This window comes from Intestinimonas sp. MSJ-38 (assembly GCF_018917925.1).
Classification (GTDB): Bacteria; Bacillota; Clostridia; order Oscillospirales; family Butyricicoccaceae; genus Pseudobutyricicoccus.
Genome location: NZ_JAHLPO010000015.1, coordinates 1 through 57,671, shown reverse-complemented (window position 1 = coordinate 57,671; position 57,671 = coordinate 1). Strand labels below are relative to the sequence as shown.

Here is a 57,671-nt window from a genome sequence, read left to right as displayed (position 1 = left end):
GCAATCAGGGCACCCATATCCAGGGAAAAGATTGTCCGGTCCTTCAAACCCTCAGGCACATCTCCCCGGACGATCCGCTGGGCCAGCCCTTCGGCAATGGCCGTCTTGCCCACGCCAGGCTCGCCGATGAGCACCGGGTTGTTCTTGGTTTTCCGGGACAGAATCCGCACCACATTGCGGATTTCAGTATCCCGGCCGATCACCGGGTCCAGCTTCTGGCTGCGGGCCCGCTCCACCAGATCGGTGCCGTATTTCTGCAAAGCGTCATAGGTGTCCTCCGGGTTGTCGGAATTCACCGGGCCGCTTTTTACTTTGGCCAGTTCCTGGGTGAACCGATCTTTCGTCACGCCCCGGGAAGAGAGCATCTTCCGCAAGGAAGCCGGGCCTTTGTCCAACAGGGCCAGCATCAGATGTTCCACCGATACATAGCCGTCGCCCATTTTCTCTGCGATCTTCTCGGAGAAATCCAAGGCCTGGCTGGTTTCCGGCGCGGCATACACCTGGGTGTTGCTGCCGGTGACCTTGGGCAGATTCCCGATCATGGTGTCCAGCTGGGCCACAAGGCCATCCTGATCCACACCCATCTTCCGCAAAAGCGAGCCGATGAGCCCGCCGTCCTGATCCACCAGGGCATACAACAGATGCTCCGGCATCACATATTGATTCTGATTTTCCTGGGCCATCTGCTGGGCTGTGCGGATGGCATCCAGTGTTTTCTGTGTATAGCGATTGGCATTCATTGTTCTTCACCTCATTTTTAAAGGTACAGTGTTCTGGTTTTCAGATCCTCGCAATAGGCCTTTTCCACATCCTGGGGAGAAAGATCCCCGGAAAGGTATCCTTTCAGCAGCCGGTCAAACAGCTGCACATACTGGGAAAGGGCCTGGGCGATGTCCTGGGCCGAGCAATTCCGGCTGCGTGGCAGGGGAATGGGCCGCAGGAATTTTCCTTCGTAAAGGGCACATTCCAGCCGGGCCCCCAGCAAGGGAGCCAGGTGCGCGTTCTCGATGCCCACCCACAGGCGGAAGAAGTCGGTCATATCGGCGATGAGCTGGGCCGACTGGGTACGGAACACCACACTCAGATCCCCCAGCTTTCCTTCCCCACCCCGGCTCAGCTCCACCTCATATTTCACCGTAGGCCGGTACTTATAGGCCAAGCTGGATTTCAGGGACATGGTGGGAGAATTGGGTGCGAAAAAAGGCACCAGTTCTTTCACCGGGGCCATCAAGGCCTCCATCTGCTGAAAAATATCGTTGATCCGGCTCTCGGGGGTGGCCACGGAAAGGTTTTGGGCCAAAATCTGGTTGACCAGTCCCGAACGGCTCAGACCCAACTGATGGGCCCGTTCATCCACCGCCCGTACCACATCCTCCGACAGCATCAGGCTATATAATGTCTTTTTCATTTTGCACCTCCTGTGCTTTCCTCATGCTTATGATGCACCCAATTTCAATTTTTGTCAAGATATTTATATAACTATTTTCGCAAATTATATTTTTGTTTACAAATTTCATATTGTACACGCAGCAAAAAACCGTCTGCCAAAGGGCAGACGGTTTTGAATATAATTTCCTCATCCGATTTTCTTTCCAGCGGCCTGTCCATTTTTCAGGTTACGCCACAGGTCCACAAAATTCTCATGACGGATCTCAGTGGGCTTAAAGCGGGTCAGCTGGAAGATCAACTGAAGGCACAAGCCCTGACCAAAGGCGCCCACCAGAGTGCCCAGGCCCACAGGCCCGCCCATAAAGAAGCCCAGAAGGGTGACAGTGGCTTCGATGGCGATACGGCAATAACCAGGCTTGAAATGGGTTTTCCGTGCCGTGGCCACCATCAGACTGTCCCGGGGACCGGCGCCGAACTGGGAACGGATATAAAGATAAGTGCCGAAACCCACCACCATCATACCGGCCACCAACATCAAAAGACCGGTATACCAGGTGTCCATGGTGGGCAGCACATCGGTCCAGATGACAAAATCGGTAAAGGGGCCGATGAGCAGCATATTGCAGATACTGCCCAATCCGATCCGCTCCCGCAGCAAAAGATCGATGCACAAAATAAACATTCCCACCAAAGTATTGGCGGTGCCGATGGTGATGCCCGTCACATTGTGAATGCCCTGATGGAATACATTCCATGGCGTAAAGCCCAGATTGGCCCGCATGGTGATCACGCTGCCCAAGGCACACAGAAACAGCCCCAGGAGCATCAGCACGATCCGCAGACCATAGCCTTCCCGTCGGTGTTGATCCTTCATTTTTTCAAGCCTCTTCCCCATTTTTCATTTTCTCTTTGCCGTCTCTGTTTTGCTATGCCCTTTTCCTGCCTATAACTTTTCTTTTAATTTGGGCTTGACTTTTTAGCAGGTTTACAGCAGTTCGCTTTCCAGCACATCGGTCAAAATCGCATTGGACACCATCATTCCCTTGGGTGTCAGCCGCCACACCCCTCCTTCGTTTTGGCAGTAGCCGGCCTGGATGTATTTGCTCAGCCGCTGGGCATAGGGCGTAAATTCCAGCCGGAAACGACGGTAAAACTCCTCTTCATCCACCCCATCGGTGGTACGCAGTTTCAGCATGATGTATTCCCCATGACGATGGAAACTGGCCACTTCCTCGGCTTCCTCCAGCAGCGGGCCGTTGCCCTCCACACCGTCAATATATCCCTGGGTATCGGCGATGAAGGAAAAGCGGCGGCCGCCGAAAAAGCTGTGGGCCGAAGGGCCAAAGCCCAGATACTGGGACAAATCCCAATAACGGCTGTTGTGCCGGGAACGATAACCCTTTTGGGCGAAATTGGAGATTTCATATTGCTCAAATCCCGCCTGCTCCAGCCGTTCCACTGCGTAAAAGTACATATCGGCCTGCACATCCTCCGGAGGCAGCTCCGGATTTTCTTCATACAGCGGCGTACCTTTTTCCAGTTTGAGAGCATAGGCAGAGATATGCTGGGGCTCCAGAGCGATGATCTGCTCCACTGAATCTTTCCACTGTTCCATGGTCTGACCGGGCAAGCCGTAGATCAGATCCAAAGAGATATTGGAAAATCCTGCTTCCTTGGCCTCGGCCACCGCCTGACGGGCCTGCTGAAAGGTGTGCAGACGGCCCAGAGCCAACAACTCGTCGTCGTGAGCACTTTGAACACCCATGGAAAGTCGGTTGACCCCTGCTTTGAAAAGAGCGCGGAACATCTTTTTGTCTACGCTCTCCGGATTGCATTCCACAGTGATCTCAGCGCCTTTGGCAATGCCTCCGGTTTTCTCCAAAGCGGTGAGCAACTGCCGCAGCCGTTTGCTCCCCAGCAAGGAAGGGGTTCCGCCGCCAAAATAAACGGTATCGATATCGAAACTTTCGCTGCCCCGGAAGTAGTCTCCGAAATGCCGCTCCACCGCCCGGACATACCGATCCATCAGACTTTCATCCTTACAGGGACGGGAGTAAAAATCGCAATAAGAGCATTTTTTCCGGCAGAATGGTACATGGATATAGACACCCAAGCTCTGCCGGATCGCCGGCTTGGGCAGCTGTTTTTTGCGAAATCCCATAATTCCTCGTTTTCTCCCCTGTTCAGGCCGCAGGGCCGGTGTCCGGCCTGCCATACTGGCCTTCACCAAGGCTATTTCGTTTCAGCAGCATTGCTCTGCTTAGGCCACGGGCCAAGTGCCTATTCTTCGTCCAGGGCCGGTGTCCGGCCTGCCATACTGGCCTTCACCAGGGCTATTTTGTTTCAGCAGCATCGCTCTGCTCAGGCCACGGGCCAAGTGCTTATTCTTCGTCCAGGGCCGGTGTCCGGCCTGCCATACTGGCCTTCACCAGGGCTATTTTGTTTCAGCAGCATCGCTCTGCTCAGGCCACGGGCCAAGTGCTTATTCTTCGTCCAGCTTCAGTACTGCCATAAAGGCCTCGGTGGGAAGCTGCACACTCCCCAGGCTCCGCATCTTCTTTTTGCCTTCTTTCTGCTTTTCCAGCAGCTTCTTCTTTCGGGTGATGTCGCCGCCATAGCACTTGGCCAGCACATCCTTCCGCATGGCTTTCACCGTTTCTCGGGCGATGATCTTGCCGCCGATGGCCGCCTGGATGGGTACCTCAAACAGCTGACGGGGAATGTTTTCCTTCAGCTTTTCACAGATCCGCCGGGCCCGGCTGTATGCCTTTTCCCGATGGGCAATAAAGGACAGAGCATCTACCTGCTCTCCGTTGAGCAGCAGATCCACTTTCACCAGATCACTTTCCCGATAATCGGACATTTCATAATCCAGGGAAGCATAGCCCTTGGTGCGGGCTTTCAGTGCATCAAAAAAGTCATAGATGATCTCACCCAGAGGCATCTGATAGTGCAGCTCCACCAGGTTTTGATCCAGATACTGCATATCTTTGAATTCGCCCCGCCGCTCCTGGCACATAGGCATAATATTACCCACATAATCCGGCGGCGCAATGATGGACACCTTGGCATAAGGTTCCTTGGAAAGGGCAATGGAACCAGGATCGGGATAGTTGTGGGGGTTATCCACCCGCACCACTGTACCATCGGTTTTGGTGATCTCATAAATAACCGAAGGTAAAGTGGTCACCAGATCCAGGTCAAATTCCCGCTCCAGCCGCTCCTGGACGATCTCCATGTGGAGCATCCCCAAAAAGCCGCAGCGGAAACCAAAGCCCAGGGCCGCAGAAGATTCCGGTTCAAAGGACAGAGCAGCATCGTTAAGCTGGAGCTTTTCCAGCGCATCCCGCAAATCAGGATATTTGGAGCCGTCCTCAGTATAAACGCCGCAATACACCATAGCCTGGGCCGGGCGATAACCGGGCAAAGGCTCCGCTGCAGGGCGGTCGGCCTCTGTGATGGTATCGCCCACTCGGGTGTCCTTCACATTTTTGATGGAAGCGGTGAAATAGCCCACTTCTCCGGCGGTCAGGGTCTCACAGGGCCCCATGCCCATGGGCAGCAGATAACCGCATTCCAGCACTTCATATTCTCCGCCGGTGGCCATCATCTTCACCTTCATACCGGTGGAGAGTGTGCCCTCCATGATCCGGAAATAGACAATGACGCCCCGGTAGGGGTCATATTGGCTGTCAAAGATCAAGGCCCGCAAAAGCGCCTGGGAATCCCCCTGGGGAGCAGGCACATTCTGCACAATATCCTCCAGCACTGCCGGAATGTTCAGCCCCATCTTGGCCGAGATCTCCGGCGCATCCAACGCAGGAATGCCGATGATATCCTCGATCTCCCCTTTGACCCGCTGAGGATCAGCGGCCGGCAGATCGATTTTATTCAGCACCGGCAGGATCTCCAGATCATGCTCCAACGCCAGATAGGTGTTGGCCAGGGTCTGGGCTTCGATCCCCTGGGCGGCATCCACCACCAAAATGGCTCCTTCACAGGCGGCCAAAGAGCGGGACACCTCATAGTTGAAGTCCACATGGCCCGGGGTGTCGATCAGGTTAAGGGCATAGGTTTCCCCATCCTGGGCCTTGTAATTGAGCCGCACGGCCCGGGCTTTGATGGTAATGCCCCGTTCCCGCTCCAGATCCATGTTGTCCAGCAGCTGGTCTTCCATCTCCCGGTCGGAAACAGCGTCACAGGCCTCCATCAGCCGGTCGGCCAGCGTGGATTTGCCATGATCGATATGGGCCACAATGGAAAAATTACGAATTTTACTTTGTTCTGTCATTTCCTTTCCTCTTTCCCGGGCAAAAATGATCCATCGCACCTCCAACCCGGAAGGAGATGCGTCATGCAAAAAGGGCTTCGCCCTATATTTCCTCGATTATAAAGTATAGCATAGCACAGCACAAAAAATCAATAAACAGTAAAAGCCCGCCAGAGCCAGGCGGGCTTTCCAAATGAAAATATTAATTTCCCCTTTTGCTCCCCCAGAAAAAGAGAGCCACAGTGCCGGGGCCGGTATGGCTGCCGATGGTCGTGCCGATGCTGTTGATCTCCACTTTGCCATTGAGATGGGGGAAATTCTGCTCCACCAGATCGGCTACCGCCCGAGCATCCTCATAGCAAGCCGATTGGGAGATATAGCATTTGCCATCATAATTCTTCCCATTCTGAGCAAATTCTTCCATCTTCTTTTCAATTTCACGGATAACGGCATTTTTTCCCCGGATCTTGAAGCGGGGGACCAAGCGTCCCTGATTGTCCATATTCAGCAGCGGACAAATGTTGAGCAGTGTACCGAACCAGCCGGAAGCCTTGGAGATCCGACCGCCCTTGACATAAAAACTGAGGTCTGTGGAGAAAAACCAATGGTGCACATTCAGACGGTTTTCCTCGGCCCACTGGGCCAGTGCTTCCACTCCCATGCCCTCATCCCGCAAATCGGCCAATTTATCCATCAAAAGGCCGTAGCCAGAAGAGGCTCCCAGGGAATCCACAATAAAGATCTTCCGCTCCGGAAACTTTTCTGCCAGCTCCTGCTGCGCCACATGGGCGGAATTGATGGTGCCCGAAATTCCCGAAGACAGCGTCACATGAAGGATATCCTTCCCCGCTTCCAGGAAAGGGGTGAAATAGGCCACATATTCCTCGGCATTGACCTGGGATGTTTTGGTCTCCGCCCCATCGGCCATGGCCTGATAGAACCGATCAAAGGGGATGGTCTGTCCCAGATCATCGGGATAACTCTGCCCGTTCAGGGAATAGTGAAAGCAAATATAATGAATATCCCGGCTTTTCAGATGCTCCATGGAAAGATCCACTGTAGAGCAGCAGCTCAACACAAAATCGCTCATATGCAAGATTCCTTTCTGAAAAAACCGCTGCGGTTTTTTTGTAACTTCACCATAGTTTATTAGTATAACATCTCCCAGCTTCTTTTTCAATCTCTATCAGAAGCTTTATTGAAAGAAGATGTAAATTTTTTATTCTCAGTTGAATCAACACCATCTATCCTATATAATGGCTATATTCGACCCCTTGAACGGGGCGGCATCATGATTTTAAAGGAGAGACACTGTGGATCAGATCATTCAGCGGATTTTTGATGTTTTCCTGTTTGGTGGTAAAGACTTTGCGCTTTTCATCATTTCCATGATTCCCTTCATCGAACTGCGTGGTTCCATCATCTTTGGTGCCGCTATGGGCATCCCCTGGCAGCATGCCTTTTTGGTCTCCTTCCTGGGGAACATTCTGCCGGTCCCTTTCTTGATCCTGCTGGCCCGGCCCATCTTCGCCTGGCTGAAAACCACCCGGCTGCTGGCCGGATTTACACAAAAAGTGGAAGATCGGCTGATGAAAAAGGCCGATAAGGTAACAGTGCAGAAATATTCCGCCGTAGGCCTGTTTCTGTTTGTAGCCATCCCCCTGCCCGGCACCGGAGCCTGGTCCGGTTCTTTGATCGCCGCCCTGTTGGATGTGAAAATGCGGTATGCATTGCCCGCCGTTATCGCCGGTGTCTTTGCCGCCGGTGTCATCATGACGGTGGCCTCCTATGGTCTGCTGGGCGCCATCCAACTGTTTTAAGGAGCGGACATGGACTTTCTTCTTTCTCTGGACAATGGCATTTTGAATGCCATACAGCATCTGCGCTGCGACTTTCTGGATTGGTTTTTCCCTCGGTTCACCATTTTGGGAAATGGCGGCTGGTTCTATATTCTGGTGGCCGCTCTGCTTCTCTGCTTTCCCAGAACCCGCCGCGCAGGACACAACGCCGCCCTGGCCCTGATCTTCTGCCTTCTGGCGGGAAATCTGACCTTAAAGCCGTTAATCGGTCGGATCCGCCCTCATGACGCCAACGGTTTTACACAGCTTCTGGTGCCCCGGCTGAGGGACTTTTCCTTCCCTTCCGGCCACACCTTCGGCGCCACAGCGGTAGCGGTAAGTTTGCTGTTTTATCACAAAAAGGCAGGGATCGTTGCCTGCATCTTTACCGCTCTCATGGCATTCTCCCGGCTTTATCTTTATGTCCACTACCCTTCGGATGTTCTGGGTGGCATCCTGCTTGGCACAGCGGCTGCCTTCCTGGCCCGGTATTTGCTCCGGCGCCTCTATGCCAGAAAACAGCAAAAAACAGAAAAACCCACAACTTAAAACAGAGGCGCCTGCACCAATCGCAGACGCCTCTATTTTTAAAGTCACACTGTTCAAAAAGGAGGGACTATCCCATGAAACAGGTCACCCAAACAGCATTGACCGGCTTCCGCTCGCCCACTGAGGAGGAAATAGAGCGGATCAGCCAGTATGTGAAGAAAGAACTGTCCCGCCAGCGGCGAATCCAGGGATTTTGGATGTTTTTCTGCGGAGTCATTGCCTTCAGTATGCTGCTGCCGCCCTTTCTTCTATGGAATCCAATGGAAACTCCGGCAATCATCGTAAATTTACTCATCGGCATTCCCACAGCTTTGGGAGCGATCGCCATCGGAAAAAGCTATAAGCGAAAAAAGCAGTGGACCCGGCAAATATGCGCCGGTGCCTTTCAGGTGCTGGACTGCTGGATTTACGAAACCCAGTTTGGAAGCGGCCTGCCCGGTCTGGCCTGGGTGAAGATCTACAACAGCCAGAATCCATATTGCACTGAACGGATGCTCATCGATTATTGGGCCGCAGAATATTATCAACGAGGCCAGCGCAACAAACTGCTCCTCGCTCGCTGCGGTGATGATTATTTTGAACTGTTCAGCGATACAAAACTGGGGATGCAGCGTGCATGAGCACGATTTGCCCTCAAGAAATCCAAGGAAACCAGTATATGGTGAATCGCCACCCCTTTTTTACAAAGGCCGGAAAAACACCAACTCATGGGAAAGACGAATCCCTTCCAATCCGATTTCAGGCACACCGGGCTTGATCTTTCGTGTCTCTTCCAAAGCGTTGAATCCCACTTCACCCAGAGAAAATCCCCGTCGCTGATAAAAGCGAATGGCCGGAATGTTGTCATTAGTGGTCACCACCGAAAGTTCCTTCCCTCCGGCTGCCTTCATTTGTTCGGACAATGCGTCAATCAAAGCGGTGCCGATACCTCGATTTTTCTCCAAGGCGTGGAGCACCAGGATCTCCCATTCTTCGTTTTTAGGCAGATAGAGCAGATAGCCTGTCAGCTTTCCCTCTTCCACCGCGATCAGCCCGGGGCAATGCCGGGTATCATAAACCTGTCCTCTGGTCACCACCAAGGGGCCGACCCATTCCTCTTCCACATCCCGCACCACCAGGGAGCGGTATGCTTCGTCCATTTCTATAATCATAAAAATCCTCTTTCGTTGTTTGCAGTATTTTCATGTTCTCCCCCCTTTCTTTTTTTCTTCATCCTATCACAAGAAAAATAATCTTGTCAACGAAACGCAAAAACTCCCGCCTGTTTCCAGGCGGGAGTTTTGATTTCCCTTGAGGGAAATGATTTCTTTTTACAGCTGGTGGACGAACAGGCCGCTCATCAGCTTGGGCTCAAACCAAGTGGACTTGGGAGGCATGATCTTGCCAGCGTCGGCGATGTTGATCAGTTCCTCGATGGAGGTGGGATACATAGCAAAAGCCACCTTCATGCCCTCGTGGACTCTCTTCTCCAGCTCGCCCAGACCGCGGATGCCGCCGATGAAGTCGATACGGCTGTCGGTGCGGGGGTCCTTGATGCCCAGCAGGGGATCGAGAACATTCTTCTGGAGGATGGAAACATCCAGCTGATCCACAGGATCGTTGGGATCATAGATGTCGCCATGAGCGGTGAGGATATACCACTTGTCGTTCAGGTACATGCCAAAGGTGTGCTTGCTCTCGGGCCGGTACTGGCCTTCGCCGCAATACTCCTTGATGTGGAACATGCCCTTCATCTTCTCCATGAACTCTTCGTCGCTCAGACCGTTCAGGTCCTTGACAACCCGGTTGTAGTCCATGATATACAGCTGCTCATCGGGGAAGAGCACAGCCAGGAAGTAGTTGAACTCTTCCTCGCCGGTGTAGCCCGGGTTCTGCTCCCGGCGCATCTTGCCCACGCGGGCCGCAGAAGCGCAGCGGTGATGGCCGTCAGCGATATACAGGTCGCCAGCTGCCGCAAACTCCTTGCCGATGGTCTCGATGTCGGCTTCATCGGTGATGACCCAAACGGTGTTCTGCACGCCGTCGGAGACGAAATCATACACAGGAGCCTGAGCCATGGTCTTTTCCACAATGGCATTGATGGCGCCTCTGGCCTTGTAGGTCAGGAAGATGGGGCCGGTGTTGGCATTGCAGTAATCCACATGGTTGACCCGATCCTCTTCCTTGTCGGCCCGGGTGAGCTCATGCTTCTTGATCACATTGTTCATGTAATCGTCGATGGAAGCGCAGCCCACGATGCCCACCTGAGGACGGCCGTTCATCACCTGCTTGTACAGGTAGAAGCAGGGCTTCTCGTCCTGGATATAGACGCCGTCGGTGATCATCTTGTTCAGATTGTCACGGGCCTTTTCATAGACCTTTTTGTCATAGTGGTCGATGGAGGGATCCAGGTCGATCTCCGCCTTGTCCACATGGAGGAAGGAATAGGGGTTCCCCACCACCATCTGGCGGGCTTCCTCGCTGTTCATTACATCATAGGGCAGGGCCGCCACTTTGTCAGCCAGTTCGCTGGTGGGACGGATCGCCCGGAAGGGTCTTACGACTGCCATTTTGTACTCTCCTTATTTGTTAAAGAAATTCTCGATGATCTCAACGATCTCCTTGCCAATGCGGCCCTGAGCTTCCTTGGTGGAACCGCCGATATGGGGGGTCAGGGAAATCTTGGGGCAGTTCATGATGCGCTCGTTCTGCAGGGGCTCCTTAGCAAACACATCCAGAGCGGCGCCAGCCAGCTTGTCCTGCTCCAGAGCATCCACCAGAGCATCCTCGTCGATCAGGCCGCCGCGAGCGGTGTTGACGATGAAAGCGGTGGGCTTCATCATAGCCAGATGCTCGGCAGTGATCACAGGCTTGCCGTCCTTGGCAGCGGGGATGTGCAGGGAGACGAAGTCAGCGTTCTTCAGCACTTCTTCCTGAGTGGCGCACACATACTCTTCGGGCAGGCCCTTGATCTCGAAGATGTCGGTGTACATGACCTTCATGCCCAGAGCGGCAGCCTTGCGGGCGATGGACTGGGAGATACGGCCCATGCCGATGAGGCCCAGGGTCTTGCCAGCCAGCTCCACACCTTCATACTTTTTCTTTTCCCACTTGCCTTCCCGCATGGTCACATTGGCAATGCTGATATAGCGAGCCATGGCCAGCATATGGCCCAGAGCCAGCTCAGCCACAGAGTCGGAAGAAGCCTTGGGGGTGTTGGTGACCTTCAGGCCCTTGCTCTCGGCGTACTTCACATCGATGTTGTCCACGCCAACACCACCGCGGATGACCAGCTTCAAACGGCCGGCTTCCACAGCAGCATCGATGATGGGCTCACGAACCTTGGTGGCAGAACGAACGACCAGCACATCATAGTTGGCCAGTTCCTTCTTCAGGTCTTCAGGCTCATAGAACTGCTCTACAACTTCATAACCCTTGGCGCGCAGATCGGCAGCAGCCGCTTTGTTCATCCCATCGGAAGCGAGTACACGGATCATAATTGCATTCTCCTTTTTCATTGGGGTGGATGGAGCAAGTGGCGAACGCAGAACATTCGCCACTTGCTTTCCGCATATTGTTTTTTATTCGGTTGCCCTATGGCTTAGAGGCCCAGGACCTCTTCGATGGCGGAGGTGACCAGCTTCATGTCGTCCATGGTCATGTCAGCCATGTGAGAAATACGGAAGGTCTTTTCCTTCAGATCGCCGTAGCCGTTGGAGATCTCAATGCCTTTTTCGGCCAGCTTCTTGTTCAGGTCGGCCACGCTGATGCCACGGGTGTTCTTGATGGTGGTCAGTGTGGGGCTCAGGTATCTCTCATCGGAGAAGATGGCGAAATACTTTCTAGCCCAGGCGCGGATATACTCGGCCATCTCCAGATGACGGGCATAGCGGTTCTCCAGGCCTTCCACTTCCAGCATGTAGGTCAGCTCTTCCTGCAGAGCGAACATATGGGACTCGCTGGGGGTGGAGGGATACTGATACTTGTCGTCCTTGACAACCTTGTCATAGATCTCCACGATGTCCAGATACAGGCCGCGGTTGGGAACGGTCTTGGCGCGCTCATAGGCCTTCTTGGAAACGGAAGCTGCGCTCATTCCCGGAGGGCAGCCCAAGCACTTCTGGGTGGAAGTGATGCAGAAGTCGATGCCCAGCTCGTCCACAGGGATGCTGGTGCCGCCCATGGAGGAGACGGTGTCCACGCAGAAGACCACATCGGGATACTTCTTCACAACTTCAGCGATCTCCTTGATGGGGTTCATGATACCCACAGAAGTCTCGTTGTGGGTGATGGTGACCAGGTCATACTTGCCGGTGGCCAGAGCCTCGTCCACCTGCTTGGGATCGGTGGCCTGTCCGTCTTCAGCGCGGAACTTGTCGGCGGGAACGCCGTTGGCCACAGCCATCTTATACCATCTGTCGCCGAAGGCGCCGATGGAGAAAACGGCGGCACGCTTGGCGGTGCAGCACTTGATGGCGCTTTCCATCAGGCCGGAGCCGGAAGTGGTGGACAGCACGATCACATTGTTGGTCTGGAAGACCTTCTGCAGCTTGGTGCAGACATCCTTGCCCAGCTCCGTGGCAGCCTTGCCGCGGTGGGAGATCATGGGGGTGGACATCTTGGCCAGAACTTCCGGACGCACATCCACCGGACCGGGGATAAAGAGCTTCTTGTGCATAACGATTCCTCCTGCAATAAAATCGTCGTTTTCAGCTTTCTTCTGCTTTGACGACATAGAAAAAAGAATTGAAACCCCCCTGGCTCCAATTACTTTTCTTTCTTACACCTGTATTCTAACATTTTTGATAACTTTAAACAAGTTGGAAATTGGATTTTCTACATTTTTTCTAAATATATTTTTCCGCAGTTGCCAGTATTTCAGAATAATAGTAGAATTACACAAGAAGGAGGGGGATTTTTATGGCAGTTTACGATTCTGTGGCTCAGCTGACCGGTCGCACCCCCCTTCTGCGTCTCACAAAACTCAGCGCCCTTTACGGCTGCCGCACCCCCATCCTAGCCAAGCTGGAGTGCTTTAACCCCACCGGCTCGGTGAAAGACCGGGCGGTGTTTTCCATGCTGCTGGCCGCCATGGAGGAGGGACAGCTCCCACCTGGTGGTGCCGTCATCGAAGCCACCGGCGGCAACACCGCCATTTCCCTGGCTATGGCCTGCGCCGCTCTGAGCCTGCGGGCCTATATCGTCATGCCGGAAGGGGTGGAACCTCCCCTCACCCAGCTTCTGAAAGCCTATGGCACCAAAGTGGTGCTCACTCCAGGTGGAGAGGGTTTGCCGGGAGCTTTGGAAAAAGCCCGGCAGCTGCAAAAGGAACTGAATGCCTTTATGCCCTCCCCCTTTGAAAACGACCAGGGCTGCGAGATCCACCGCCGGTGCACCGGTCCGGAGATCTTGCAGGATGTGCCTCAGGTGGACTATTTTGTCTGCGGCATCGGTACCGGAGCCACATTCACCGGCTGTGGCGAATTCATCAAAAGCCGGTGCATGGACTGCCGTCTGGTGGCAGTGGAGCCCAACGACTCTCCGGTGCTCTCCGGCGGTCTGCCCTCTTCCCACGCCATCCGTGGATTGGGAGCAGGGTTTGTGCCCCCCATCCTTAATGTGCCCCTCATCGACGAGATCATAAGGGTGCGCACCCCCGACGCTTTGGAGCTTTGCCGGGAACTGGGACGCACCGAGGGTCTTTTGTGCGGCATCTCTTCCGGCGCTGCTCTGGCCGCTGCGGTATCGGTGGCCTGCCGGGAAGAAGCGGAGGGAAAAACCGTGGTGACCATCCTCCCCGACGGAGGAGAACGCTACCTTCTGGCCGACCTCTATCCCCTGTGATTCTCCTTATTATCTTAGTGTCCCATATTATTTATCATAGAAAGGTGAACAAGATTATGGAAATGCGTTTCATCGACACCCATTGCGACACCATGGGCGAGTGCATCGCCCGCTCGGAAGGAAAAGTGACCCTGCGGAACAACCCGGGCCACATCAACATGGAAAAGCTGATAAAGGGCGGCGCCATGGCGGAATTCTTCGCCATCTTCATCCCCACCCACGACAGCGGCGCCAGCAAAGGCGTCACTCTGCCTCCCTATGACTATTTCCAGTTTGTCTACAAAGCTTATCTGAAAGAGCTGGAGGCTAACAAGGATGTGCTGGCTCCGGCCTGCAACTATGACGATATTATGGCCAACAAAGCGGCCGGCAAAGTTTCCAGCGTGCTCACCGTGGAAGACGGCGTGCCTCTGGAGGGCAAAATGGAGCGCCTGGAGGAGTTTTACCAGAAGGGCGTGCGCCTGATCTCCTTCACCTGGAACTATGAAAACAGCCTGGGCTTCCCCAACTCCAAAGATCCGGAGATTATGAACCGGGGGCTGAAGCAGTTCGGCCTGGACTGCATCGCGCGGATGAACGAGCTGGGTATGCTGGTGGATGTGTCCCATCTGTCTGACGGCGGCTTCTGGGATGTGGTGAAGCACAGCAAAAAGCCCTTCATGGCCTCTCATTCCTGCTGCCGGGCCCTGTGCAATCACACCCGCAACCTGACCGACGAGATGCTTCATGCCCTGGGCGAGAAGGGCGGCGTCGTGGGCATCAACTTTGCCTCCCAGTTCCTCAACGAAGGGGCGGAGTATACCGACATTCAGTCGGTGGTGCGTCATATGCTCCACATCCGTGACAAAGCCGGTCTGGATGCTCTGGGCTTCGGCTCGGACTTTGACGGCATCACTTCCACGCTGGAGTTCAAGGATTACACCGGCCTGTCCCTGATTGTGGACGCTTTGAAGCCTCATTTCACCGACGACGAGATCGACAAGATCTGCAACGGTAATATGCTTCGCCTGATCCGGGACACCCTGAAATAAATTTTCATCAAAACAGCCCCTTTCCTGCCGTAGGAAAGGGACTGTTTTTTATTCACCCAATATAAAATTGAACTGCACCCCATTTGTTAGACAGTATATCATACTGTCTAACATGTGGGGTGTTTTGCTATGCCAAAAGGAGTACCAAACAAACGATATACGCCGGAATTCAAAAAACTGGTGATTGAAACCATGCAGAAAGAGAAATTGAGTTACAGCGAAACCTGCCGTAGATTTGAGGTAAACAGCAGAGATCGAATCAAATCATGGGAGCGAATCTACCTGGAGGAAGGGCCGGAAGGGTTAGCCATCGAACGGCGTGGCCGCAGCAGTAAGGGTCGTCCGCCAAAGCGGCTGCCGAAGGAGGTGGAAGAAGATCTGCTGGCAGAAGTCCAGCGGTTGCGTGCGGAGAATGACTACCTAAAAAATTTGCAAGCCTTGGTTTTGGAAGACGAGCGACGCCAGCACAAAAAACGCTGGTAGTTCAAAAACTAAGGCAAAAACACGCACTCAGTATTCTACTCTCAATCGCTCAACTGCCCCGTGCATCTTTCTACTATCATTTGAAGCAGATGCAGAAAGAAGACAAATATGCATCTGTTAAGGAAGAAATCACAACGATTTACCACGAAAACAGGGGCCGGTACGGCTATCGCCGGATCACGGCAGAACTTCGCAAGCGTAAATTCTCTGTGAACCACAAGACTGTCCAGCGGCTTATGAAAGAGCTGGGCTTAGTTTGCCGTGTCAGGATGAAGAAGTATCGCTCTTATAAGGGAGAAGTAGGCAAAATTGCGCCAAATCTGTTGAACCGGGACTTCCATGCGGACAGGCCGAGCCAGAAGTGGGTTACAGATGTGACGGAGTTCAGCCTGTTCGGAGAAAAGCTCTACCTGTCCCCAATTCTCGATTTGCACAGCAACGATCTGGTCAGCTATACCATATCGGATCGTCCTGTGCTCAGCATGGTGACGACCATGCTGGACGAGGCGTTTGCAAAAATTCCGGCCGGAACAAACCTCATTCTCCATTCTGACCAGGGCTGGCAGTACCAACATAAACAGTATCAACGGATGCTCCGAGAGAAAGGCATCCGGCAGAGCATGAGCCGTAAGGGGAACTGTCTGGACAATGCTGTGATAGAAAATTTCTTTGGGCTGCTCAAAAGTGAGCTGCTATATCTGCAAGAATTTCAGTCCATGGAGCACTTCAAACAGGAACTCGTTGAATATCTGGATTACTACAACAACCGCAGGATCAAGGCAAAGCTAAAGGGCTTGCCGCCTGCAATTCACAGACAGCAAGCCCTTTCGGCTGCTTGAACAATTTTTACTTCAAAATATTGTCTAACTTTTTGGGGTCACTTCACTGGCGGCTCTTTTTCTTTCTTACCATTACCGCAGAGGGGGATACACGCCCTCGTCAAAGGCTTTTTTCAAGGCGGCCTTCACCATGTCCTTATCCTCGGGATAGGTGACGCCAAACCACTGGCTGCCGGTGCGCAGCATGTGCACCTGGGCCTTCTGCTGCTGGATTAGCCCATCCACCGCTCCAGGTAGATAATATTCCGCCTTGAGGGGGTCCTGCATAGGAGCCTTGAGGAAAGCCTCAAACCCCTCTTCCAGGCAGGTGAACAACTCCGGCGAAAAACCCCATACATTCATAGACACGGTGCTGTCAGGACACAGGGGAATGTAATTCTCTCCATCCTCGGTGTATTCCGCGCCCCCATCCTGGGTGCCCCGGATCTTGGTGCGCTCGGTGACCGTCTCCAAAAAGCCGTCCTTCACCTGGCAGACGCCCCGGGATACCGTGCCATTTTCCGTCAGAGTGTTTTTCAGCACATAGCCCACCATGCAAAAATCCATCTTGTCCCCGGTGTGGGAGCCGGTGAGGAAGTCATACAGCAGTTTGTAAGTCTCCCGGCCGTAAAAATCGTCGGCGTTGATGACACCGAAGGGACCGTCGATCACATCTTTGGCGCAGAGCACAGCCTGGCCGGTGCCCCAGGGCTTGACCCGCCCCTCCGGCAGGGAACATCCCTCCGGCAGATCGGTGGTTTTCTGGAAGGCATAGTGGACTTCCATCTTCTCCCGGGCCAGAGCCCCCACCTTCTCTTCGAAAACATCCTTCAGCTCTTCTTTGATCACAAAAACCACCCGGCGGAAACCGGCCAGATAGGCGTCATGGAGCGAATAATCAATGATGATCTCTCCATGAGGTCCCAAGGGGTCGATCTGCTTCAGGCCGCCATAGCGGCTGCCCATACCGGCGGCCAGCACCAGCAAAGTGGGTTCTTTCATATGTATTCCCTCGCTTTTTCCATTGATGAAAATCTTTCCTTTATTATACCTGCCTCTCTCCTCTTTGGCAACCGCCGTTGTGTTTTTCCCCTGCTTATGATACACTGGAGAAAACAAGCAAAAGGAGCGATGGCCATGTATTTTGAAAAACCCGGAAAAGACTGCACCGCCCAGACGGTGGAACTGGCCCTCAAAGCCGCCAAAGAAGAAAACATCTCCACCATTGTGGTGGCCAGCGGCTCGGGCTACACTGCCCGCTTTTTCAAGGAAGCCGCCCAAAATGGCATGAAAGTGGTGGTAGTCACCCATGCCAACGGCTACAAAGAGCCCGGCTCCCAAGAGCTTTCCCCGGAAGTCCGGAAGGAACTGGAGGACTGCGGAATGCAGGTGGTCACCACCTCCCATGTGCTCTCCGGCGCCGAACGGGGTCTTTCCACCCGTATGAAGGGCATTTACCCGGTGGAGATCATGGCCTACACCCTGCGGATGTTTGGCCAGGGCACGAAGGTCTGCGTAGAGTGTGCCGTTATGGCTCTGGATTGCGGCGCCATCCAGCCCGGACCGGTGGTGTGCGTGGCCGGTACCGGCGGCGGAGCCGATACCGCCTGGGTCCTGCGCCCGGCCCATGCCCAGGATATTCTGGGAACCAAGCTGGATAAACTGATCTGCAAACCCCTGCTCCCCTAAGAACAAAAAAACAGCGGCTCATCAGGAGTGTGTTGATAAAGAAGTATCTTGAAAGCATTGAAAATACTAACTTTATTGACAGACGCCCAAGGAAACAGGTCAAAAAAGGACACTATCTGAAAAGGTAGTGTCCTTTTTTCATACCTTTTTCCAGCGCTAAGGAGGAAAATCGACATGGCGGAGAGCATGATATACGATTATTACTACGGAGACGAAAGCAGTCAATTTTCTTTTTACCGTATTCCCCGCCAGCTTGTCACCGGGCAGCAGTTCAAAAAAATTTCCACAGACGCGAAGCTGCTGTATGGCCTCCTACTTGACCGAATGGGTCTGTCAGCGCGGAATGGTTGGTACGATGACGCTGGCAGGGTCTATATCTTTTATACATTGGACGAGATACAAGAGGACTTAAATTGTGGTCACGAAAAGGCTGTCAAATTATTGTCCGAACTGGATACAGATAAAGGCTGCGGTCTGATCGAGCGAGTAAAGCAAGGCCAAGGCAGACCAACAAAAATCTATGTCAAACGCTTTGCGGCCCGCCAAGTTCCTGCTGAAACCCCTGCGCCGCAGGAGATTCCCAGACTTCCGAAAATCGGAAGTCAAGAAGTCGGAAAATCAGAAGTCAAGAGTTCCGATAATCCGAAGTCAAGACTTCCGTTTTTCCGAAGTGCAGACTTCGGAAAAACAGACGGTAATTATATTGAATCTAATCAAACTGATTTTAGCTATAAAAATCAATCTATCCATCCATCGCCTTCCGCCGAGCAGCCGGGATGGATGGATAGAAGCGAGTATCTGAGAGAGATCAAAGAAAATATCGAATATCCGTTTCTTTGTCAACAGTTCAATGCCGACGATGTGGATGAGGTCGTGGGGCTAATGGCTGATGTAATGTGTTCCACACAGTCAACCGTGCGGATCGGCGGAGAAAACATACCGCTGCCGCAGGTGCAAGCCCGCTTCTACCGGCTGGATTACTCGCTGATGGTCTATGTGTTTGAGTGTCTGCGCCGTAATACTACACAAGTCCGTAATATCCGCGCTTATCTGCTTACCACGCTGTTCAATGCCCCGCTTACGATGAATAACCATTATCAGGCCGAAGTCCAACATGACTTCGGCCTTTAATTTTTGGTTGAAAATGTGGCTCAAAATGAGACACATTTTTCGACATAAAACTTGAATTTGGAGGTAAATCAATGTCCAACGAAAAGAAAAACCCGCTGATCGGTGCGTTTCGGACACCTGTTGCCGGAGCGCCGCCCACTCCCGCACCGCCTATTCCTGCCAAAGAAACAAAACCGCCCATTCTATCGCCCGCCGCTGTTAAGCCCGGTGAAGTGAAGAAGCCTGCTGAACCGGCCAAGGACGATAAGGCGGCCAAGGATGGAAAGCCCACTGCGCCCCCGGTCACTCCCGCCAAACCTGACGAGGCGAAGAAGTCCGCCGAACCCGCCAAGGACGATAAGGCGGTCAAGGATGGCAAGCCCGCTGCGGCTTCGGTCACTCCCGCCAAGCCTGACGAAGTGCAGAAGCCCGCTGAACCTGCCAAAGACGATAAGGTGGTCAAGGATGGCAAGCCCGCTGTGGCTCCGGTCACTCCCGCCAAACCTGACGAGGTGAAGAAGTCTGCTGAAGCTGCCAAGGATGATAAGGCAGCCAAGGGTGGCAAGTCCGCTGCGGCTCCGGTCACTCCCGCCAAGCCTGACGAAGTGAAGAAGCCCGCTGAACCTGCCAAGGACGATAAGGCGGTCAAGGATGGCAAGCCCGCTGCGGCTCCGATTACTCCCGCCAAACCTGACGAGGTGAAGAAGCCCGCCGAACCTGCCAAAGACGATAGGGCGGCCAAGGATGGTAAGCCTGTTGCGGTTCCGGTCACGCCCGCCAAACCTGACGAGGTGAAGAAGCCCGTTGAACCTGTCAAAGATGATAAGGCGGTCAAGGATGATAAGCCTGCCGTGGCTTCGGTTACTCCCGTCAAACCTGATGAGGTGAAGAAGCCTGCTGAACCTGCCAAGGACGATAAGGCGGCCAAGGATGCTAAGACTGTCAAGGTCAGTAAGCCCGCTGATGTTCCCGCCGTTCCTGCCAAGCCTGACGAGGTTAAAAAGCCCGATGAATCGGCCAAGGCAGCGGTGCCGCAAAAAACGCCGGAACAGCCGAAGGATGCTGCTACGGCTACCCGTACCGCAGATGGGCCGAAAGGTTCTGCCGTGACCAAGGTGTTTGAGGATCGGCTGGATGCCCCTGCCGAAGCTGATTTTTTTAAGCTGCCTATCCCCAATGAGGGGGAAATTTACAGTATGGCCGTTCATCCGGCATATCTGAAGGACTTTCTGGATCATCCCTTTACGGTGAACCGTGAGACGCAGGACTATAAAGACCTGTTTGAGTCCATCAAAAACTATGGCATCCGTGAACCCGTCCTCTGCCGCCCCGGCCGCAACGGCGGTCTTGAAATTATTTCCGGCCATCGCCGCCATGACATCGGCGCACAGCTGAATTATCCCATTCCTGTTTTGATCGAGCGTGTGGACGAGGATGACGCACAAATCCAGTGCGTAGATGGCAACCTCCACCGTAAGGACATTCCTATTTCTGAATTGGCCCGCGCCGCGCAGATGAAGATGGATGCCTTGAAGCGCAAGGCGGGACGCCGTTCTAAGGCGGACATTCTGGCTGGCAAAGCGCCGATGAAACGCAGTGACGAGCAGGTCGGTGAAGATTTGGGCATGAGCCGTGCCAGTGTGCAGCGTTTGATGCGCGTCAATCAGCTGGAGGAGCCGTTGAAAAAAATGGTGGACAAGAAGGAACTTCCGCTGGACACCGCCGAGCAAATTTCTCACATGAAACCTGCCGAGCAGAAAACCCTTGTTGACGCTATCGAAAAAGAGGGCGGCAAAGTCCCCTCTAAGACCGAGGCGACTAAGCTCAAGGAGGAAAGCCGTGCTGGTACGCTTACTCCGCAGAAAATCGAGAAATCGGTGGCACCTACCAAACGAGAGGTCAATCCTCCGCTGAAGGTCACTTTTCAGGATGACGAACTCCGTCCCTATTTCCCGGATGAGGGGACTACGGTTGCTACGGTCAAGCGCACGATGTTTGAGGCACTGGATCTCCGCAAGCGCGCCATCGAGCGTCAGAAGGCCAGAGATGCAGAAAAGAACGGTGCGGCTAAAAAGCCTCCTACCCCGGCAAGGTGAGCAGAAATGGAAGAAAAGCGAGTTTGTCAGGGTTATACCGTGATCGACAGTCTTAGGGTGGGCGAGGTCGAGATCGTCCTCGCCCATAATCCCAAAGCCGTGTCCCCCTATGTGACATGGAAAGCCTACGCACATTCTGGCTTTCAAGACTTCAATTTCGGAAACTATTTCAGCGATAAGCAGGCCGCCAGAGCAGATATGATCGCCAGAGCCAGAGAAGCGGCCCGCGATTTACCGTCTGGCCATCGTGATAAAGAAAAACTTTCCCGCCATCGGAAAAAGCCCGACCGGGAGCGCTGACGCCCGTAAGGGCGTTTTTTGCGTCTCAAAATGAGACGCATTTCGACAGGAGGTGGTGATAGATAGGCTATCAAGAACGAATGGAAAAGGTGCAGGAACTCACCAATCAGCTGGAAGCAGGTATCACGGAATTGTTCAACAGTGAGAGGTATGCCGCATATCTCAGTATCATGTCTAAATTCCACCGTTACAGCTTCGGCAATATTCTTTTGATTTTGTTGCAGTGTCCCGGTGCTTCTCAGGTAGCTGGATATGGTGACTGGAAAAAGAATTTTGGCCGACAGGTCAAGCGGGGCGAGCATGGCATTACCATCCTCGCCCCCTGCCCTTATCGCAGGCAGGAAGAAGTGGAGGAAACTGCCCCGGACGGTTCTTCCAGCAAATCAGTCCAGTGGGTACAGCGCATGAGTTTTCGGACAGTCACCGTGTTCGACATAAGCCAGACAGAGGGAAAACCGCTGCCGGAAATCGTCAAAAAGCTGACCAGTGATGTAGCGCAATACGAGAGTATGGTGGCTGCGATCCGCAGCATTTCCCCCTATCCCATCCACATTGAGCGTTTCCCCAGCGATGCCTATGGCTGTTGCAATTTTGCGGAACAACGCATTTTTGTCCAGCCCGACATGAGCCAAGCACAAACCATCAAAACCATGATCCATGAGGTCAGCCACGCTAAACTCCATGCACCGATAGAGGACGGTGACGGTGAAACACCACCGCAGCGCAAGCGGCGCTTTGTCCGGGAAATGGAGGCTGAAAGCGTGGCCTATGTGGTCTGTCAGCACTTTGGTATTGATACCGCAGATTACTCTTTCGGCTATGTGGCCGGATGGAGCCACGGAAAGGATCTATCGCAGCTGAAAGCGTCATTAGAACTGATCCGCAATACCGCCGCAGAACTGATCGACGGTATCGACCCACCGAAAGAACTGCCGCCGCCTACACAGAAAAAACAGCGAACAAAAAGGAGAAATGCCTATGAGCGCAGTTGACGCCCGGAAAGAACACTATGAGGCCGTGGAGATTTTAGGTATCCCCGGCCTTTTCACTACCCTTCGAGTAGACCGCGCCACTATCCCAAAAGGCGTATATGCCTATGATATGCAGACCAGTGAACAGGATTGGAGCCAGCCCTGTCTGCTTGCCCGGCATATCACGGTGGAGCATTTCGGTACTGTCCTGACCGCAAGCCCTGTTCCCGTTCCACCCAACGGTTATCTCGATTTGTCTCCCGGCGATTTTGAAAGTCAATCCTGTGTCGAGCGTATGACGCTGGCTGATTTTGAAGCCAAATGGCTATCCCCGATCAAACGACCACTCAAGCGAAAGCCGTTCCACAAGATAACTCCCCACCGCTCCGTGCAGACTCGATGAGGTGCGCTATGGGAAAAGAAATCAGTTTGATCGCGTTTCTGGATGAAGTGGTATCCCAGAATACGCAGCATTACAAGAAAGACTTTGAACTGGACGCCCAAAAGCTGCGTGACGCACTGAACAGCCCTTATATGGATGAGCGGATATTCTACTTCATGTCTCGCCCTAACGGGACATGGTGTGTGCTGGAACGAGATGCTTTTCTCCGAGACAGCGACGGGTATAAGATTTGGACACACTATGCGGATATGCCCGATGGCACCGCAGCTTATCGCGTCACCATCACTGGGCGGCGTGGCACGGCCCCTATGGGTCATGTTGTGAAGCTGAATTACCGGGAACAGGTACAGCGGGTCATAAAAGCCGCTATTCCCTTTGAGGATGTGGAGCTTACCTTTTACTCCGGGGAGAAGTTTCGTATGCCGACGGAGCAGTACAGAAAGCAGCGGGAAGAAATTTTCTTTGAGTATGGAGCCATTCGGAATTTTCGCTGCTGCCCCAAAAGTGAAGCGGAATTGTACCGCGTTATTTCCATGGAACATCGCTTGCAAAAGGGCTGGCAGCCAAAAGCAAAAAAGAGGCCGGACACTCCGGCCAGATAGGAGGTGTTGAGTCCATGCCCGAAAAGGACAGTAAGGACAGCTTTTATTATTTGAACGCATATCAGGACGGTATCACGCCCGGCCAGCAAATGACGATCCAGCACAATATTTCTTTCAACGATTGGCGGGCTGGCCCCCATATTGCACCGCTGGTCACGCTGACGAGCGCAGAAGTCGCACAGCGTAAAGAGGCCAGTATTACGCAGGAAAAAGAACTGTACGCCCAGCTGAAAAAACTTGCGGCAGCGTGGGATGAGCAGGCCGCACAGACGATGCTGCTGGAACGGGCGCTGGAATATCTGCAAACGCCAGAGGTCGAGCATACCTCCAATGAGTGGAAACAAGACAAAAACGGGATATGGGAAATCAGCAACCGCACCTATAAAATGCGATATAAAATCTCCTATGAAAAAGCCGCCGATGTTTACCTCGTTAGCTGGGGCATCGTCTACAACGCTCCCAAGCAGCCAGACAGCAACTACCGGAATTATTGGGGAGACAGTATCTATGTCGCGCGGCAGGATAAGAAAAAATACCCCAGCATGGAGGCCGCACAGCATTATATCCAAGGCCGGTTTGACCTATATTGTCACCTGTTCCGGGAAATCTCCCCGCCAGTCCCTAATGAGTGCAGACGGATGTTCAGTATCAACGGCTATTTGGCGGCGGGGTACACGCTGGCTCCCCCAGACAAGGAAGAACCCAACAAGAAGGCCGTTGATGACCTGCTGGCCTGTCTGGACGATGCGGATGCCGCAGTACCCCCGGCGGAGAAGCCGAAAGCGCATTTTTCTGAAAAGAAGGCTGAACGCAAAAAGTCCGTTCCAGTAAGATAGGCGGTGTGCCATGGGATACAGCCGTTTAGAGCCGGGGCGGGAGTTGGAAGTCCGCGAGTACATCAGCTTTCAACACGGCCGCGATGGTTTTTATAAATTGACCGAGTGCGGCGTGGATGAATTGCTGGAACGCAAAGCCGAGAGTATTGCCCGTGAAAAAGAAATATGTCAGCACATTGACGCCGCAGTAGAGGAATGGTCAAAACAGGCCCAGCAGACCCAGCAGTATATGAAGGCTCTGGAATATGTCAAAACGCCGCCTACGCCTCATACCTCAAACCAATGGACGGTCAGTGAATATGGCAACCATGAAATGAGCAATATGGTGTACCGCTTTTCATGGCGCGAGTATGAACGAACCGAATGGGATAGGGCACTGAAAAAATCCGTCCCGAAGTCATGGGAAATCACATGGTCAGTTACATTCAACACACCGCATAACCCGGACTACTCCGGTGATGGCTGGAAAATTGCCGGTCAGGACAGAAAGGTTTTTCGGGATAGAGCATCCATGGAAAAATATCTGCAAGGCCGTATCGCTGCCTACGCTGACCTGTTTGTTGAGATATGTCCACCGATCCCGGCAGAGCATAAAGGCCGCTTTTCCATCAACGGTCAGTTGATGCGGGGCTATACGGTGGCAACCAAAGAGCCGGAACGCCCGGATCAAGGTCAAGTGGATGCTTTGCTGGACTGCTTGGACGATGCGGATATGCTGGAGGTTCCTACTTTCGCACCTAAGAAACAGCGTTCCCAAAAGGAAAAACATACTATCAAAAAGAAACATTCCCCGACACGGTAGACAGCGGCGCTTTGCGTCGCTGTCCCAGCCAGCATGGAATTTTGACATCAAAATTCCGCTGGTTAGGGGCGCGCCCCTAAGACCCCATGTTACTTGTCGAAATGCGTCTCGAATTGAGACGCATTATTTTTTATCAGAAAGGAAACAGCCATGCGAGAAACAGCAAAGACAATGACGCTCCGCTTGAACGCCGCAGAGTATGCCCACCTGTGCCAGCAGGCGGAAGTGACCGGCCTAAAGAAGGAGCCGCTGGTGCGGCAGCTTATCATGGGCGTGAACCTCCGCCCTCGCCCGCCTGATGCCTATGCCGACCTGCTTCGGGCACTGTCTGCCATCGGGAACAACATCAACCAGTTAGCCCATCAGGCCAACGCAAGGGGTGCAGCCACCGGAAATGAGATCACGGAGGCCCTGCGGCTGGTGCGACAGGCCACGCGGCTTGTGAGGGAGCGGCTCTAAATGGCATATACGAAGATCATCGTTATTCATAACCGACTGGACAGATGCCTGAATTATACGCAGAATGAGGAAAAAACCTCTCTGGAAACGGTGCTGGACTACGCTATGAATCGGGATAAGACCGAGCAGGACTGTTTTGAAACCGCTCTGAACTGTGACCGGGAAACCGCCTATGCGGACATGATGGACACCAAGCGCCGCTGGGGCAAGGCCAGCCGCAAGCGCAAGGGCTATCATGTGATCCAGTCCTTTGCCCCCGGAGAAGTCACGCCGGAACAGGCTCACGCCATCGGCGTTGAACTGGCGCAGCGGCTTTTGGCAGATAAATATGAAGTGGTGGTGTCCACGCATTTGAACAAGGCACACCTACATTCACATATCGTATTCAATAGCGTGTCTTTTGTGGACGGTTCTATGTACCGTGATCGCATCGCGGACTTGCTGGGCGGCTCCGGGGTAGGCATCCGGGGCACATCGGACGCGATCTGTCTGGCGCATGGTCTGTCCGTCATCGAACCCAGTGAGCCATCCATCAGCCGTGCCGAGTGGGAGGCAGGAAAGGCAGGAAAGCCCAATTTTCGTGGACTGGCCCGTGCGGATATAGATACTGCCATCGCCAACGCCTACACCATGCGTTCTTTTTGGGGCGAGTTGGTGAAAATGGGCTATCAGGTCAAGCGGTATCCCCAAGTGACCCATGCGGCGGTCAAGCCGCCGGGCGGTGTGCGCTTCCTCCGGCTGGACAAGCTGGGGGCTGGGTACAGCGAGACGGAAATATTCTCCCGCCTTACGGAGAGCCGCACCGGCACAGCGCCGCCAATCAGCGACCATACCCCCATCCTGCCGCAGCGGTATTTCTCTTATGGGCGGCGTTATCGGGTAAAAGGTAATCTGCCCTTAAAGGCAGGCCGTACACAAGGCATTCGGTTTCTGTATCTGAAATACCTTTATCTGCTGAGAAAGCCGCCGTCCCGGCGCAAGACCCCAGTTTCACGGGAGGAAATCATCAAGTTTGACCGCTACCAAGAGCAGTTCTTTTATCTTCGCAAAAACCGCATTGACAGCGTGGAGCAGCTGACCATGCAGCAGGAGGCACTGCAAGCGGAGATCGACGCCCTGACAGACCGCCGGGCTGATTTATACCGCTTGCGCCGAAAAGCACCGGATGATACAGCTTGTTCCGAGGAGATCGGCACGATCACCGCACGGCTGCGGGTATTACGCCGGGAGCTGAAGCTATGCGCCCGTATTGAGGGTGATATTCCCACGGTGCGGGCGCAGATGGAAATTTCAAAGGAAAGGAGCGACCATGAAAAAGCTGATAAAAGCAGACCTGAGCAAAGTGTTGGAACTGACCGCGGCGTACCAACCTATTGACCATGACAGCCTAAAGGCGGAATTGGAGATTTTGGAGCAGAGCCGGTATAACGATTATCTCTTTCTGGCCCGGAAAGACCGCTTTCGGTTGATGGCTCTGTCCGAGGTCTACACCGCTGACAGTGATGCCAATGGGTTTTTCTCTATGCTTGAGGTACAGACCTGCTGGCCGGTTCTGGCGCTGCTGCTTCATGTGGAGTATATGGAAAGCGGCGCCCACCGTGGGAGCGTGATTTTGATGGACTATCCTGAACTTGTTCGGGATGTAACACTTTTTGAACGGCTCCCTGATGCCCAGCGGGAGGGGCACATCAAGCAGCTGATAAACCGCTGTGTACGGTACGCCCCTCAGTGTACGATGGTGGATCTGATCGAATATTTGAAAACCGGGAGGTGAAAGGAAATGGACGCAAGTGGAGAAGTGGCCGACCTGATGGTAAAGGAGAGCATCCAGCTGACGGAGGCCAGTATCAAGCTGTTGGCGGCAGGCTGTAAAAACCTGACCGCCTTTTTGTATGCTTTGGCGAAGGACAATAAAAAGCTGGTGGGTAAAACCAGCATGAAGCGCCTGCTGCGGGAGGGCAAGGAACTGAAAACCTTTTGCATCAAGGCTGAGGATTTGAACGATTTCCGCAAATATGCCAAGCCGAATATCCTCTTTGCCGCGATCCGGGATACAAAGGAGGATGACGGTGTGGTGGCGCTCGTCACCAATACGGATTTTGTATCCCCGGTCAATCTGTTCATGCAGCGCCGGGGTTATCCCGCCCCCACGCAGACGCAGGAGGACGATCCCATAAAAAAAGACGCGCCCCGCACTCAACAAGGGAACTCCTCACCAGAGCGCGGGAATGGCTCGACACCATCGAGGACGAGCCGGATGACGAGGACTACTGACACGGCTGAAAAAATCAGCGATATTCCCACGGTAAAAGGCCGGTTGGCCGTGTTGCAGAAAACCGCTGCGGGGATGCGGGAAGGACAGTCCAAGCAGCGTTCCCAGCCCACACAGCAGAAATCAAGATAACAGGAGGAATTTTTTGTATGGCAAATCTGGAGCAGATCGTGAGCCGGAAGGCCGAAAACGATACGAAGTGGAAGGAGGCCCAGCAGGCCGAAAGGGAAAATACTACGGCGATGCAGGATGCCGGAATTACGGAGATCACCAGCAATCCCGAAGCATACGCCCGCTATCTGGAGATGCAGGGGGACAACCCCTCTTACAGCGCCGGCAATATCGCGCTGGTGATGTTTGGGAACCCGGAGGCCACCGTGTTCGGAACCCGTGACCGCTGGAAAACGCTGAACCGTTCCGTTATGGACAGCGAGAAGAACAACGGCGTGAAAATTTTTGCCCGCTCTCCTATGGGGCGCGGCTATACGCTGGCGGATGCCTATGACATCAAGCAGACGCAGGGCCGGGATATTTCCCGGATTACCTTGCAGAATGACAGCAAGGAGATGGAGGCGGCGTTGACCACCGTTCTGAACTATGCCGTTGTGCCGGTGGTCATCGACAAGGAGCTTCCCACGCCCGCCTTTTATGATGCGGCCAATCTGGAACTGGCCATCAACCCGGACTATCCTGACAACGAAGCCTTTGCGGCGATCACCGCCGAGGTAGCCCACAGCCGTTTCCATGCCAAGGGCGCCAATGCCAGCTATGACCGCAGCGAATGTGAATTGGACGCGCAGAGCATTTCCTATATCCTCTGCCGCAGATACGGGATTGAACGGCCTATGCCGGATATGTCGAACCTCGCTGCTCTCTATGAGGGCTGGGAACCGCAGGAGTGCCGACAGGCCCTCGATAATATTCAGGATACCAGCAAGCAGTTTGGGCGCTCCATCGAAAAAAATCTGGAGATGGGCAAACAGCGCAGCCGCGCTCCGGTACATCGTCCCACCCGGTAAAGTCCCGACAACAGGGGGTGTCTCCCCTTTGGGGAGTATGAGCCACCGCCCACCCCTGTCAAGGCCGCACGATTGCTGGCGCAATCATGCGCGGAGTCAGCCAGTGCGCGCACTGGCTGAGCCTTGACCGGGCTGTTCGCTGGCTCATTGGGTAATCAAGGGGAGGACACCCCAAAAGCCGCTGACAGCGGCTTTTGCCATATTGGGAGCGCGGCGCATCCAACGCAGTGCCAGCGAACCCGTCAGCCGCCCCGCCGTGAGCCATCGGCGGGGCGCTTTTCAAAATGTGTCTCAATTCGAGACACATTTCTACATTATATATAAATATGGAGGAACCACTATGAAACGCACAGTATCGTTGTGCATCACCGCGTTGCTCTCCTGCCTGTTGACCTGTCCGGCCTTAGCAGCGGATGCACTGCTCCTGACGCCGACGCTCTATCCCGCGGAGGTCAACGAGTACGCCAGTGGAGAGGAAATGCGGCTGGAGCGCACCTATCTTCTGTCTCCCACAGATGATCCGGCCAGCATCCCTGTCAGCGATTTTGACCGGGAGGGCTGGCACTACACGCTGTTGGATGTGACCCGGCAGGAGAACCCCAAAAGCGATGCGAAGGACTATGCAGAAACCTACACGCTGAACACGGACACAAAGGACATGGAGAAGATCATGCCCCAGCTGGCCGCGGAGCGTACCGTTACCACGGAGGATGGTTACACCGGAACTCTGGTGCTGGATACCTCCAGCATCAAGGTAGAAGCTGCGGGATACAACACCTCCACCAAGACCGTAACGGCGGTGAGAAGTTACCCGAACCTGTCTGACGCAGATGTGTCCTTTGTCCCCAAGAGCATCACAGACAATGGCCGCACAATGGAACTTGCGGATGTGCAGTGGCAGGAGTCGGATGGCTTTTATCATGCTTCGGCTACTTATACTGGGAAGGTGTCAAGCAAATATGCTACTGGCTATATCGTCACGGCGGATTATTCCGGCGAGGTAGTTCGTACCACGATGGATGATACCATTTACACCGCCATTTTCAGCGGGACGCCTATCCAGACGGAACGCAGCGCTTTCGACTGGCGCTATCTGCTGATCCTGCCTGCTGGCGCTGGTGTGGTCGGCCTCAGTGTGCTGGGGAGTAATTGGCTGAAAAAGCGTAAGAACGAAAAGAAATGGGAGGAGTACACAAAATGAAATGGAAAACCTTATGCCTGTCGGCGGCATTGACCGCCGTGCTGGCCGCCGTGCTGGCCGCCGTGCCCGCCTATGCGCTGGACTACACAGTGGATGCCCCGGAGGATTATCTCTTTGGCAGGCCGACCAGCATGGAAACGGTCACGGAGTACGGCGCGGACAATGTTGACCGCAGCAAGAACACGGCACTGATCCCGCCCACCTTTGGCAGCCCCACCAGTTACCTGCCCAATACGGGGGAACCCCTGACGCCCAACCTGATCCCCGATGCCCTCAGCGGCGGGCTGGTCAGCTCCGTCGGCTCTGTTGGCAGTGTGTCCTATCCCACAGTGGATAGCGGCGGCAGCTGGAACAGCACGGCGTACACTCCGGTTTCCTCTGACCTCTATTACAGCAACGGCAGTTTGGGAACACTGAAAATTCCGTCTATTGGTCTGACCGTCAAGGTCTATGAAGGTACGGACAGCACCGCACTGAAAAAGGGCGCGGGGCATTTCAATGACACCAGCATTTGGAATGGAAATGTGTGTATCGCCGGGCACAACCGCGGCATAAACAATCATTTTGGACAGATCCACACGCTGACCGTGGGCGATACCATCACCTACACAACAAAGCTGGGAACGCGCAGCTACACCGTCACCAGCGTTTCAAAGGTGCTGGAGACGGACACCAGCGGCACAACGGCCAGCAGTGACAACCGCCTGACCCTTTATACCTGTGTCAGAGATCAGTCGGCGTATCGCTGGATGGTCTGCGCCGTGGAGCGCTAAAAACTGAATAGCGGCAGTCAAAATGCGGCTCAATTTGAGACACATTTCGACTGCCTTTTCTCTTGCGGTTTTTGTAAGTAATACATCTGATTTTCAAGCAGAAGGGGGTGATGCGAGAACCGCATAGGGCCTCTTTCTGCCCATTTTGGAGGAGGCACTATGAAAAAACGATTGATTTCCATGCTTCTTGTGCTGGTGATGGTGCTGGGGATGCTCCCGGCCACGGCGCTTGCCGCCAGCAGTGAAGCGGAGGCTTTGGGCGAAGTCAACATCTACAACGGCGGACAAAAACTGTCCTATCTTTCCATCAACGGCAGAGTGCGGGAACTGATCTACACCTACTTTAATTATGTGGGTGAAAATGGGAAAACGAGAGAAACCCCCGCATATTGTGTGAATCCTAATGTGTACGGCGTCCCCCAGACCGTGGCCCCCGGCCAGAGCATCAAGTATCTTGCCGAGGAAAAAGGCAGCGATCCGAAAATTATGGGTATTATCGCAAACGGCTACCCTACTCGCAGCCTCACGGAACTCAAATTAGAAAATCGCTTCCATGCGTACTATGCTACTAAAATGGCCTTGTGGTGTTACCTGTTGCCGAACTGGAACATCAACAATCTAAAGGTCAACCCCAATCTGACCGGCACGGAGCTTCAGCGGGCGCAGGCCATTTTGGCCGCAGCCAAGGACATTTATGTGCGCGGCACGGCGTGGAGCAAGGTCTACTCGCCCCGTGTCACCGCTACGCCTGACCGTGATACCGCCTACACCGTAACGGTAGGCGGTCAACAGTACAAACAGCAGGTATTTACGCTTCATTCCGACACATGGGTATGCAATTACGCTATTCGTGTGGCGTTCACTGACCCATCCTCCGTTCCCGCTGGAACGCGCATTGTTGATATGGACAACAACGACATTACCACCATTACTACCTCCAGCACCGGCGATGGTTATGGCGGTAAATTTAAGGTTTTGTACCCGGCCTCTGCTGTGGCAGGCAAGACCGGCAGCGTCCAGCTTTCTTTTACCACCGATGTTTATAAATATGCCGTGTTTTACGCTGTGTGCGCGGAGCAGAACAAGTACGGTCAGCTCCAGAACTATATGTGCGACACCGATCCTACTGTCACCATGCGGTTGTCCACCTACAGCAATTACAGCGACGGCGGTGAGGTAGAGCCGCCCGACACCGGCCTGAAAATCACCAAGTTGGAGAAAGGAACGGACACACCTCTCAGCGGAGCTGTTTTTGAAGTAGTCGATCCTGATGGAGCCACCGTTGGCACATTTGCTACTGGGGCGGATGGTACGGTGACTATTCCTCTGACGCTGGCTGGAAATTACACCGTGTATGAGCGTGTCGCACCTTTGGATCACCTGCTCAGTGATAACCCCGCGCAGAATATCAAGGTGGAGTACGGCAAGGTGGCGGAGCTGACCTGCTGGAACGAGCCATACGGGACGCTCCGCATTGAAAAACTGTCCGACACCGGCGCTCACCTGTCCGGTGCTATGGTGCAGATCAAGCACATCGAGAGCGGTGTCACCTATACCGCCGAAACCAATTTTGCGGGCTATGCCATCTTTGACAACATCAGACCCGGTGCGTATGAAATCAAAGAGATCACTGCCCCCTCCGGCTGGTTGAAGGACGATGCCACCTATACGGCTACCGTGTCCACGGGCGAAACGACGACCTTTTCTCTGGTGAATAAGGAATTGCCGGGATTGAGAATTATCAAGTATGACCGCAAAAATATGGTGGCCATGTCTGGCGTCACCTTTGAGGTTTGGCGTGATGGTGTTTCTCTCGGCAAGTTCCGCACAGATGAGTTTGGCGAGATTCTTTTGACGGATGTTGCTCCCGGCACCTATCGCACGGTAGAGGTGGATACCGGCAGTGACGGTCACATCCTCGACACCACACCGCAGGAAGTGGAACTGTCCGCTGGCGATGGCATTAAGGAACTGCTTTTCTTTAATGATGTGAAGCCGGGTCTGAGACTGGTAAAGGTGGACAGCACCGACCCCAGCAAGGTCATTCCCAACGCAGTTTTTGAAATTAAGTCCGTGGCAGGTGATTATGGCCCCAAAGAATTTACCACCGACCAGAACGGCGAAATTGACCTGTCTAAGCTGCCTACTGGTGCGTATGTGGTGACGGAAAAATCCTGCGAAGGATATGTGATCGACCAAGCGCAGCGCATTATTCAGCTTGACCCAAACGAGGACGCACAGTTTGTTTTTACGAACACCATCAAGCCCGCTCTGCAAATCATTAAAACCAGTTCGGACGGTAGCCGACTGAAAAATGTGTCGTTCCGGATCGCGCGGATCGAAGATGGGACACACTACCTTGACCGCACGACCAACGAGCAGGGCGAGATTTTGATTTCTGACCTCGAACCCGGTGTGTACTCTGTGCGGGAAACCTCTACGGATTCCTCTCACATTCTTGACCTGCGGGAATATCATGTGGAACTGTTCCCCGGCAAGACCAGCACCCTGACCATTGAAAACCAGAAGCGGCCCAACCTCACCGTGTATAAGCATGATGCCGATACCGGCGAACCCATCGCGGATACCGTTTTTGAAGTCCGTGCCGCAGATGGACACAGCGTCGATCAGATCAAAACAGACGGCGAGGGCAAGGCGGAGCTGAAGAACCTGCTCCCCGGCGTGTACGAAATTTCTGAAAAGTCCGTACCGGCCCCGTGGCTGCTGGACGCCCCCTCTCAGCTTGTAACTCTTTATCCTAACCGCGACCACACCGTTTACTTTGAAAATCACCAGAAGCCCAGCCTGACGGTGAAAAAGGTGGACAGCGTGACAGGAGATCCTTTGCAGGGCGCAAAGTTCCAAGTGATCTACGCCAGCAACAATACCGACAGCGGTGAGATCAATGACCTGGGCACTTTTTATACCGATGAAAACGGTCAATTCCAAATCAGCGGTCTGCGTGATGGCTGGTACAAAATTTCGGAATTGGAGCCGCCCACGGGGTACTCTATCAAGGAGGCCACACAGGAGGTCTACATCCAGTCCGGCACTTCCAAGACGCTGACCTTTGAAAATATTCCCCTCTCCGCGTTGGTGGTCTGGAAGTACGATAGTATCACTGGCGAAGCAGTGAGCAACGTAGTTTTTCAGGTGAAGTATCTGACCGGAACCTCCGGCACAGGCGGTACGATTATTGGAACCTACAAGACCTCGGCCAATGGCAGCTTTACCGTGACCGGGCTGAAAGAAGGCACTTACATCGTTGAGGAGCTTTCCAGCGACAGCGGCCATGTGATCGACTCTGCGCCGCAGACGGTCTACATCAGCGGCAAGCAGCAGGATGTGGTGCAGCTTTATTTTGGCAATTCTCCCAAGGGCAATCTGCTGGTGAAAAAGATCGACAGCGTGACGCATGAACCCATCTCCGATGTTGAGTTTATGGTGACTACCGCGGGCGGCACCGTGGTGGGCGATGCCAACGGCAAATACACCACCGACAGCGCGGGCAGCTTCACCGTTAGCGGTATCACTCCCGGTACGGTGCTGGTGGTAAAAGAGACCCGCGCCAAGGCAGGCTACCTGCTGGATGATGCACCACAGACTGCGACCATCAAGGCGGGCCAGACCGTCACCCTGGAGTTTAGAAACCAGCCGCAAGGCTCTCTCATCATCAATAAGCTGTCCAGCGCGGATAAGAAAACCCCGTTGGAGGGCGTGCTGTTCCAAATCACCTATTCCGATGGCAGCTATGTGGACAATGGCCCCCTTTCCAGCAAAGGACTTTACCGGACGGACAAGAACGGTCAGATCATTCTCAGCGGCATCGTCGGCACGGTTATCGTGACGGAAGTGGAGACGATCAAGGGCTATCGCATTGACGATGCCTCCCGTACCCAGACCATCGAAGTCCGCGCCAATGATACTCAGCAGCTTTGGTTTTATAATGCTCCTATTTCCAGCATCCTGATCCACAAAATTTCCAGTGTAGACGGAACGGCTATCCCCGGTGTGACTTTCCTGCTCTATGACAGTACCAATACCCCAATCGCACAGGCCACCAGCGATGACCGCGGCTATGCCTATTTTGAGGACTTGCCCGCTGGACGCTACTCTCTGTGTGAATTGGAGAATGAGGGCTATGTGCGCGACACACAGAAAAAGACGGTCTATGTGAAGTCCGGCGAAACCACTGAGGTCGAATGGGAAAATACACCCATTACCGGACAGATCCAGATTACAAAGCGCTCTGCGGACTATAACTCCACCAACGGTCTGCCGGCCGGGACACTGCTGGAGGGGGCGGTTTTTGAGATTACCGACAAGGCTGGAAATGTGGTCGATACCATTCGCTCCAACAGCCGAGGATTGGCCGTTTCTAAGCAGCTGCCCTTGTCGCGGTACTTTGTCCGGGAGGTAAAGGCCCCGGAGCATTACGGCATCAGTGAAAAGGAACTGACGGTCTACCTTGAGTATGAAGGTCAGATTGCCCGTCTTGAGGTAGAGGACAAGAGCCTCACTACTGGCGTATCTATTACCAAGACTGGCCCCAAAGAGATCATGGCAAATCAGCCGGTTCGGTATGCGTTCTCTCATATTGCCAACACCTCCAATGTCAGCTTGAGCAATTTCTACTGGCGGGACACTCTCCCTGCACAGGTGCGGCTGGAAAAGGTTGTGACCGGTACTTATAACTTCCCCGGCACTTACAAAATCGTCTACCGTGTCAATGGGGGCGATTACCGCACTCTGGCCGACAACCTCTCCACCGGCAAAAATTACACGCTGGCAGCGTCCTCGGTGGCGCTGGGTTTGGCCTCCAACGAGCGCGTGACGGAGATTATGTTCGTATTCGGGCAGGCCCCGACGGGCTTTAGTCAGGTCGAAGCACCGTATCTTCACTGTAAAGCTGTGGCCGGGCTGTCCGCAGGTTCCTTTGTAAATGTAGCTGACGCAGGAGGCACATATAATGGGACATGGGTGCAGGCGGTGAGCCGCTGGGTGATTTCCGTGTATGGAAAGCCCGCCGTTCCCAAGCTGCCCCGCACAGGATATTGATGGTGTCGAAATGCGTCTCATTTTGAGACACATTTTATGGGCCGCTCCTGAAAAGGGGCGGCCCTATTTGCGTAAAAGGAGAACCGCATGAGACAAAATCAAGACCATAACCCGCTGCTGTGGCTGCTGCCCGTGCCGATGGTGCTTTGGCTGGCGGCACTACTGGCAACGGAGTATAAGTCCGGCATGACACTGTTCACGCTGATGGGGCGGTTTTCATGGCTGATGGAGCATCCCTTTTCCGTGCGATGGACATCGCACACAGCGAAATTCATGCTGGCGGCACTGGTGGCCTATGGCGCTGCCATCGCTCTCTACTACTCGACCCGTGAAAACCGAAGGCCGGGAGAAGAACACGGCTCTGCCAAATGGGGCAGCGCCAAGCAGCTAAATGCCAAATATCGAGACAAAGACCCGCGCAACAACACCATCCTGACGCAGAATGTCCGCATGAGCCTGAACGGCAAAATGCACCGCCGCAATCTCCTGCAAATCGTGATTGGCGGCTCCGGTGCGGGCAAAACACGCTTTTTTGTGAAGCCGAACCTGATGGAGGCAAATTGCAGCTTTCTTGTGACTGACCCGAAGGGCGAAACGCTCCGGGCCGTGGCACCGTTGCTCCTTCAAAAGGGCTATGTTATCAAGGTGTTTGACCTGATCGACCCATCTCATTCAGACAGCTTCAATGCTTTTGCCTATATCAAGGACGATAAAGATGTGATGAAACTGGTAAACAATTTCATCAAGAACACCACTCCCAAAGGCGCGCAGCAGAATGACCCGTTCTGGGAACGCTCGGAAATTGCGCTGGACACAGCCCTTATTCTGTATCTGATCCATGAAGCGCCGCCGGAGGAGCAGAACTTTGAAATGCTCATTTACATGATCGAAAACGGCGGAGCCAAAGAGGACGATGATGACTACCAATCCCCCTTAGACCTGCTGTTTGAAGCGTTGGAGGAAGAATACCCCGACCATATCGCCGTGCGGGAATATAAGATTTATAAGCAGGCAGCCGGGAAAACGGCCAAGTCCATTTTGATCTCCGCAGCTGTGCGGCTGTCCGCCTTTATCCTGCCGGAGATTCAAGACATTACCGCCAAGGATGATATGGAGCTTGAAAAAATGGGAGAACGCAAGCAGGCCGTGTTTGCCATCATCCCGGATAATGACAGCACCTTTAATTACATCGTGGGTATGCTCTACACCTGCGCCTTTCAAAGCCTTTACTATCAGGCTGACAAGGTACATCAAGGGGCGCTGCCCGTCCCCGTGCGAATGATGATGGACGAGTTTTGTAATGTATCCCTCCCGGATGATTTCGGCAAGCTGCAAGCGACCATGCGAAGCCGCAACATCATGTCCACCATCGTCCTGCAAAATATTTCCGCGCTGAAAGCCCTGTTCAAGGATGACTGGGAGGGCCTGATCGGCAACGCTGATACGCTGTTATACTTAGGAGGCAACGAGGTCAGTACCTTCAAATATATCTCTGAACTGCTGGGCAAGGAAACACTGGATACCCGGACGCGCAGTGTCTCTAAAGGACGCGGCGGCTCCAGCAGCGTGAACTACCAGCAGGCCGGGCGGGAGCTGATGACCCCGGACGAAGTACGAGCGCTGGACAATGACCACTGTATTCTGTTCATCCGCGGCGAGTTGCCGGTGATGGACAGAAAGTATGACATCCTAAAGCATCCCGGCCTGAAGTTGACGGAGGATGGCGGCGCCGCGCCGTACATCCACCGCCCCGGCCTGACCTATGCGCTGGAGGACTTGCCGTTGTCTACGGACAGCTGGGAGTCCATCGAAATTATTGAATGACTAAGGAGAATGACACCATGAAGAAGAACCGTATTCCGTCTGAAACCAACCGCCGGACTATCCGGGCCGGACGCCGCTATGGGGCGCTCGTTTTGACTATGCTGGCCTGCGCCGCCTTGACTTGCCCCGCATTGGCCGCTGACGATCCGCTCACCATTGTCGGAAACCTGTCCGATTTCATTTTTTCGATCATCAAAGCCTTGGGGGTTATCATTCTCGGCTGGGGCATTGTGCAGGTGGGAATGTCCATCCAGTCCCATGACGCCAGCCAAAGAACGCAGGGCTTTCTGTGCCTTTTCGGCGGCTTGATGATTGCTTTTGCGAAAGAAATTCTCACTGCCATCGGTGCGGTCTAACGGAAAAGGGGCAGGCCGTGGAGCCTGCCCCTTTTACTTCTCTGGAGAAATGGGGTGAAATCATTTGAATAACTGGATCGTCGGCAATCTGCAAGCGTCCTTTGATACATGGAACGAAAAGCTGACAGAGATATGGAGCCTTGTCACCACCACGCCGCAAGCCTTTCGCGGCGGTGAGATTTGGAATACTATCGTCACCATCAATGACGGTCTGAAAGCTTTTGGCTATGGCTTGCTGGTGCTGTTTTTTGCGATGAGCGTATTCCGCTCTGCCGCCAGCTTCCGCGACCTCCAGCGCCCGGAATTTGCCCTGCGGCATTTCATCCGCTTCATAGTCGCAAAGGTGGCCGTGGGAAGTGCCATGGAAATTATGACTGCCGTGTTTTCCGTGTGCGGCGGCGTGGTGCAGTCCATCATGGGCAGCATTGGCGGCATGAGCGCCGCCAGTGTGACGCTGCCGCAGGAAATTGCGGATGCTATCGAAGAAGTGGGCTTCTTTCAGTCTGTTCCCCTCTGGATGGTCACATTCTTGGGAAGCCTGTTTATTACGGTGCTGTCCTTCATCCTGATTATGACAGTTTATGGGCGCTTTTTCCGACTGTATATGTTTACGGCGCTGGCTCCGCTGCCGCTGGCCTCCTTCGCGGGAGAGGATACATCATTTATGGGAAAAGCCTTCCTGAAAAGCTATCTCGGTGTCTGCATGGAGGGCGCTATCGTGGTGTTGGCCTGCCTGATTTTTTCCGCCTTTGCCGCCAGCGGCGCGCCAATCGCGGATACTTCACTGCCCGTTGTCACGATGAGCTGGCAGTATGTGGCACAGACCATTTTCAATATGCTGATACTGGTGGCCCTTATCAAGGGCGCGGAGCGCATCGCAAAGGAGATGTTTGGGCTATAAGACAAGAAAACGGCGGGCTTCAGCCCGCCGTTTTTCAGTCCTTATATTCCGGGATGGGGACACCGTTGCACAGCTGAAAGCCGGTGATGGTGCGGCCCTCCGCATTGGCACGGTGCAGCTCATCTTTGATCTGCCGCTCAGCCAGCCGAAGCATTTGTCGTTCCTGTACCCACTCCACCACCGGGCGGAGCCAGCAGGACAGCGCCAGCAGTCCGAAAAATGCCAAAACGCCGTAGAATACAAAGGGATGTTCCGCTGTCCATTGGGGATAGATGTGCCCTACGCCCAGCCAGACCAGAATGGGCAGAAGTTGCAGGCGCAGGAGCAGGGCGAACACCAACCGGATTGCAAAGATAAACAGAACAAATGCGGCGAAAGCAAGAAGTACCTGTTGCAGGATCGTCATAGTAAAAACCTCCTTTATTTGGTACTTCTATTATCTCATACCTCAAAAATCGTGTCAAAAAATCGAAAAATTAATAGTTTCAAAGAGAAATGCGGCTCAATTTGAGACACATTTCGACAGGAGGTTTCTCTATGGAAATTAAGATACCCAAAGAAGTCCGGCAGCACAGCGAGACGATTTTTTTCGGCCTCTCCACACGGCAGTTCATCTGTGCGGTGCTGGCCGTAGGCACCGCCATCGGCACCTACTTTTTGACGAAGGGGGCTATCGGCAAGGAGACAGCCAGCTGGGTTTGCATCGTGGCCGCCGCGCCACTGGCTGTGGCCGGCTTTTTTCGCTATAACGGCCTGACCTTTGAGCAGTTCGTATGGGCGTTTATCAAGTCGCAGATTTTGTACGCGGGGCCGAGGGCGTTCCGCTCTGAAAATCTGTACTGCAAAATTCTGAGCGAAAAGGAGAAGAACATTTATGATTAAGACCCTGCTTGCCGCAGACCGCAGTGAACGGGAGCGGTTCAAAATTCCCCGGAGCGTCCAGCAGTCCATTCCCGTCCAGAGGATCTACCGGGACGGTATTTGGCAGACCGGCGGCAAATTCAGTCGAACTTGGCGTTTTGCGGATATTAACTATGCGCTGGCCTCCCGTGACGATCAACACAATATGTTCACTTCCTACTGCGGTGTACTGAACAGCCTGCCTACGGATGCCACCACGAAAATCACCATCAACAACAGGCGGTTGAATGGTGCGGACTTTCGCCGCAGTATCCTGATGCGGGAGCGCGGGGACGGTCTGGATGTGTACCGTCAGGAGTACAACCGCGTCCTGACCGACAAGGCCGCAGAAAGCAACGACCTCATTCAGGACAAGTATATCACAGTTTCGGTGGCCCGGAAGAATATTGAGGAGGCCCGCACCTTTTTCCACAGGGTTGACGCTGATCTTGGGAAGAATTTTGGACGCTTGGAGAGCGGTGCAAGGGCGCTGGATAATCAGGAACGGCTGCGTATCTTCCATGACTTCTTCCGCACCGGAGAGGAAGAACACTTCCGCTTTGACCTGAGCGATGCTATGAAGAAAGGGCACGACTTTAGGGACTACATCTGCCCGGACGGTCTGTGCTTTAAGGCAGACCATTTCGAGTTGGGCGGCAAGGTTGGCCGTGTCCTGTTCCTGCGGGACTATGCCAGCTATATTAAAGATGAAATGATCTCTAAGCTGTCTGATTTTCCGCAGAACCTCATGCTGTCCATTGACATTATCCCCATTCCCACCGATGAGGCCATCCGGGAGGTGCAGAGCCGCATCCTCGGCATCGAAGCGGATATTGCCCGGTGGCAGCAGCGCCAGAACAGCCGCAATAACTTCACGGCCAGCATCCCCTATGAACTGGAGCAGCTGCGGGCGGAGACGAAGGAGTTTCTGGACGATCTGAGTACCCGTGACCAGAGGATGATCTTTGCCAATGTGACTATCGTTCACATGGCCGACACGCTGGAGCAGTTGGATGCTGACACAGAAACGCTGCAAGCGATCGGACTGGAGCAGGCTTGTCAGTTCTCCGTCCTCCGCTACCAGCAGGAGGACGGTTTGAACACTGCTTTGCCCTATGGCCTGCGCCGTATCAAAACGACCCGTACCCTCACTACGGAATCCACCGCTGTCCTAATGCCGTTCCGTGTCCAAGAAATTCAGGACGCGGGCGGCATTTATTATGGTGTCAACGCTGTGAGCAAAAACCTCTTGATCTGCAACCGCAAGAAGCTGCTGAACCCCCACGGCTTCGTGTTGGGTGTGTCGGGCAGCGGCAAGTCCTTTTCAATGAAGGAGGCCATTACCTTTATTGCCCTGTCCACCAATGACGATATTATTATGATCGACGCCGAGCGTGAGTATGGCGAATTGACGCGGGCGCTGCAAGGGGCGGTGCTGGAAATTTCGCCATCCAGCCCGCACCACATCAACCCTCTGGATATTAACCGGGGCTATGGAGCCGGTGAGAACCCGGTGGCGATGAAGTCTGAACTGATGATGAGCATTTGCGAACAGCAGATGGGCGTCGGTCAGCTGGGGGCGTATCACAAGTCCATCATTGACCGCTGCACCGCCAATATCTACCATGACTTCATCAAAAGCGGCGGTGAAGGCCGGATACCGACCCTCCCGGACTGGCGCAACGAGGTCAAACGTCAGCCGGAGCGTGAAGCACAGGAATTGGCCCTTGCCTCTGAACTGTTCGTGGAGGGCAGCTTGAATATGTTCGCCCACGAAACCAATTTTGATATTGATAACCGTATCGTCTGCTTTGACCTCTACGAGATGGGTGAGCAGCTGAAGCCCACGGCGCTGAATGTGGTGCTGGAGACGATTCAAAACCGCGTGGCGGCAAACCGATTGGCCGGGCGGTACACATGGGTATTCGTGGACGAGGTGTATTTGTTCTTCAAATATTACTACTCTGCACAATTTCTCTACAAATGCTGGAAACGCTTTCGCAAGTACGCCGCGGCCATGACCGCAGCCACGCAGAATATCGAGGAGTGTCTGCACTCTGAAACGGCCCGCTTGATGCTGGCCAACAGTGAGTTTTTGATCCTGCTCAATCAGGCGGCCACTGACCGGGCAGAACTGGCGAAGCTGCTTCATATTTCGGAGACGCAGATGAGCCATGTGACGAATGTGGAGGCTGGCCACGGTCTTATGCGGATTGGCAGCTCCATCATCCCCTTTGTCAACGAGTTTCCCCGCGACGGTGCCCTTTATCGCCTGATGACCACAACGCCGGGGGACAAATGAGCATTGTCGAAATTTGTCTCGAATTGAGACGCATTAAGGGGGTGTACCAGATTGCCGGAATTTAAGGAGAAGCCTAAAATGGGGCAGCCCAAAAGCAAGCGTACCGCTATGCTTGATCCCCGCCACCGGGCTATGCTGCTGAAGGAGAAGTACCGCCAGCAGTTGGCGGAGCGGCAGGAACCGGAATCAGATAGCGCGGAAACGCAGGCTGTCGATGAAGTAGAGGGTGCGGCCAGCTGGGCAGTGGACACGGTGCGGAATCGTGTGGCGCAGGAAAAGCAAAAGCCGCAGATAAAGGAAAAATCGTCTACGAGTATCCCGCGTGAGCGCGAAGTAAAAGAGCGGCCTGTCACTCCGAGAGGAAATACCTCAAGATATACAACACCTGAGAGTACAGTCCGCTCGGAGACTCCTTCTGCTGAAGAAGCAAGGCCACTGGATGAAAAGCGGCAGTTTGAAGCCCGCCGACAGTTCGTAGTGGACAAGCAGAAGAACAAGCGGCTTTCGGAGCGGCGGGCTGTCCATTCTGCGGAGGAGCGGCCTGCTTTCTATGACGCAGAGTGGGAGCCGGTTTCACCGTCAAAGGCCGATACGCCGAAGCACGGCGCTTTCAAAGAGAAGAAGCGGTTTGCCGTGAACGATCATAGCAAAAGCAAGCCGGAAAAGCCACTGCCCGCTCCAAAGGTTAAGCGTACATCCTTCAAAACTGCGGCAAAGCCTATATTAGCAGCGCAGGAAACCGCTTCGCAGCAACAGATCCACCAAACTACGGCACAGGCCAAGAAGGCCGCCAAGACAGCGGTAGAGCTGTTCAAGCGGGCAGCTGGGATGCTCCGCCGTGCCGCCGCTGCCTTGATCTCCGCACTGGCCGGTTTGGTAGGCGGGAGCGTTGTCCTGGTGGCACTGGTAGTCATTATCATCATCGCGGCTGTGGCAAGTTCCCCCTTTGGGCTGTATTTTGCGGCAGAGCGTAACGCACCGGATACTGTGTCGGTAGCCGAGGCCGTGGCGCAGGTGAATATCGCCTACAACGCCAAGCTGGAGGAGTTGCAAGCCGGGGACTATGACAGCATCGACATTCAAGGGCAGGCCCCGGACTGGCCGGAGGTGCTGGCTGTCTTTGCAGCTAAAACCGCAGGCACGGATGATGGCGTGGATGTGGCCACACTGGACGCTGACCGGGTAGCCCGTCTGACCGCCGTATTCTGGGATATGACGGAGATCACCTCTTGGGTGGAGACAATAAACCATCCCGGAAGTGGAGACGATGATGGTTGGACGGAGTACATTTTGCATATCACCATCACGCCGAAAACAGCGGATGAAATGCGGACAATCTATGTATTTACGAAGTACCAGAATGAAGCCTTGGACGAGCTGTTAGCAGACCGGACCACGCTGGCTTCGCTGGCCTCCAGCCTGACCATCACCAATGCGGATGCAGAAGAAGTCCTTCAGAACCTCCCGGCAGACCTTTCCCCGGAGCGCCGGGCGGTCATCCAAAATGCTCTGATGCTTTACGGAAAAGTTTCGTATTTTTGGGGCGGGAAATCACTGGTGCTTGGCTGGGACAGCCGCTGGGGGCAGCTTCGTCAGGTCACAGCCGCAGGCAGTTCCACTACCGGCACCTATCGGCCCTACGGGTTAGATTGCAGTGGATTCGTGGATTGGGCCTTTTACAACGCCACGGGCGGCAGCTACATCATCGGACATGGCGGCGGCGCCACCATGCAGCACTCGTATTGCACTGATATTTCGTGGCCGGACGCCCAGCCCGGTGACTTGGTGTTTTACCCGGACAATTCCCATGTCGGCATTATCTGCGGCCGAGACGAGGATGGCAGTCTGCTGGTGATCCACTGTGCCAGCGGCGCGAACAATGTGGTCATTACTGGTACAAAAGGCTTTGCTTCCGTTGCACGGCCAAACTATTACGGAGAATAATCGCTGTCGAAATTCGTCTCAAATCGAGACACATTATTTCAGGCTCACGCTGCCGTACTTGGTGGCGTGAGCCTGATTTTTTGCGCGTTTGAGCCAATGATGATACCCTGCTTCTCGGAGGTGCCATCATGTTGACCTTGGATAATCTTGAAATTTTAAGCTATGGAGCCGGGACGCCCAGCACGACCTTGGTTGGAATGGCTTGTGAAAATGCCATGAGGGGCTATCCTGTCTGGCCAGAAGTCCCTATATACGATGCGGTCATTTTCTGTGATCTCCACGCGGAGCCAAGCTGGGTATATCGGCAAGCTGCGTTTGCGGCAGACTTGTGCCGCAGAGCCGGTATCCCTTTTTATAAGTTGGATGTAGACTTGTACGGAGACTATCTAAACAGATTTGGAAAAGCGCGAGTCTCCAGCATCCCGTTTTGGACATTGGGGGAAGATGGCAAGAAAGGCAGGATGCCGCGGCAGTGTACGGTAGACTACAAAATAAAGATGATAGAGCGCTTTGTTCGGTATGAGCTACTTTGTTACCGACCAAGAGAACGAACACTCTCTGTTGATAAACACGCTCACGGGCTGCACATGGGAATCATGGCCGAGGAAGTTCGTCGGGCGAAAGAAAGTAAAGCGATCTTATTTGAAAATAAGTACCCGCTTGTAGCTATGGGCTGGACACGGAGCGACTGCTATGCCTATAACAGAGAAGTATGGGGAATTGAAACGAAGGCGTCATGCTGCGTATTTTGTCCGTTCCATACAGGCTATTTTTATCAGCATATTCGGGAGCATGACCCCGCCTGCTATGCCTCTGCCTGTCAAGTGGATGAACTGATAGAGCGGTATCAAGCACATCCGCCGCTGAAAAGCCAGTTGTTCATTTCTAAGACCCACAAAAGACTGCGGGATCTGTCTGACGCAGACTGTGGCGATATGCAGACCTTCCTATATAAAGGTTCTCCGGTTTGGACGGGGTTTTAGCTGTTGTCGAAATGTGTCTCATTTTGAGCCATATTATTTTAGAAAACCCGCACTGCCTTTATTGGGTAGAGCGGGCCTGATTTTTTCATACAAAAAGATGAGAGCGGAGCATCGGATGCTCCGCTCTCGCAGTTTAAGCATAAAGTTGAGTGTCTCACTCTTTCGAGCTGACAAGATAGGTTCTTTTGCTATTTGTATTTTAGCAAAAACTCTATGCTCTGTCAATGCCTATCCGAGAATATTATATGCGGCGGTTAGTCATTTTGCCCCTGTTCTACAGCAGAAGTCTTTTCCATCTGTGCGGTCAGTTCAAGCATCTTCTGCTGTGCTGCTTCAAGGTCGGCTTGCAGGTCTTTGATTTTTTCACGCTGCTGGAGTATTTCTGCATTTTTTGCTCGCATTTGAGGCTCTGCAAAGATATATACCAGCTTCGTTCGGATGCAGTCCAGCAGATCCATTCCATCTATAAAGGTAGCTTTCCCATGAATTGCATTTTGTCGTGCAATCTCGTCTTTATCTACGATATAACTCTTTACATTACAGCGCAAGTTGCTAATGATACGGTCTTTGTGTACGGACTTGATCTGGTGGAGGTTGATGATCGTGTCCTTGGGGAACACCGTTCCATCTTTCTTCGCCTTGATGATGACTTCTTCTATATCATCGGAGAAGCAGTTGGGGCTGTCATCCGAGGTGGTCGGTGCAACAATCACAGTGTTTGCAAAATTATAGAGAACAATAGCTGGATGTGGAAAGGACAGCTCCGTTTGAATATTGCCACAGCCAAAGTCCACAAAGACCTTATCGCCCCACTTGTAGCGGTAGGCTTTCTTTTTGCTTTTGGGCGATAAGATACCATCCGCATTATAGAAATCATTCCAGAGAATAAAGGGGATGGCCTGCACATTTTGGCAGGATTGTACCAACGCATCCGTGTCTGATAGCGTAGAGGTTAAGGCTGCTGCACTATCTGGGGTATCCGTACATTTCTTGTATTTTTCAGTAGCCAAAAGCTGCCGTAATAGTTGCTTATCAATAGGCATGATCTTACCGTCCTTTGTGTTCGATGCTTGGCTTCATTATATGAAATTCAGGTTGCCGTGTAAAGCTATTTGGCCTAATTGTCGATGATTGTAGAAAAATGTGTCTCGAATTGAGACGCATTTTTGCTCTTTCATTTGGCTTCCCGGTATGCTACAATACCCATCGTGTGTGATTGGGGGTATCTATGACTTATACAGAGGAAGAAACTGCTGTTCTCTGCGGCTTTATAGGCCGGTATCTTGACCGTGCCTCGGTTTGTGAGCCTGTCCGTGCCGGCTACTCCCGCCTGTGCAAAGGACTGGAACAGAACACTTTGACCCATCAGGATTACCTATGGACAGAGCGGGCGCTGCGATTTCTGATGCCCCAATGGTGGGTAGAGCGGGAAGATCACCGTGTATTGGCATCGCTTTTACTGAAAACGCAAACACTGATTCGGACAACAAGATAATCTCAGATGGGCGGATAGCTGTATAGCTGTCCGCCTGATTCTTTTTTGGAAAGCAATAGCGACCACCAGCCCAAGAGCCAGCAGTCGCTATTTGAAAGATACCACATCATTCGGAGTGCAGCCGATGATCTTGCACAGCTTCTCCAGTGTGAGCATGGTGATATTTCCGCCCTTTTTGAGGGAATCGAGAGTGTGATTATCAATGCCGCTCTGCAAAAGCTGGTATTGCGTCACATTGTTTCGTTTCATGGTTTCCCACAGTGGCCCGTAATCGACTATCTCCATCACCACATTTCCTGCTTAATATAAAAATTATATGTGGTATTCTGAGAAAATTGTATTGTGATTATACCCACAATACAGTAAAATGAGAGATAAGTCAGATACGGAGGCTTGGCGCATAAATCGTCGAAAAATGCGTCTCAGTTTGAGACGCATTAAAAGCTATTTCGATTTTATGATCCTGTCCGGGAACACAGAGGCATTGATAAGGTCGGCGGGATCGACCTCCAGTGCATCGGCAATATCGAAGAACACATCCAGCGAGAAGCCGTGAGCCATGTTCGGCGCTTCAATCGTGCTGATGAGCGAGCGACTGACACCGGCCTTCTCGGCCAGCTTCTCCTGTGACAGACCACGCATTTTACGGAGCGCCGCAATAGCGATCCCAAGCTGTACGAAACGGTCACGATTTTTGAAGGAAACTTCTTTGCTCATGCGGTGTCCTGCCTTTCTGATGATAAGCAAATTATACGGTTTCCCAAATCTCTTTTCTGTATGTATCAGAGCGCTATTGATTTAATTAGTGAGCAATATTATAGTATAGGAAAGCACATGACGGAATCGGTGAGTTATAAGATAGAGAGGGCGCAGTTATGGAGAACTATCGTTGTGCAATCATAGGCCAGCATCCCATGCGGTTTCCGTGGGGCTTTGATGAAGAAGATACCCAATGCCGCCGGATGAAGCTGGAACTGGCACAGTGCATTATGGAACTGCGTCAATGCGGAGTGGTGGAATTTCAAGTTGCCTGTGACCCCGGCGTGGGGCTATATGCTGCTGAGATCATCCATGTGGTGCAGGAAAAAGATGAGGCCATACGCCTTGTTTGCGTGACGCCCTTTGAGGAACAGGCTACCAAGTGGACGCCGCAGCTACGTGACCGCTATTTTAATATGCTGGCGGACTGCACAGACCTTTCCTGCATTGATTATCAGGAGAAGCCCAACGCGCAGTTTTTGGCCTATCAGCGGATCATCAAACAGTCTGATATGCTGATGGCTGTATATGATCCTGACCTTGCCAGCGGCAGCGCAGAGGATAAAGCTATGGCCTATGCCCTTGCGCTGGGCAAGCCGACTTTGCTGATTCATCCCGGCACATGGAAAAAGAAGTGGCTGAATGTACCTTCTAAAATCTGAGAACGAGTAAGAACAGTGCTTCTGTTGAAAGGTGCTTCTTTCACTGATATAATAGGCGGGAAATCAGAAAAATCATGAAGCGTGGCCACGCTTCATGCCGTGGTACCACGGCATGATTGGCTTCTGGTGTTTGAAACAGGTGGGGGTATTCTTAAATGAAAATTTTAGCGGTGGATGATGAGCGTCTGGCATTACAGCTTCTAACGGATACCATTCAAAAGATATTGCCGGAAGCTGAGGTTTTCTCTTTTGGAAAGCCCCGCGAGGCGTTAAGCTGCGCGCAGAAAAATCCTTGTGACATCGCGTTTTTAGATGTGCGGATGCGCTCTATGACCGGGTTGGAGTTGGCCCGAAGGCTGAAAGATATTTACCCCAAAATCAATATTATTTTTGTGACTGGCTATAACGAATATGTTGGTGAAGCGATGCAGCTTCACGCCAGCGGTTATATTGAAAAGCCTGCGACAGAGGAAAAGATACGACAGGAATTGGAGGATCTTCGTCACCCTATTGAGCGGCAACATCCCGCAGCATTACTGCGCGTAATTTGCTTCGGCAATTTTGAGGTTTACGCTTCAGATGGGAAACTTGTCCATTTTGACCGTGCCAAAGCGAAAGAGTGTTTTGCATATCTGATTAGTCGATGTGGGACATCGTGCAGTATTCGGGATATTGCCAGCGTCCTTTTTGAAGATCAGCCCTATGACATAAAGCAATCGGCTTACACAAGAACAATCCTCGCCAGCATGACAAAAACGCTGAACAATATTGGTGCAGAGGCGGTGCTTGATAAGAGCTATAATTCTGTCTCTCTGAATACAAAACAGATTGATTGTGATTACTACCGCTTTTTAGACGGTGAAATCGCCGCTGTCAATCATTATCAAGGAGAGTTTATGGCACAATACTCATGGGCGGAATTTATTACGGGCCGTATGGGATAGAATCCCCAATTAGATAAAAGCGCTACTGTCCATGTGGCAGCAGCGCTTTTACTGTGTGTCGAAATAAAAAATTTTCGTCTCCGTCGAAAATCGGCGTTATTTGTTGCGCTTTTGTTGCGGTCACTTTTATATACTATCCCAAGGAGGTCGATGCCATGACCGACACATTAAAATATATCAACCTGGCGATGGAAAGCTGGGGGCTTTTGTTCTGCCTATTGGCTGTGACAATTCTGCTGATAGCAACGCACATTGACCGCAAGACCAAACGGTATTTCCTTGCGATATTCTCTTTTCTGTTTTTAGACCTGCTTGCCAATATGGGCGGACTATTATTACGGGGACGGAGCGATGCAGTCGGCAGATTCTTTTTGCGCTTCGCAAATTTCAACGAGTATTTCTGGGGTGATGCTCTGACGTTGGTGCTGACCTTGTATCTCCTCTACCTGATCGACCGCAGAGAAAAGAAGCTGACGCGAATTTGGCATAGAGCGGCATGGACGATTTTTGCCGCAGCAGTCGCACTATTGGTCATCACGCAGTTTACCGGTCTGTTCTATTCTGTGGACGCAGGCGGCATCTATCACCGCGGGCCGCTGTTCTGGCTGTCACAGGCGATTGCGATCGGAACGCTGGTGATGGATATTGTTCTGATCGTCTGCTACCGGGAACGGCTGAGCCGGGCGGAGCGAATCAGCTTCTGCGTGTATGTCTGCGTACCCATTGTGGCGATTTTCATGCAGCTGTTTTTCTACGGTGTGTATTTCCTGCTGCTGTCGTCCACATTGGCGGCAGTATTTATGCTGGGAGCCATCATTCTTGACCAGACGGAGCAATATTACCGCACGGAACAGGAACTGGCACAAATGCGCTCGGCGCTGGTACTCTCGCAGGTGCAGCCCCATTTCCTTTATAACTCATTGACCGCCATCGCCGCCCTGTGTGAACACGCACCGGCAGAGGCAAAAGAGGCCACACTGGCCTTTGCGGAATATCTCCGCACGAATATGAACGCGCTGAACGCAAAAGGAACGGTGCCTTTCGCCACGGAACTCAAGCACATTGAAACCTATCTCTATCTGGAGCAGCTTCGTTTTGGTGAAGATCTCTTAGTGGATATGGACATTGAGGTGACGGACTTTTCTCTGCCTGCCCTGACCATTCAGCCGTTGGTGGAAAATGCGGTGAAGTGGGGTGTGTGTCAGGACGAGGACGGAGGAATGGTGAAGCTCACTACCCGCGAAACGCCGCTGGGCGTGGAAGTCACCGTTTCTGATGATGGTGTCGGGTTTGACCCGGAACACCTGCCGCAGGACGGGAAAGACCACCTCGGCTTGCAGCTTGTCCGTGACCGTCTGAAAATGGTCTGCGGCGCAAAGCTGACGGTGGAGAGCAAAATCGGACAAGGTACGGTGGTGCGGGTATTTATCCCGCGCAACCTTGATTAACTTGTAAAAATGTGCAAAGCACACGAAATAAGGAGGATAAACATGAAACAAAGCGCATGGAATCGGGCGTTGTCGCTGGTGATGAGCGTTGTGATGCTCGTTAGCCTACTCTGCGTCCCAGCACTGGCGGATAATGAAGGGGCAGAAGCTCCAACGGAGCCAGAGGTACAAGATATTACTCAAACCGGACTTGACCTCACCACGCCGCCAACTGAGGAAACCACCTATAGAGCAGGTGAGGGTACTATCACTTTTACTCCGGCAAGCGAAGGTGTGCCCGGTATAATTACATTCAATAATGCTGCGTTAATTGGCGCAGGCAAGGATGTAGATTATAAAACGGCAATTTTGTTCCCCGTACAGGGCGAATATAATGTGGTACTGAATGGACAAAATACAATTAGTGGTTTTTACAAGGTATCCACAAATGCCAGTGGTGCCGGTAATTTGAAAGTCACATTTTCTGGCGATGGGCAGTTGGCTGTTTCTGATTGTAATTTCTTCATCAATTCGTGGGAAGAAATTGTGTTTGATGGAGCAAATATTACATCAGATACTGAGTACGGCTCTATTGTTATCAGCAAAAATGTTCAAATCATCAACGGCTCTAAAGTCAAACTTTATGTGCGCTATGATGAGTCTGACGATTATAGCAATATCATGGCAGGAAATGTAGAAATATTCAACAGCAATGTCACGATGGAAACAGGCAGTGACTGCGGTATCTACAATTATTTAGGTACAAATGGAATCAAGATTATCGGGAGTACTGTCAACATCGTAGCAGGCTCCAACGGATATGCTGGATTGCTTTCCAACAATTCTGGCGATATTGTGATTGACAACTCCAATGTCAATATTTCCGGTTCTGGTCGCGGTATTTGGGCGAATAAGAACAATGTTGAAATCTTGGGTAATTCTACAGTGCAGATTACCGCTGACGCACACGGTATCCGACTGGATAATGGCACAGTGAAATTTGCAGGAACTTCCACGACAACAATCCATTCTGAATCGAATGGTCTGCGCGTGAAAAATAGTCCCATGATTAAGGACAAGGCAAGCGTGGAAATCACTGCAAACAGCCATGTCTGTGAAGCACAAAATAGTGATGGCGAAGCAGTTTACGCTGTCTCCCCTGATTTTTCTGAGTATGATGCCTTTGGTTACACGGCTGTATCCAATACCGAAGCAGCTGCGGCGGGCGCTTCGGCGTGGGATGGCACAACCGGGCTGGATCGTTATAAGTATTTCAAAGTAGGCCCGACCCTCCCGCTCAATGTTACATTTGACCTTGGATATGACGGCGTTGCGCCAGACAAGCAAATATTGAAAGCGGGCGATGAGGTCACGGCTCCGGATACACCCGTCCGTGAAGGCTATCTTTTCACAGGCTGGTACAGTGATGCCGATTTTAAGATAGCGTGGAATTTCGGCACAGATACCGTCACCGAAGATATGACGCTCTATGCCAAGTGGATCTCTGCCGATGCTGCGGCCTACACTGTCAGCGGCGCGGTCAAGGGTAATGATGGAGAAAACCTATCCGGCGCGATTGTGAAGCTGATGCAGGGTGACTCCATTGTTGCTTCTGTTACCACCGATGCGGATGGTGCATTTACCTTTGCCAATCTTTCGGCTGGTAATTACAACATTTCTGCCGAAAAGGATAATCGCGGCGTTACGAATGAAATCGTCGTTTCCAATGATACGAATGATGTCATTCTGCATCTCCCTGCGGGGAATATCAAAACCGAGGTCAAGGTAAACGAGAATACGCCGAGTGCTACGGTTTCCGGTCTGGATGCTCTGGCCGAGGTCTATGCACCGACCAATACCGATGTTGTTCGTATCGTGCTGAATGTTGCAGGTAAGGAAGAAACCGCACTCCCGGAGGAAACTGTTTCTGCGATCAAGAACCTTTCCGGCAGCGAAACCCTGTCTTATCTGGATATGGACATTGAGCGGTATGTGAACGGAACAAAGGTTGAAAATATCACGGATACTGGCGATCATGTTCAATCTATCACCATCGACTTTGATACCGCACGCAAGAACATCTCCGTCTATCGCGTACATGACGGTACGGCTGCCAAGCTGACCGCAGCAGGCAGCACCCCAGCAGATGGTACTTATCGCGTGAATGACAACTCCATCACCATTTACGCCACCAAGTTCTCCACCTACGCCATCGGCTACACTACCAAGAGCAGCGGCGGCCATAGTTCCTCCAGCGGCTCCGCAACCACCTATCCCGTCGATGTGAAATCCGTAACCAACGGCACCATCAAGGCGGACAAGTCCTCTGCGGCCAAGGACAGCACCGTGACTATCACCGTCACCCCAGATAAGGGCTATGAGTTGGGCAAGCTGACTGTGACCGATAAGAACGGCAAGACCATTTCTGTCACCGCCAAGGGCAACGGTCAGTACACCTTCACCATGCCCGCAAGCGGCGTCACCGTCACAGCTTCTTTCGTGGAAACCGACTGGAACCTCGCTTATCGGAATTGCCCGAAGGACAGCACTTGCCCCATCTGGCCGTTCACTGACGCTAAGACCACAGACTGGTATCATGATGGCGTTCACTTCTGCCTTGAAAACGGCCTGATGGTCGGTTACGGCAACAACATCTTCCAGCCCGACGCCGGAACTACCCGCGCCATGATTGCGGTCATGCTGTGGCGTCTGAACGGCAGCCCCATTGTGAACTATGCCATGAATTTTGAAGATGTGAAGGCTGACGCATGGTACACCGAGGCTATCCGCTGGGCAGCGTCCGAGGGCGTGGCAGCGGGCTATGGCAACGGCAAGTTTGGCCCGGATGATGCTATGACCCGTGAGCAGATGGTCACGATCCTGTGGCGCTATGCCCAGTACAAGGGCTACGATGTCAGCGTAGGCGAGGATACTAACATCCTCTCCTATGACGATGCGACCACCGTGGCGCAGTACGCCATTCCCGCCATGCAGTGGGCCTGCGGCTCCGGCATGGTGGCCGGCAAGACGCAGGGCAGCGGCATGATCCTTGATCCCAAGGGCAGCACCACACGCGCTCAGATGGCAACCATGATGATGCGCTTCTGCGCGGAGATCGTGAAGTAATTTTGCTTCATTAAAACAAAACTGCGCGAACAAAGGGGAACGCAGCAAATCGTTTAGAACCGCAAGGCGGCTCCTCGTTGGAGTTGCCTTGCGGTTTTTCTATAATATCGTCCAAAAGTTCAAAATTCGACTGCAATCGAGCAAAATCAGACGATTACCGCAGGGCATTGTAGAGCGATTATATGACACAAAACGGCATTTATCGTGTATGATTTACTTAACGGAGGACACGGATGTTTACAAGAAATTTCGGCCTGACGACCATTCACACAACGCTCCCCCGCCATCTCACTTTCACAGTGAAAACAGAAAATTGGGGTATTCCTAACGGCTGGATTTAGTTCCGGCATAGCAGAGGTCTTGTGCCAAGACCTACCGCTGGCCGAGAGGCCCGCCCCCTGCTGCCCTTTCTCTGTTCTTATCCTAATTTCTAACAGGAGGGGTATCAAATGCCTTTAGTTTATTATGTGCCTGAGTATGAACGAGACGCTTCGCAGACGCCGCTGACCGCAGAGCGGCTGCTGCGTCTCCTCGGCTTGAGCGGCAAGCTGACGGGATTCCGCTATGCGGTCTACATGGTGGAGCAAGTTCGGGATCAGCCGGAGAATATGATTCTTATTACCAAGCGCCTCTATGCACAAACGGCGGCGCATTTTCAGACCACGCCCAGTTGCGTCGAGCGCAATCTCCGCACGCTCATTCAGAGCTGTTGGAATTACCCAGACCACAGCTTCTTGAACCTGATTGCCGGGGCTGAACTGCGACAGCCGCCGACCAATTCCCAGTTCATCGACATTCTGGCCGCTTACCTGAGAAACTGACCGACAGGGAGAAAGGCGGCGCACTGCCGCCTTTCTCTTTTGCCTGCCGCCGGAAATGTGGCTCAATTTGAGACAGATTTCGACACTCGCCATTCGGCACGGATGTACCGGTAGCGGTACACCCGTGCGGGCTGGCGACAGTCCGAGAATTGAATAGGTCTATTGGATACATCCGATATGCGCCCGAAAGGAAAGCCGTGCGGGATTGAGCAGGCCATGATCCCAACTAAGAAAGGAGGTATAGGGGGAGCAGCCTTCCGCGCACAAACAAGCCGTGGCTGGCTTGGGGCGATGACCCGCATATCGGGGAGATACGATTGTCCAGCCTTAGTCCGAGCGTTGAAGCGGCCTTGACAGGCCGTGAGCCGTCGCAGGCAAAGGGGGCAACCTGTGAGAACCGCAGGGGGTGAAATTCCCGTGTAAGGTGTGCCAGCACCGTCCAATATGTTCCTGAAATGTACCTGCCAACAAACAAAACTACATCAAAGGCCGCGCCTGCATGAGGGCGCGGTTTTTGTCGATTTTAGACCATTCAAAAAATGCGCGAGGGGTGACAACATGGATAAGAAAGCAGAGCAGCCTATGCAGATGGAAAAGAAGATTGGTAACACTACTTATATCGTCACCTCTCATTTCCCCAGTGAGGGCAGTACAGCCGTTGATAAAATCAAGCGTCTGATCGACATGGATACCAAAACGACAAAATACGGCAAAAAAGTTTGATTTTTTGACCGTATCATTGGAGTCTGGTATAATATTATTGACCTGATAAGCGTTTTTATCAACCTTGGCGGCTGTCGGAACGGAGGGAATATGATTAGACAGTCCAAACAATTCACGGCGTTTTATTGCAGATTATCCCGTGATGATGATAACGAGGGCGACAGCAACAGCATCCAGCACCAAAAACAGATTTTAGAGAAATACGCGAAAGACCACGGCATCCCCAACTATAGGTTCTATGTGGACGATGGTTACAGCGGCACGAACTTCAACCGCCCCGGTTTTCAAGAGATGCTGGCTGATATTGAAGCAGGATATGTTGATTGCGTGATCGTCAAAGATATGTCCCGCTTTGGGCGAAACTATTTGGAAGTCGGAATGTACACGGAGATCATGTTCCCCGATAAGGATGTCCGTTTTATCGCCATCAATGACGGTGTAGACAGTGAGCGGGATGATAACGATTTTACACCATTTCGGAACATCATCAACGAGTGGTATGCCAAAGATACCAGTAAGAAAATCCGCGCAGTTTTCCGCGCAAAAGGCTTGTCCGGGAAACGCTTGTCCACACAAATTCCCTATGGGTACTTAAAAGGCGAGAATGGACAACTCATTGAGGACATGGAGACTGCACCGGTAGTACGACTGATTTTTCGGTTGGCCGTTGAGGGGAATGGCCCCGGCAAGATTGCCCGTATCCTGCGTGAAAAGCAAATAGTAACACCCGGTACGCTGGAATTTCAGCGTACCGGGCGGACAAGCCGTTACAATCCTGAATTTCCTTATCAGTGGCATGAGAGTACCGTAGTAAATATCTTAGAGCAAAAGGACTATCTGGGAAATACCTACAATTTCAAGACCACAAAAAAGTCCTACAAAAGCAAGAAAGTCATCCGCAATCCAGAAGAAAAGCAGGCTGTTTTTGAGAATACCCATGTTGCCTTAATAGATCAAGAGACATGGGACTTGGTTCAAAAAGCCAGACAAAGCAGACGACGCCCCACCAAGATGGGCGATATGGGAATGTTCTCCGGGATGGTGTATTGTGCTGATTGCGGGAATAAACTCCACCTGTGCCGAACTAAATCGTGGGATAGAAGTTTAGACAATTATGTGTGCGGCACTTATAAGCGTAGACGCGGTGAGTGCAGCGCACATTATATCCGCTCCACGGTGCTGGAGACACTGGTATTGGATAATCTGCGAAAGGTCATCGCTTATGTCAGAGATTACGAAGATGATTTTGTACGGCAAGTTACAGAAAATAAAGCGGCTGAGCAGATGCAAATGCTGTCCGCTTCCAAGCGTCAGTTGGAGCAGCAGACACGGCGTATCGCGGAAATCGACAGCATTATAAAACGGCTCTATGAGGACAATCTGAGCGGCAAGCTGTCCGACAGCCGCTTTTCCAAAATGAATGCGGATTATGAAAAAGAACAGCAGGAATTGGAGTCCACTTATGCGGAACTAAAGAAAACGGTAGATGCTTTTGAGGAAAAGGCCCTGAATATCAAGAGCTTCTTGAAGTGTGTGCGGAAGTACACTGAACCATCTGAACTGACACCGGATATACTCCATGAACTGGTTGAAAAAATCATCGTTTATGCGCCTGACAAGTCCAGCGGACACCGCACTCAGCAAATCGACATTTACTATAACTTCGTAGGGAAAATTCCACTGTCCCAAGAAGTCGCAACAAAAGAAACAGCGTGATATGCCGTAGCACATCACGCCGTTTACCCCCGGAGTATAAAAACTTCTTTATCAGTACACTCCTTCAGGCCGCTGTTTTTTTTGTTCTTAGGGGCGTATACATTTTTCACTTCTCGTGGTATACTGAGGAAAAATATGATTGGGGATTTTATCCCCCAGGAGGTCTTTGTCATGTATGAGGAGATCACCGGTCAGGCCAGACAGGCCGTTACCGAACTTTTGGAGCGGGCCCGCCTGGAGCCGGGAGATATTTTTGTGGTAGGCTGCTCGTCCAGCGAAGTGGGCGGCCATCGGATCGGTTCCGATTCCAGCCCGGAAGTGGCCCAGGCCATTCTGGATGGCATCTATCCTATCTTGAAGGAAAAGGGCATTTATCTGGCTGCCCAGTGCTGCGAGCATCTGAACCGGGCCATCGTCCTGGAAAAAGAAGCGGCCCGGGCCTATGGCCTGGTACCGGTGAATGTGGTGCCTCAGCCCAAAGCAGGCGGCAGCTTTGCCACCGCTGCATACAAGGCCTTTTCTCACCCGGTGATGGTGGAACATGTGAAGGCCGCCGCTGGTATTGACATCGGCGGTACACTCATCGGGATGCACCTGCGGGAGGTGGCAGTCCCCACCCGCCTTTCCATCAAACAGATCGGAGAAGCCAATATCATCTGTGCCCGCACCCGTCCCAAATTCATCGGCGGTCAGCGTGCCCATTACGACGAATCCCAAATGTAACAAAAAAGGTTCCCACAGCTCAATGAAGTGACCCCAAAAAATTAGACAATATTCTGAAGTAAAAATTGTTCAAGCAGCCGAAAGGGCTTGCTGTCTGTGAATTGCAGGCGGCAAGCCCTTTAGCTTTGCCTTAATCCTGCGGTTGTTGTAGTAGTCCAGATACTCAATGAGCTCCTGTTTGAAGTGCTCCATGGACTGAAATTCCTGCAGATACAATAGCTCACTTTTGAGCAGCCCAAAGAAGTTTTCTATCACAGCATTGTCCAGACAGTT

At 52.8% G+C, this 57,671-nt stretch carries 56 protein-coding genes (1 of these 56 running past the window's edge); 40 read left to right on the top strand and 16 right to left on the bottom strand.

Annotation, left to right across the window (positions count from 1 at the left end; translation table 11 throughout):
* The 6 genes from clpB to KQI26_RS10310 form a co-directional block, all read right to left on the bottom strand.
* Positions 1-740: the beginning of an ATP-dependent chaperone ClpB gene (clpB, locus tag KQI26_RS10335; protein ID WP_216504349.1), read on the bottom strand. It extends 1,849 nt beyond the left edge of the window; only the first 740 of its 2,589 coding nucleotides appear in the window; its start codon is at positions 738-740; its stop codon lies beyond the left edge, outside the window.
* 17 nt (positions 741-757) lie between these two features.
* Entirely contained in the window at positions 758-1,408 is a 651-nt protein-coding gene (locus KQI26_RS10330) for a hypothetical protein (protein ID WP_216504348.1), read from the bottom strand.
* Between the two features lie 168 nt (positions 1,409-1,576).
* The gene (locus KQI26_RS10325) at positions 1,577-2,263 is read right to left on the bottom strand and encodes a YitT family protein (RefSeq protein WP_177614504.1); all 687 of its coding nucleotides are present in this window, start codon (positions 2,261-2,263) and stop codon (positions 1,577-1,579) included.
* Positions 2,264-2,374: 111 nt separating this feature from the next.
* The gene (gene hemW / locus KQI26_RS10320; RefSeq protein ID WP_177614507.1) at positions 2,375-3,550 is read right to left on the bottom strand and encodes a radical SAM family heme chaperone HemW; all 1,176 of its coding nucleotides are present in this window, start codon (positions 3,548-3,550) and stop codon (positions 2,375-2,377) included.
* 321 nt (positions 3,551-3,871) lie between these two features.
* Complete coding sequence (lepA, locus tag KQI26_RS10315) at positions 3,872-5,680, bottom strand: translation elongation factor 4 (protein WP_216504347.1); 1,809 nt, start codon at positions 5,678-5,680, stop codon at positions 3,872-3,874.
* A 181-nt stretch (positions 5,681-5,861) separates the two neighbouring features.
* Positions 5,862-6,749, bottom strand: coding sequence for a DegV family protein (locus KQI26_RS10310; RefSeq protein WP_118748472.1), 888 nt, complete (start codon positions 6,747-6,749; stop codon positions 5,862-5,864).
* 223 nt (positions 6,750-6,972) lie between these two features.
* On the opposite strand from KQI26_RS10310, the gene KQI26_RS10305 reads away from it, so the two are divergent.
* The 3 genes from KQI26_RS10305 to KQI26_RS10295 all read left to right on the top strand — a co-directional run bounded on the left by KQI26_RS10305 (position 6,973) and on the right by KQI26_RS10295 (position 8,666).
* Positions 6,973-7,479 carry a COG2426 family protein gene (locus tag KQI26_RS10305; protein WP_371744127.1) on the top strand — a complete coding sequence of 169 codons (507 nt, stop codon included), beginning with the start codon at positions 6,973-6,975 and terminating at the stop codon, positions 7,477-7,479.
* A 9-nt stretch (positions 7,480-7,488) separates the two neighbouring features.
* On the top strand, positions 7,489-8,046 hold the full coding sequence (locus tag KQI26_RS10300; protein ID WP_216504346.1) for a phosphatase PAP2 family protein: 558 nt from the start codon (positions 7,489-7,491) through the stop codon (positions 8,044-8,046).
* A gap of 74 nt (positions 8,047-8,120) precedes the next feature.
* On the top strand, positions 8,121-8,666 hold the full coding sequence (locus KQI26_RS10295; RefSeq protein ID WP_216504345.1) for a hypothetical protein: 546 nt from the start codon (positions 8,121-8,123) through the stop codon (positions 8,664-8,666).
* Between the two features lie 60 nt (positions 8,667-8,726).
* On the opposite strand, the gene KQI26_RS10290 is transcribed toward KQI26_RS10295, so the two are convergent.
* The 4 genes from KQI26_RS10290 to KQI26_RS10275 all read right to left on the bottom strand — a co-directional run bounded on the left by KQI26_RS10290 (position 8,727) and on the right by KQI26_RS10275 (position 12,703).
* On the bottom strand, positions 8,727-9,197 hold the full coding sequence (locus tag KQI26_RS10290) for a GNAT family N-acetyltransferase (protein WP_216504344.1): 471 nt from the start codon (positions 9,195-9,197) through the stop codon (positions 8,727-8,729).
* A gap of 159 nt (positions 9,198-9,356) precedes the next feature.
* Positions 9,357-10,595, bottom strand: a complete 1,239-nt coding sequence (locus KQI26_RS10285; RefSeq protein WP_216504343.1) for a DUF1015 domain-containing protein — start codon at positions 10,593-10,595, stop codon at positions 9,357-9,359.
* 12 nt (positions 10,596-10,607) lie between these two features.
* Positions 10,608-11,522, bottom strand: a complete 915-nt coding sequence (locus KQI26_RS10280) for a D-2-hydroxyacid dehydrogenase (protein ID WP_216504342.1) — start codon at positions 11,520-11,522, stop codon at positions 10,608-10,610.
* A gap of 104 nt (positions 11,523-11,626) precedes the next feature.
* Positions 11,627-12,703, bottom strand: a complete 1,077-nt coding sequence (locus KQI26_RS10275) for an alanine--glyoxylate aminotransferase family protein (protein WP_216504341.1) — start codon at positions 12,701-12,703, stop codon at positions 11,627-11,629.
* Positions 12,704-12,945: 242 nt separating this feature from the next.
* Between KQI26_RS10275 and KQI26_RS10270 the strand changes: the two genes are divergently transcribed.
* The 4 genes from KQI26_RS10270 to KQI26_RS10255 all read left to right on the top strand — a co-directional run bounded on the left by KQI26_RS10270 (position 12,946) and on the right by KQI26_RS10255 (position 16,222).
* A complete protein-coding gene (locus tag KQI26_RS10270) occupies positions 12,946-13,869 on the top strand; it encodes a PLP-dependent cysteine synthase family protein (protein WP_216504340.1) in 924 nt (307 codons plus the stop codon).
* A gap of 56 nt (positions 13,870-13,925) precedes the next feature.
* Positions 13,926-14,900, top strand: a complete 975-nt coding sequence (locus KQI26_RS10265) for a dipeptidase (protein ID WP_216504339.1) — start codon at positions 13,926-13,928, stop codon at positions 14,898-14,900.
* A 129-nt stretch (positions 14,901-15,029) separates the two neighbouring features.
* Entirely contained in the window at positions 15,030-15,383 is a 354-nt protein-coding gene (locus tag KQI26_RS10260) for a helix-turn-helix domain-containing protein (protein WP_216504338.1), read from the top strand.
* A complete protein-coding gene (locus KQI26_RS10255; protein WP_216504364.1) occupies positions 15,377-16,222 on the top strand; it encodes an IS3 family transposase in 846 nt (281 codons plus the stop codon). The genes KQI26_RS10260 and KQI26_RS10255 overlap by 7 nt, the downstream gene beginning before the upstream one ends.
* Positions 16,223-16,294: 72 nt before the next feature.
* Here KQI26_RS10255 and KQI26_RS10250 read toward each other — a convergent pair whose 3' ends face one another.
* Complete coding sequence (locus KQI26_RS10250; RefSeq protein WP_216504337.1) at positions 16,295-17,203, bottom strand: sugar phosphate nucleotidyltransferase; 909 nt, start codon at positions 17,201-17,203, stop codon at positions 16,295-16,297.
* 135 nt (positions 17,204-17,338) lie between these two features.
* Here KQI26_RS10250 and KQI26_RS10245 point away from each other — a divergent pair, with 135 nt between their 5' ends.
* From KQI26_RS10245 to KQI26_RS10150, 20 genes are all read left to right on the top strand, one after another.
* Positions 17,339-17,890, top strand: a complete 552-nt coding sequence (locus KQI26_RS10245) for a pyruvate kinase alpha/beta domain-containing protein (protein WP_216504336.1) — start codon at positions 17,339-17,341, stop codon at positions 17,888-17,890.
* Between the two features lie 174 nt (positions 17,891-18,064).
* Entirely contained in the window at positions 18,065-19,021 is a 957-nt protein-coding gene (locus KQI26_RS10240; protein ID WP_216504335.1) for a DUF6017 domain-containing protein, read from the top strand.
* Between the two features lie 71 nt (positions 19,022-19,092).
* Positions 19,093-21,096: a ParB N-terminal domain-containing protein gene (locus KQI26_RS10235; protein ID WP_216504334.1), complete on the top strand. Its 2,004-nt coding sequence runs from the start codon at positions 19,093-19,095 to the stop codon at positions 21,094-21,096.
* Positions 21,097-21,102: 6 nt separating this feature from the next.
* Complete coding sequence (locus tag KQI26_RS10230) at positions 21,103-21,396, top strand: hypothetical protein (protein ID WP_216504333.1); 294 nt, start codon at positions 21,103-21,105, stop codon at positions 21,394-21,396.
* A gap of 80 nt (positions 21,397-21,476) precedes the next feature.
* Positions 21,477-22,388 (top strand): ArdC-like ssDNA-binding domain-containing protein, encoded by a 912-nt coding sequence (locus KQI26_RS10225; protein WP_216504332.1) that lies wholly within the window; start codon positions 21,477-21,479, stop codon positions 22,386-22,388.
* Positions 22,375-22,770 carry an LPD28 domain-containing protein gene (locus KQI26_RS10220; RefSeq protein WP_216504331.1) on the top strand — a complete coding sequence of 132 codons (396 nt, stop codon included), beginning with the start codon at positions 22,375-22,377 and terminating at the stop codon, positions 22,768-22,770. Before KQI26_RS10225 ends, KQI26_RS10220 begins: the two co-directional genes overlap by 14 nt.
* Before the next feature lie 8 nt (positions 22,771-22,778).
* Entirely contained in the window at positions 22,779-23,372 is a 594-nt protein-coding gene (locus KQI26_RS10215) for a hypothetical protein (protein WP_216504330.1), read from the top strand.
* Positions 23,373-23,386: 14 nt separating this feature from the next.
* Positions 23,387-24,208: a hypothetical protein gene (locus KQI26_RS10210; RefSeq protein WP_216504329.1), complete on the top strand. Its 822-nt coding sequence runs from the start codon at positions 23,387-23,389 to the stop codon at positions 24,206-24,208.
* Between the two features lie 10 nt (positions 24,209-24,218).
* Positions 24,219-25,010, top strand: a complete 792-nt coding sequence (locus KQI26_RS10205; RefSeq protein ID WP_216504328.1) for a hypothetical protein — start codon at positions 24,219-24,221, stop codon at positions 25,008-25,010.
* 150 nt (positions 25,011-25,160) lie between these two features.
* Positions 25,161-25,469, top strand: coding sequence for a plasmid mobilization relaxosome protein MobC (gene mobC / locus KQI26_RS10200; RefSeq protein ID WP_216504327.1), 309 nt, complete (start codon positions 25,161-25,163; stop codon positions 25,467-25,469).
* Positions 25,470-26,846, top strand: a complete 1,377-nt coding sequence (locus tag KQI26_RS10195) for a relaxase/mobilization nuclease domain-containing protein (RefSeq protein WP_216504326.1) — start codon at positions 25,470-25,472, stop codon at positions 26,844-26,846. It abuts the gene before it with no gap.
* On the top strand, positions 26,779-27,243 hold the full coding sequence (locus KQI26_RS10190; protein ID WP_216504325.1) for a hypothetical protein: 465 nt from the start codon (positions 26,779-26,781) through the stop codon (positions 27,241-27,243). The genes KQI26_RS10195 and KQI26_RS10190 overlap by 68 nt, the downstream gene beginning before the upstream one ends.
* Positions 27,244-27,249: 6 nt before the next feature.
* The gene (locus tag KQI26_RS10185) at positions 27,250-27,873 is read left to right on the top strand and encodes a PcfB family protein (protein WP_216504324.1); all 624 of its coding nucleotides are present in this window, start codon (positions 27,250-27,252) and stop codon (positions 27,871-27,873) included.
* Between the two features lie 17 nt (positions 27,874-27,890).
* Positions 27,891-28,760 (top strand): hypothetical protein, encoded by an 870-nt coding sequence (locus KQI26_RS10180; RefSeq protein WP_216504323.1) that lies wholly within the window; start codon positions 27,891-27,893, stop codon positions 28,758-28,760.
* Between the two features lie 340 nt (positions 28,761-29,100).
* Positions 29,101-29,961, top strand: coding sequence for a hypothetical protein (locus KQI26_RS10175; RefSeq protein WP_216504322.1), 861 nt, complete (start codon positions 29,101-29,103; stop codon positions 29,959-29,961).
* Positions 29,958-30,734: a class D sortase gene (locus KQI26_RS10170; RefSeq protein ID WP_216504321.1), complete on the top strand. Its 777-nt coding sequence runs from the start codon at positions 29,958-29,960 to the stop codon at positions 30,732-30,734. Before KQI26_RS10175 ends, KQI26_RS10170 begins: the two co-directional genes overlap by 4 nt.
* 159 nt (positions 30,735-30,893) lie before the next feature.
* Positions 30,894-35,792: a SpaA isopeptide-forming pilin-related protein gene (locus KQI26_RS10165; protein ID WP_216504320.1), complete on the top strand. Its 4,899-nt coding sequence runs from the start codon at positions 30,894-30,896 to the stop codon at positions 35,790-35,792.
* An 87-nt stretch (positions 35,793-35,879) separates the two neighbouring features.
* Positions 35,880-37,616 carry a VirD4-like conjugal transfer protein, CD1115 family gene (locus tag KQI26_RS10160; RefSeq protein WP_216504319.1) on the top strand — a complete coding sequence of 579 codons (1,737 nt, stop codon included), beginning with the start codon at positions 35,880-35,882 and terminating at the stop codon, positions 37,614-37,616.
* A gap of 17 nt (positions 37,617-37,633) precedes the next feature.
* The gene (locus tag KQI26_RS10155; protein ID WP_216504318.1) at positions 37,634-37,972 is read left to right on the top strand and encodes a glutamyl-tRNA amidotransferase; all 339 of its coding nucleotides are present in this window, start codon (positions 37,634-37,636) and stop codon (positions 37,970-37,972) included.
* A 64-nt stretch (positions 37,973-38,036) separates the two neighbouring features.
* Entirely contained in the window at positions 38,037-38,873 is an 837-nt protein-coding gene (locus KQI26_RS10150; RefSeq protein WP_216504317.1) for a hypothetical protein, read from the top strand.
* A 34-nt stretch (positions 38,874-38,907) separates the two neighbouring features.
* On the opposite strand, the gene KQI26_RS10145 is transcribed toward KQI26_RS10150, so the two are convergent.
* On the bottom strand, positions 38,908-39,279 hold the full coding sequence (locus tag KQI26_RS10145; protein ID WP_216504316.1) for a hypothetical protein: 372 nt from the start codon (positions 39,277-39,279) through the stop codon (positions 38,908-38,910).
* A 131-nt stretch (positions 39,280-39,410) separates the two neighbouring features.
* Here KQI26_RS10145 and KQI26_RS10140 point away from each other — a divergent pair, with 131 nt between their 5' ends.
* The 4 genes from KQI26_RS10140 to KQI26_RS10125 all read left to right on the top strand — a co-directional run bounded on the left by KQI26_RS10140 (position 39,411) and on the right by KQI26_RS10125 (position 45,002).
* Entirely contained in the window at positions 39,411-39,755 is a 345-nt protein-coding gene (locus KQI26_RS10140) for a PrgI family protein (protein ID WP_216504315.1), read from the top strand.
* Complete coding sequence (locus KQI26_RS10135) at positions 39,748-42,075, top strand: VirB4-like conjugal transfer ATPase, CD1110 family (RefSeq protein ID WP_216504314.1); 2,328 nt, start codon at positions 39,748-39,750, stop codon at positions 42,073-42,075. The genes KQI26_RS10140 and KQI26_RS10135 overlap by 8 nt, the downstream gene beginning before the upstream one ends.
* A 78-nt stretch (positions 42,076-42,153) precedes the next feature.
* Positions 42,154-44,019: a C40 family peptidase gene (locus KQI26_RS15355; RefSeq protein ID WP_253292793.1), complete on the top strand. Its 1,866-nt coding sequence runs from the start codon at positions 42,154-42,156 to the stop codon at positions 44,017-44,019.
* A gap of 128 nt (positions 44,020-44,147) precedes the next feature.
* Positions 44,148-45,002, top strand: coding sequence for a hypothetical protein (locus KQI26_RS10125; protein ID WP_216504313.1), 855 nt, complete (start codon positions 44,148-44,150; stop codon positions 45,000-45,002).
* A 254-nt stretch (positions 45,003-45,256) separates the two neighbouring features.
* On the opposite strand, the gene KQI26_RS10120 is transcribed toward KQI26_RS10125, so the two are convergent.
* Positions 45,257-46,045: a type II toxin-antitoxin system PemK/MazF family toxin gene (locus KQI26_RS10120; RefSeq protein ID WP_216504312.1), complete on the bottom strand. Its 789-nt coding sequence runs from the start codon at positions 46,043-46,045 to the stop codon at positions 45,257-45,259.
* A 185-nt stretch (positions 46,046-46,230) separates the two neighbouring features.
* Here KQI26_RS10120 and KQI26_RS10115 point away from each other — a divergent pair, with 185 nt between their 5' ends.
* Positions 46,231-46,497 (top strand): hypothetical protein, encoded by a 267-nt coding sequence (locus KQI26_RS10115; protein WP_216504311.1) that lies wholly within the window; start codon positions 46,231-46,233, stop codon positions 46,495-46,497.
* An 87-nt stretch (positions 46,498-46,584) separates the two neighbouring features.
* Here the strand turns inward: KQI26_RS10115 and KQI26_RS10110 are convergent, their stop codons facing one another.
* Both KQI26_RS10110 and KQI26_RS10105 read right to left on the bottom strand, forming a co-directional pair.
* The gene (locus KQI26_RS10110) at positions 46,585-46,782 is read right to left on the bottom strand and encodes a helix-turn-helix transcriptional regulator (RefSeq protein ID WP_253292792.1); all 198 of its coding nucleotides are present in this window, start codon (positions 46,780-46,782) and stop codon (positions 46,585-46,587) included.
* 159 nt (positions 46,783-46,941) lie between these two features.
* The gene (locus KQI26_RS10105; RefSeq protein ID WP_216504310.1) at positions 46,942-47,214 is read right to left on the bottom strand and encodes a helix-turn-helix domain-containing protein; all 273 of its coding nucleotides are present in this window, start codon (positions 47,212-47,214) and stop codon (positions 46,942-46,944) included.
* A 158-nt stretch (positions 47,215-47,372) separates the two neighbouring features.
* On the opposite strand from KQI26_RS10105, the gene KQI26_RS10100 reads away from it, so the two are divergent.
* The 8 genes from KQI26_RS10100 (at position 47,373) to KQI26_RS10065 (ending at position 57,398) form a co-directional block, all read left to right on the top strand.
* Positions 47,373-47,918 (top strand): SLOG family protein, encoded by a 546-nt coding sequence (locus KQI26_RS10100; RefSeq protein ID WP_216504309.1) that lies wholly within the window; start codon positions 47,373-47,375, stop codon positions 47,916-47,918.
* Between the two features lie 155 nt (positions 47,919-48,073).
* Positions 48,074-48,862, top strand: coding sequence for a LytTR family DNA-binding domain-containing protein (locus KQI26_RS10095; RefSeq protein WP_216504308.1), 789 nt, complete (start codon positions 48,074-48,076; stop codon positions 48,860-48,862).
* A gap of 155 nt (positions 48,863-49,017) precedes the next feature.
* Positions 49,018-50,310, top strand: coding sequence for a sensor histidine kinase (locus KQI26_RS10090; RefSeq protein WP_216504307.1), 1,293 nt, complete (start codon positions 49,018-49,020; stop codon positions 50,308-50,310).
* A gap of 42 nt (positions 50,311-50,352) precedes the next feature.
* A complete protein-coding gene (locus tag KQI26_RS10085) occupies positions 50,353-53,415 on the top strand; it encodes an S-layer homology domain-containing protein (protein WP_216504306.1) in 3,063 nt (1,020 codons plus the stop codon).
* A gap of 449 nt (positions 53,416-53,864) precedes the next feature.
* Positions 53,865-54,236 carry a sporulation initiation factor Spo0A C-terminal domain-containing protein gene (locus tag KQI26_RS10080; protein WP_216504305.1) on the top strand — a complete coding sequence of 124 codons (372 nt, stop codon included), beginning with the start codon at positions 53,865-53,867 and terminating at the stop codon, positions 54,234-54,236.
* 558 nt (positions 54,237-54,794) lie between these two features.
* Complete coding sequence (locus KQI26_RS10075; protein ID WP_253292791.1) at positions 54,795-54,959, top strand: transposon-encoded TnpW family protein; 165 nt, start codon at positions 54,795-54,797, stop codon at positions 54,957-54,959.
* Positions 54,960-55,049: 90 nt separating this feature from the next.
* The gene (locus KQI26_RS10070; RefSeq protein ID WP_216504304.1) at positions 55,050-56,675 is read left to right on the top strand and encodes a recombinase family protein; all 1,626 of its coding nucleotides are present in this window, start codon (positions 55,050-55,052) and stop codon (positions 56,673-56,675) included.
* Positions 56,676-56,810: 135 nt separating this feature from the next.
* Entirely contained in the window at positions 56,811-57,398 is a 588-nt protein-coding gene (locus tag KQI26_RS10065) for a TIGR01440 family protein (RefSeq protein WP_253292790.1), read from the top strand.
* Between the two features lie 69 nt (positions 57,399-57,467).
* On the opposite strand, the gene KQI26_RS10060 is transcribed toward KQI26_RS10065, so the two are convergent.
* On the bottom strand, positions 57,468-57,671 hold a 204-nt coding region (locus KQI26_RS10060; RefSeq protein ID WP_216503868.1), incomplete at its 5' end, for an IS3 family transposase.

Coding starts and splice junctions, on each gene's coding strand:
- KQI26_RS10285 (WP_216504343.1), bottom strand. CDS start 10,595: ATGGCAGTCGTAAGACCCTTCCGGGCGATCCGTCCCACCAGCGAACTG.
- KQI26_RS10155 (WP_216504318.1), top strand. CDS start 37,634: ATGAAGAAGAACCGTATTCCGTCTGAAACCAACCGCCGGACTATCCGG.
- KQI26_RS10280 (WP_216504342.1), bottom strand. CDS start 11,522: ATGATCCGTGTACTCGCTTCCGATGGGATGAACAAAGCGGCTGCTGCC.
- KQI26_RS10215 (WP_216504330.1), top strand. CDS start 22,779: ATGGGAAAAGAAATCAGTTTGATCGCGTTTCTGGATGAAGTGGTATCC.
- KQI26_RS10275 (WP_216504341.1), bottom strand. CDS start 12,703: ATGCACAAGAAGCTCTTTATCCCCGGTCCGGTGGATGTGCGTCCGGAA.
- KQI26_RS10190 (WP_216504325.1), top strand. CDS start 26,779: ATGAAAAAGCTGATAAAAGCAGACCTGAGCAAAGTGTTGGAACTGACC.
- KQI26_RS10310 (WP_118748472.1), bottom strand. CDS start 6,749: ATGAGCGATTTTGTGTTGAGCTGCTGCTCTACAGTGGATCTTTCCATG.
- KQI26_RS10225 (WP_216504332.1), top strand. CDS start 21,477: ATGGAAAAGGTGCAGGAACTCACCAATCAGCTGGAAGCAGGTATCACG.
- KQI26_RS10095 (WP_216504308.1), top strand. CDS start 48,074: ATGAAAATTTTAGCGGTGGATGATGAGCGTCTGGCATTACAGCTTCTA.
- KQI26_RS10160 (WP_216504319.1), top strand. CDS start 35,880: ATGAGACAAAATCAAGACCATAACCCGCTGCTGTGGCTGCTGCCCGTG.
- KQI26_RS10110 (WP_253292792.1), bottom strand. CDS start 46,782: ATGGAGATAGTCGATTACGGGCCACTGTGGGAAACCATGAAACGAAAC.
- KQI26_RS10230 (WP_216504333.1), top strand. CDS start 21,103: ATGGAAGAAAAGCGAGTTTGTCAGGGTTATACCGTGATCGACAGTCTT.
- KQI26_RS10115 (WP_216504311.1), top strand. CDS start 46,231: ATGACTTATACAGAGGAAGAAACTGCTGTTCTCTGCGGCTTTATAGGC.
- KQI26_RS10085 (WP_216504306.1), top strand. CDS start 50,353: ATGAAACAAAGCGCATGGAATCGGGCGTTGTCGCTGGTGATGAGCGTT.
- KQI26_RS10090 (WP_216504307.1), top strand. CDS start 49,018: ATGACCGACACATTAAAATATATCAACCTGGCGATGGAAAGCTGGGGG.
- KQI26_RS10075 (WP_253292791.1), top strand. CDS start 54,795: ATGGATAAGAAAGCAGAGCAGCCTATGCAGATGGAAAAGAAGATTGGT.
- KQI26_RS10295 (WP_216504345.1), top strand. CDS start 8,121: ATGAAACAGGTCACCCAAACAGCATTGACCGGCTTCCGCTCGCCCACT.
- KQI26_RS10235 (WP_216504334.1), top strand. CDS start 19,093: ATGTCCAACGAAAAGAAAAACCCGCTGATCGGTGCGTTTCGGACACCT.
- KQI26_RS10185 (WP_216504324.1), top strand. CDS start 27,250: ATGGACGCAAGTGGAGAAGTGGCCGACCTGATGGTAAAGGAGAGCATC.
- KQI26_RS10300 (WP_216504346.1), top strand. CDS start 7,489: ATGGACTTTCTTCTTTCTCTGGACAATGGCATTTTGAATGCCATACAG.
- KQI26_RS10260 (WP_216504338.1), top strand. CDS start 15,030: ATGCCAAAAGGAGTACCAAACAAACGATATACGCCGGAATTCAAAAAA.
- hemW (WP_177614507.1), bottom strand. CDS start 3,550: ATGGGATTTCGCAAAAAACAGCTGCCCAAGCCGGCGATCCGGCAGAGC.
- KQI26_RS10170 (WP_216504321.1), top strand. CDS start 29,958: ATGAAATGGAAAACCTTATGCCTGTCGGCGGCATTGACCGCCGTGCTG.
- KQI26_RS10100 (WP_216504309.1), top strand. CDS start 47,373: ATGGAGAACTATCGTTGTGCAATCATAGGCCAGCATCCCATGCGGTTT.
- KQI26_RS10080 (WP_216504305.1), top strand. CDS start 53,865: ATGCCTTTAGTTTATTATGTGCCTGAGTATGAACGAGACGCTTCGCAG.
- KQI26_RS10330 (WP_216504348.1), bottom strand. CDS start 1,408: ATGAAAAAGACATTATATAGCCTGATGCTGTCGGAGGATGTGGTACGG.
- KQI26_RS10120 (WP_216504312.1), bottom strand. CDS start 46,045: ATGCCTATTGATAAGCAACTATTACGGCAGCTTTTGGCTACTGAAAAA.
- KQI26_RS10240 (WP_216504335.1), top strand. CDS start 18,065: ATGGCGGAGAGCATGATATACGATTATTACTACGGAGACGAAAGCAGT.
- KQI26_RS10245 (WP_216504336.1), top strand. CDS start 17,339: ATGTATTTTGAAAAACCCGGAAAAGACTGCACCGCCCAGACGGTGGAA.
- KQI26_RS10065 (WP_253292790.1), top strand. CDS start 56,811: ATGATTGGGGATTTTATCCCCCAGGAGGTCTTTGTCATGTATGAGGAG.
- KQI26_RS10265 (WP_216504339.1), top strand. CDS start 13,926: ATGGAAATGCGTTTCATCGACACCCATTGCGACACCATGGGCGAGTGC.
- KQI26_RS10105 (WP_216504310.1), bottom strand. CDS start 47,214: ATGAGCAAAGAAGTTTCCTTCAAAAATCGTGACCGTTTCGTACAGCTT.
- KQI26_RS10165 (WP_216504320.1), top strand. CDS start 30,894: ATGAAAAAACGATTGATTTCCATGCTTCTTGTGCTGGTGATGGTGCTG.
- KQI26_RS10140 (WP_216504315.1), top strand. CDS start 39,411: ATGGAAATTAAGATACCCAAAGAAGTCCGGCAGCACAGCGAGACGATT.
- KQI26_RS10180 (WP_216504323.1), top strand. CDS start 27,891: ATGGCAAATCTGGAGCAGATCGTGAGCCGGAAGGCCGAAAACGATACG.
- KQI26_RS10145 (WP_216504316.1), bottom strand. CDS start 39,279: ATGACGATCCTGCAACAGGTACTTCTTGCTTTCGCCGCATTTGTTCTG.
- KQI26_RS10205 (WP_216504328.1), top strand. CDS start 24,219: ATGGGATACAGCCGTTTAGAGCCGGGGCGGGAGTTGGAAGTCCGCGAG.
- KQI26_RS10220 (WP_216504331.1), top strand. CDS start 22,375: ATGAGCGCAGTTGACGCCCGGAAAGAACACTATGAGGCCGTGGAGATT.
- KQI26_RS10135 (WP_216504314.1), top strand. CDS start 39,748: ATGATTAAGACCCTGCTTGCCGCAGACCGCAGTGAACGGGAGCGGTTC.
- KQI26_RS10125 (WP_216504313.1), top strand. CDS start 44,148: ATGTTGACCTTGGATAATCTTGAAATTTTAAGCTATGGAGCCGGGACG.
- KQI26_RS10175 (WP_216504322.1), top strand. CDS start 29,101: ATGAAACGCACAGTATCGTTGTGCATCACCGCGTTGCTCTCCTGCCTG.
- KQI26_RS10290 (WP_216504344.1), bottom strand. CDS start 9,197: ATGATTATAGAAATGGACGAAGCATACCGCTCCCTGGTGGTGCGGGAT.
- KQI26_RS10195 (WP_216504326.1), top strand. CDS start 25,470: ATGGCATATACGAAGATCATCGTTATTCATAACCGACTGGACAGATGC.
- KQI26_RS10070 (WP_216504304.1), top strand. CDS start 55,050: ATGATTAGACAGTCCAAACAATTCACGGCGTTTTATTGCAGATTATCC.
- mobC (WP_216504327.1), top strand. CDS start 25,161: ATGCGAGAAACAGCAAAGACAATGACGCTCCGCTTGAACGCCGCAGAG.
- KQI26_RS15355 (WP_253292793.1), top strand. CDS start 42,154: ATGGGGCAGCCCAAAAGCAAGCGTACCGCTATGCTTGATCCCCGCCAC.
- lepA (WP_216504347.1), bottom strand. CDS start 5,680: ATGACAGAACAAAGTAAAATTCGTAATTTTTCCATTGTGGCCCATATC.
- KQI26_RS10210 (WP_216504329.1), top strand. CDS start 23,387: ATGCCCGAAAAGGACAGTAAGGACAGCTTTTATTATTTGAACGCATAT.
- KQI26_RS10325 (WP_177614504.1), bottom strand. CDS start 2,263: ATGAAGGATCAACACCGACGGGAAGGCTATGGTCTGCGGATCGTGCTG.
- KQI26_RS10270 (WP_216504340.1), top strand. CDS start 12,946: ATGGCAGTTTACGATTCTGTGGCTCAGCTGACCGGTCGCACCCCCCTT.
- KQI26_RS10250 (WP_216504337.1), bottom strand. CDS start 17,203: ATGAAAGAACCCACTTTGCTGGTGCTGGCCGCCGGTATGGGCAGCCGC.